Annotated in this window: 58 protein-coding genes, 1 other RNA gene and 1 other annotated feature (1 of these 60 running past the window's edge); of the genes, 8 read left to right on the top strand and 51 right to left on the bottom strand. The window is 46.0% G+C overall.

Annotated features, from left to right (window positions below; all coding sequences use genetic code 11):
• Positions 1-73, top strand: the 3' end of a protein-coding gene (locus tag BTA30_RS20110) for an MFS transporter (protein ID WP_076763463.1). Its footprint begins 1,148 nt before the window's first position; the window shows 73 of its 1,221 coding nt (coding positions 1,149-1,221); its start codon lies off the left edge, out of view; it ends in the stop codon at positions 71-73.
• 225 nt (positions 74-298) lie between these two features.
• Here the strand turns inward: BTA30_RS20110 and BTA30_RS20105 are convergent, their stop codons facing one another.
• The 3 genes from BTA30_RS20105 to BTA30_RS20095 all read right to left on the bottom strand — a co-directional run bounded on the left by BTA30_RS20105 (position 299) and on the right by BTA30_RS20095 (position 5,105).
• Positions 299-3,529, bottom strand: a complete 3,231-nt coding sequence (locus BTA30_RS20105) for a bifunctional cytochrome P450/NADPH--P450 reductase (RefSeq protein ID WP_076763460.1) — start codon at positions 3,527-3,529, stop codon at positions 299-301.
• Positions 3,530-3,564: 35 nt separating this feature from the next.
• A complete protein-coding gene (locus BTA30_RS20100; protein WP_076763457.1) occupies positions 3,565-4,140 on the bottom strand; it encodes a TetR/AcrR family transcriptional regulator in 576 nt (191 codons plus the stop codon).
• A 362-nt stretch (positions 4,141-4,502) separates the two neighbouring features.
• Positions 4,503-5,105 carry a class I SAM-dependent methyltransferase gene (locus BTA30_RS20095; protein ID WP_076763455.1) on the bottom strand — a complete coding sequence of 201 codons (603 nt, stop codon included), beginning with the start codon at positions 5,103-5,105 and terminating at the stop codon, positions 4,503-4,505.
• Between the two features lie 307 nt (positions 5,106-5,412).
• Here BTA30_RS20095 and BTA30_RS20090 point away from each other — a divergent pair, with 307 nt between their 5' ends.
• A complete protein-coding gene (locus BTA30_RS20090) occupies positions 5,413-5,580 on the top strand; it encodes a YjcZ family sporulation protein (RefSeq protein WP_076763452.1) in 168 nt (55 codons plus the stop codon).
• Between the two features lie 174 nt (positions 5,581-5,754).
• Here BTA30_RS20090 and BTA30_RS23470 read toward each other — a convergent pair whose 3' ends face one another.
• From BTA30_RS23470 to BTA30_RS20060, 7 genes are all read right to left on the bottom strand, one after another.
• Positions 5,755-5,904, bottom strand: a complete 150-nt coding sequence (locus BTA30_RS23470; RefSeq protein ID WP_164470266.1) for a hypothetical protein — start codon at positions 5,902-5,904, stop codon at positions 5,755-5,757.
• Between the two features lie 176 nt (positions 5,905-6,080).
• Entirely contained in the window at positions 6,081-6,230 is a 150-nt protein-coding gene (locus BTA30_RS20085; RefSeq protein WP_076763450.1) for a YrzI family small protein, read from the bottom strand.
• Positions 6,231-6,615: 385 nt separating this feature from the next.
• Positions 6,616-6,849 carry a YrhC family protein gene (locus BTA30_RS20080; protein WP_076763448.1) on the bottom strand — a complete coding sequence of 78 codons (234 nt, stop codon included), beginning with the start codon at positions 6,847-6,849 and terminating at the stop codon, positions 6,616-6,618.
• A gap of 86 nt (positions 6,850-6,935) precedes the next feature.
• Positions 6,936-8,078, bottom strand: coding sequence for a bifunctional cystathionine gamma-lyase/homocysteine desulfhydrase (locus tag BTA30_RS20075; protein WP_076763446.1), 1,143 nt, complete (start codon positions 8,076-8,078; stop codon positions 6,936-6,938).
• 1 nt (position 8,079) lies between these two features.
• Positions 8,080-9,003: a PLP-dependent cysteine synthase family protein gene (locus tag BTA30_RS20070; protein WP_076763444.1), complete on the bottom strand. Its 924-nt coding sequence runs from the start codon at positions 9,001-9,003 to the stop codon at positions 8,080-8,082.
• Positions 9,004-9,053: 50 nt separating this feature from the next.
• Complete coding sequence (gene mtnN, locus BTA30_RS20065; RefSeq protein WP_076763442.1) at positions 9,054-9,749, bottom strand: 5'-methylthioadenosine/S-adenosylhomocysteine nucleosidase; 696 nt, start codon at positions 9,747-9,749, stop codon at positions 9,054-9,056.
• Between the two features lie 22 nt (positions 9,750-9,771).
• Positions 9,772-10,413 (bottom strand): class I SAM-dependent methyltransferase, encoded by a 642-nt coding sequence (locus tag BTA30_RS20060; protein ID WP_076763440.1) that lies wholly within the window; start codon positions 10,411-10,413, stop codon positions 9,772-9,774.
• A 185-nt stretch (positions 10,414-10,598) separates the two neighbouring features.
• Here BTA30_RS20060 and BTA30_RS20055 point away from each other — a divergent pair, with 185 nt between their 5' ends.
• Entirely contained in the window at positions 10,599-10,802 is a 204-nt protein-coding gene (locus BTA30_RS20055; RefSeq protein WP_076763438.1) for a DUF2536 family protein, read from the top strand.
• A 38-nt stretch (positions 10,803-10,840) separates the two neighbouring features.
• Here BTA30_RS20055 and BTA30_RS20050 read toward each other — a convergent pair whose 3' ends face one another.
• From BTA30_RS20050 to cymR, 21 genes are all read right to left on the bottom strand, one after another.
• The gene (locus BTA30_RS20050; protein ID WP_076763437.1) at positions 10,841-11,530 is read right to left on the bottom strand and encodes a YrrS family protein; all 690 of its coding nucleotides are present in this window, start codon (positions 11,528-11,530) and stop codon (positions 10,841-10,843) included.
• A 64-nt stretch (positions 11,531-11,594) separates the two neighbouring features.
• Positions 11,595-13,349 (bottom strand): peptidoglycan D,D-transpeptidase FtsI family protein, encoded by a 1,755-nt coding sequence (locus BTA30_RS20045; RefSeq protein WP_076763435.1) that lies wholly within the window; start codon positions 13,347-13,349, stop codon positions 11,595-11,597.
• Positions 13,350-13,403: 54 nt separating this feature from the next.
• Entirely contained in the window at positions 13,404-13,880 is a 477-nt protein-coding gene (gene greA, locus BTA30_RS20040) for a transcription elongation factor GreA (RefSeq protein ID WP_076763434.1), read from the bottom strand.
• Between the two features lie 238 nt (positions 13,881-14,118).
• Positions 14,119-14,754 carry a uridine kinase gene (gene udk / locus BTA30_RS20035; protein WP_076763433.1) on the bottom strand — a complete coding sequence of 212 codons (636 nt, stop codon included), beginning with the start codon at positions 14,752-14,754 and terminating at the stop codon, positions 14,119-14,121.
• Positions 14,755-14,758: 4 nt separating this feature from the next.
• Complete coding sequence (locus BTA30_RS20030) at positions 14,759-16,027, bottom strand: peptidase U32 family protein (RefSeq protein WP_076763431.1); 1,269 nt, start codon at positions 16,025-16,027, stop codon at positions 14,759-14,761.
• Between the two features lie 14 nt (positions 16,028-16,041).
• Complete coding sequence (locus tag BTA30_RS20025; protein WP_076763429.1) at positions 16,042-16,971, bottom strand: peptidase U32 family protein; 930 nt, start codon at positions 16,969-16,971, stop codon at positions 16,042-16,044.
• The gene (locus BTA30_RS20020; protein ID WP_076763427.1) at positions 16,958-17,629 is read right to left on the bottom strand and encodes an O-methyltransferase; all 672 of its coding nucleotides are present in this window, start codon (positions 17,627-17,629) and stop codon (positions 16,958-16,960) included. The genes BTA30_RS20025 and BTA30_RS20020 overlap by 14 nt, the downstream gene beginning before the upstream one ends.
• 183 nt (positions 17,630-17,812) lie before the next feature.
• Positions 17,813-18,907 carry an endolytic transglycosylase MltG gene (gene mltG / locus BTA30_RS20015; protein ID WP_076763425.1) on the bottom strand — a complete coding sequence of 365 codons (1,095 nt, stop codon included), beginning with the start codon at positions 18,905-18,907 and terminating at the stop codon, positions 17,813-17,815.
• Between the two features lie 106 nt (positions 18,908-19,013).
• Positions 19,014-19,298: a DUF1292 domain-containing protein gene (locus BTA30_RS20010; RefSeq protein WP_076763423.1), complete on the bottom strand. Its 285-nt coding sequence runs from the start codon at positions 19,296-19,298 to the stop codon at positions 19,014-19,016.
• A 13-nt stretch (positions 19,299-19,311) separates the two neighbouring features.
• A complete protein-coding gene (ruvX, locus tag BTA30_RS20005; protein ID WP_076763421.1) occupies positions 19,312-19,728 on the bottom strand; it encodes a Holliday junction resolvase RuvX in 417 nt (138 codons plus the stop codon).
• 2 nt (positions 19,729-19,730) lie between these two features.
• A complete protein-coding gene (locus tag BTA30_RS20000) occupies positions 19,731-19,997 on the bottom strand; it encodes an IreB family regulatory phosphoprotein (protein WP_076763418.1) in 267 nt (88 codons plus the stop codon).
• A gap of 84 nt (positions 19,998-20,081) precedes the next feature.
• Complete coding sequence (gene alaS, locus BTA30_RS19995) at positions 20,082-22,718, bottom strand: alanine--tRNA ligase (RefSeq protein ID WP_076763416.1); 2,637 nt, start codon at positions 22,716-22,718, stop codon at positions 20,082-20,084.
• Positions 22,719-23,060: 342 nt separating this feature from the next.
• On the bottom strand, positions 23,061-24,119 hold the full coding sequence (locus BTA30_RS19990) for an AI-2E family transporter (protein ID WP_076763414.1): 1,059 nt from the start codon (positions 24,117-24,119) through the stop codon (positions 23,061-23,063).
• Between the two features lie 87 nt (positions 24,120-24,206).
• Complete coding sequence (locus tag BTA30_RS19985) at positions 24,207-24,338, bottom strand: DUF3918 family protein (protein WP_076763412.1); 132 nt, start codon at positions 24,336-24,338, stop codon at positions 24,207-24,209.
• A gap of 15 nt (positions 24,339-24,353) precedes the next feature.
• Entirely contained in the window at positions 24,354-24,545 is a 192-nt protein-coding gene (locus BTA30_RS19980; protein ID WP_076763410.1) for a YrzR-like zinc ribbon domain, read from the bottom strand.
• Positions 24,546-24,558: 13 nt separating this feature from the next.
• Positions 24,559-25,023, bottom strand: a complete 465-nt coding sequence (locus tag BTA30_RS19975; protein WP_076763408.1) for a PRC-barrel domain-containing protein — start codon at positions 25,021-25,023, stop codon at positions 24,559-24,561.
• A gap of 88 nt (positions 25,024-25,111) precedes the next feature.
• Positions 25,112-27,478: an SF1B family DNA helicase RecD2 gene (gene recD2, locus BTA30_RS19970; protein WP_076763522.1), complete on the bottom strand. Its 2,367-nt coding sequence runs from the start codon at positions 27,476-27,478 to the stop codon at positions 25,112-25,114.
• Between the two features lie 81 nt (positions 27,479-27,559).
• Positions 27,560-28,210 carry a tetratricopeptide repeat protein gene (locus tag BTA30_RS19965; protein ID WP_076763520.1) on the bottom strand — a complete coding sequence of 217 codons (651 nt, stop codon included), beginning with the start codon at positions 28,208-28,210 and terminating at the stop codon, positions 27,560-27,562.
• Between the two features lie 93 nt (positions 28,211-28,303).
• Positions 28,304-29,422 carry a tRNA 2-thiouridine(34) synthase MnmA gene (gene mnmA, locus BTA30_RS19960; protein ID WP_076763406.1) on the bottom strand — a complete coding sequence of 373 codons (1,119 nt, stop codon included), beginning with the start codon at positions 29,420-29,422 and terminating at the stop codon, positions 28,304-28,306.
• A 100-nt stretch (positions 29,423-29,522) separates the two neighbouring features.
• A complete protein-coding gene (locus tag BTA30_RS19955; protein ID WP_076763404.1) occupies positions 29,523-30,662 on the bottom strand; it encodes a cysteine desulfurase family protein in 1,140 nt (379 codons plus the stop codon).
• A gap of 19 nt (positions 30,663-30,681) precedes the next feature.
• Positions 30,682-31,098 carry a cysteine metabolism transcriptional regulator CymR gene (gene cymR, locus BTA30_RS19950; protein ID WP_076763402.1) on the bottom strand — a complete coding sequence of 139 codons (417 nt, stop codon included), beginning with the start codon at positions 31,096-31,098 and terminating at the stop codon, positions 30,682-30,684.
• 374 nt (positions 31,099-31,472) lie between these two features.
• Between cymR and BTA30_RS19945 the strand changes: the two genes are divergently transcribed.
• A complete protein-coding gene (locus BTA30_RS19945; protein ID WP_076763400.1) occupies positions 31,473-32,738 on the top strand; it encodes a replication-associated recombination protein A in 1,266 nt (421 codons plus the stop codon).
• 533 nt (positions 32,739-33,271) lie between these two features.
• Here the strand turns inward: BTA30_RS19945 and BTA30_RS19940 are convergent.
• The 5 genes from BTA30_RS19940 to BTA30_RS23215 all read right to left on the bottom strand — a co-directional run bounded on the left by BTA30_RS19940 (position 33,272) and on the right by BTA30_RS23215 (position 38,057).
• Complete coding sequence (locus BTA30_RS19940; protein ID WP_076763398.1) at positions 33,272-34,036, bottom strand: tRNA threonylcarbamoyladenosine dehydratase; 765 nt, start codon at positions 34,034-34,036, stop codon at positions 33,272-33,274.
• Between the two features lie 151 nt (positions 34,037-34,187).
• Positions 34,188-34,384, bottom strand: a non-coding RNA gene (gene ssrS, locus BTA30_RS19935) — 6S RNA.
• 68 nt (positions 34,385-34,452) lie between these two features.
• Complete coding sequence (gene aspS / locus BTA30_RS19930; protein ID WP_076763395.1) at positions 34,453-36,231, bottom strand: aspartate--tRNA ligase; 1,779 nt, start codon at positions 36,229-36,231, stop codon at positions 34,453-34,455.
• Positions 36,232-36,245: 14 nt separating this feature from the next.
• Positions 36,246-37,520, bottom strand: coding sequence for a histidine--tRNA ligase (hisS, locus tag BTA30_RS19925; protein WP_076763393.1), 1,275 nt, complete (start codon positions 37,518-37,520; stop codon positions 36,246-36,248).
• An 80-nt stretch (positions 37,521-37,600) separates the two neighbouring features.
• Positions 37,601-37,837: a binding site (T-box leader), on the bottom strand.
• A gap of 55 nt (positions 37,838-37,892) precedes the next feature.
• Positions 37,893-38,057 (bottom strand): YrzK family protein, encoded by a 165-nt coding sequence (locus tag BTA30_RS23215; RefSeq protein WP_094777364.1) that lies wholly within the window; start codon positions 38,055-38,057, stop codon positions 37,893-37,895.
• A 141-nt stretch (positions 38,058-38,198) separates the two neighbouring features.
• Here BTA30_RS23215 and BTA30_RS19920 point away from each other — a divergent pair, with 141 nt between their 5' ends.
• Entirely contained in the window at positions 38,199-39,770 is a 1,572-nt protein-coding gene (locus BTA30_RS19920; protein WP_076763391.1) for an N-acetylmuramoyl-L-alanine amidase family protein, read from the top strand.
• A 26-nt stretch (positions 39,771-39,796) separates the two neighbouring features.
• Here BTA30_RS19920 and dtd read toward each other — a convergent pair whose 3' ends face one another.
• From dtd to comN, 7 genes are all read right to left on the bottom strand, one after another.
• Positions 39,797-40,240 carry a D-aminoacyl-tRNA deacylase gene (gene dtd, locus BTA30_RS19915; protein WP_076763389.1) on the bottom strand — a complete coding sequence of 148 codons (444 nt, stop codon included), beginning with the start codon at positions 40,238-40,240 and terminating at the stop codon, positions 39,797-39,799.
• 13 nt (positions 40,241-40,253) lie between these two features.
• Positions 40,254-42,455, bottom strand: a complete 2,202-nt coding sequence (locus BTA30_RS19910; RefSeq protein ID WP_076763518.1) for a RelA/SpoT family protein — start codon at positions 42,453-42,455, stop codon at positions 40,254-40,256.
• 165 nt (positions 42,456-42,620) lie between these two features.
• Complete coding sequence (locus BTA30_RS19905) at positions 42,621-43,133, bottom strand: adenine phosphoribosyltransferase (protein WP_076763387.1); 513 nt, start codon at positions 43,131-43,133, stop codon at positions 42,621-42,623.
• Positions 43,134-43,138: 5 nt separating this feature from the next.
• Positions 43,139-45,499, bottom strand: a complete 2,361-nt coding sequence (gene recJ, locus BTA30_RS19900; RefSeq protein WP_076763385.1) for a single-stranded-DNA-specific exonuclease RecJ — start codon at positions 45,497-45,499, stop codon at positions 43,139-43,141.
• 72 nt (positions 45,500-45,571) lie between these two features.
• On the bottom strand, positions 45,572-45,865 hold the full coding sequence (locus BTA30_RS19895) for a LapA family protein (RefSeq protein WP_076763382.1): 294 nt from the start codon (positions 45,863-45,865) through the stop codon (positions 45,572-45,574).
• A gap of 169 nt (positions 45,866-46,034) precedes the next feature.
• Positions 46,035-48,257 (bottom strand): protein translocase subunit SecDF, encoded by a 2,223-nt coding sequence (secDF, locus tag BTA30_RS19890; protein WP_076763379.1) that lies wholly within the window; start codon positions 48,255-48,257, stop codon positions 46,035-46,037.
• A gap of 39 nt (positions 48,258-48,296) precedes the next feature.
• Positions 48,297-48,593, bottom strand: coding sequence for a post-transcriptional regulator ComN (gene comN, locus BTA30_RS19885; protein WP_076763377.1), 297 nt, complete (start codon positions 48,591-48,593; stop codon positions 48,297-48,299).
• 116 nt (positions 48,594-48,709) lie between these two features.
• Between comN and spoVB the strand changes: the two genes are divergently transcribed.
• Entirely contained in the window at positions 48,710-50,263 is a 1,554-nt protein-coding gene (gene spoVB / locus BTA30_RS19880; RefSeq protein WP_076763375.1) for a stage V sporulation protein B, read from the top strand.
• Between the two features lie 5 nt (positions 50,264-50,268).
• On the opposite strand, the gene BTA30_RS19875 is transcribed toward spoVB, so the two are convergent.
• Positions 50,269-50,919: a DUF421 domain-containing protein gene (locus BTA30_RS19875; RefSeq protein WP_076763373.1), complete on the bottom strand. Its 651-nt coding sequence runs from the start codon at positions 50,917-50,919 to the stop codon at positions 50,269-50,271.
• A gap of 155 nt (positions 50,920-51,074) precedes the next feature.
• Here BTA30_RS19875 and BTA30_RS19870 point away from each other — a divergent pair, with 155 nt between their 5' ends.
• Positions 51,075-51,458: a TIGR04086 family membrane protein gene (locus BTA30_RS19870; protein WP_076763370.1), complete on the top strand. Its 384-nt coding sequence runs from the start codon at positions 51,075-51,077 to the stop codon at positions 51,456-51,458.
• 169 nt (positions 51,459-51,627) lie between these two features.
• Here the strand turns inward: BTA30_RS19870 and yajC are convergent, their stop codons facing one another.
• From yajC to BTA30_RS19835, 7 genes are all read right to left on the bottom strand, one after another.
• A complete protein-coding gene (gene yajC / locus BTA30_RS19865; protein ID WP_094777363.1) occupies positions 51,628-51,891 on the bottom strand; it encodes a preprotein translocase subunit YajC in 264 nt (87 codons plus the stop codon).
• Positions 51,892-51,937: 46 nt separating this feature from the next.
• The gene (gene tgt, locus BTA30_RS19860; RefSeq protein WP_076763364.1) at positions 51,938-53,083 is read right to left on the bottom strand and encodes a tRNA guanosine(34) transglycosylase Tgt; all 1,146 of its coding nucleotides are present in this window, start codon (positions 53,081-53,083) and stop codon (positions 51,938-51,940) included.
• Positions 53,084-53,111: 28 nt separating this feature from the next.
• Positions 53,112-54,140, bottom strand: coding sequence for a tRNA preQ1(34) S-adenosylmethionine ribosyltransferase-isomerase QueA (gene queA, locus BTA30_RS19855; RefSeq protein ID WP_076763361.1), 1,029 nt, complete (start codon positions 54,138-54,140; stop codon positions 53,112-53,114).
• A gap of 34 nt (positions 54,141-54,174) precedes the next feature.
• Positions 54,175-54,375: a DUF2905 domain-containing protein gene (locus BTA30_RS19850; RefSeq protein ID WP_076763359.1), complete on the bottom strand. Its 201-nt coding sequence runs from the start codon at positions 54,373-54,375 to the stop codon at positions 54,175-54,177.
• Positions 54,368-55,372 (bottom strand): Holliday junction branch migration DNA helicase RuvB, encoded by a 1,005-nt coding sequence (gene ruvB, locus BTA30_RS19845; RefSeq protein ID WP_076763357.1) that lies wholly within the window; start codon positions 55,370-55,372, stop codon positions 54,368-54,370. The genes BTA30_RS19850 and ruvB overlap by 8 nt, the downstream gene beginning before the upstream one ends.
• 10 nt (positions 55,373-55,382) lie before the next feature.
• The gene (gene ruvA, locus BTA30_RS19840; RefSeq protein ID WP_076763354.1) at positions 55,383-55,988 is read right to left on the bottom strand and encodes a Holliday junction branch migration protein RuvA; all 606 of its coding nucleotides are present in this window, start codon (positions 55,986-55,988) and stop codon (positions 55,383-55,385) included.
• A 137-nt stretch (positions 55,989-56,125) separates the two neighbouring features.
• A complete protein-coding gene (locus BTA30_RS19835; protein WP_275667414.1) occupies positions 56,126-56,674 on the bottom strand; it encodes an intercompartmental signaling factor BofC in 549 nt (182 codons plus the stop codon).
• Positions 56,675-56,979: 305 nt separating this feature from the next.
• Between BTA30_RS19835 and BTA30_RS19830 the strand changes: the two genes are divergently transcribed.
• Positions 56,980-57,627 (top strand): phosphotransferase, encoded by a 648-nt coding sequence (locus tag BTA30_RS19830; protein WP_076763514.1) that lies wholly within the window; start codon positions 56,980-56,982, stop codon positions 57,625-57,627.
• Positions 57,628-57,671: the final 44 nt, after the last annotated feature.

The following is a 57,671-nucleotide window of genomic DNA, read 5'->3' as shown; positions in this document are numbered from 1 at the left end:
GGTTATTCTCTTTGCCGGAACAGAACAATCCAAAAATATTTCGAACCGACATAAAAGCCAGACTCCAAGCTAAACTTTCTTCAAAATATGCCGATACATAAATCAAAGCCTGCATGGCAATTCCTTCTGAAGATCAGCCGTTTTTAGAAAGTTTGAATGCAGCCGGTCATGTTGGCTTTTTTCCTTATACCTCTCAATTTGAATCATAAGGGAAGGCTGCCGCTTCAAACATGTTTAACCTTATCAAAAAGAGACATCCTGATTTCAGAATGTCTCTTTTTTTCTGCTTCTTTCAGCATTATGCTCTTACAGTATGTTCTGCCCCGAAGGCTTTAAATACACCGCCTGAAACATCGCCTCCATCCCAGACGTCTTTTGCGTAGCGTCCTTCTTCCTGCAGGGCGGAGATCCAGTTTTGTGCTTCCTCTTGACTTGCCTGATATACATGTTCGTATGCCTCACAAAGCGTTTGTTCTACGGCAGGAGCCATGCGGCTGCCGTCCCCGCAAACGTACAGGCGGGCGCCGTTATCCAGTAGGTGAATCAACCTTTCGCTGTCCACTTTCATCAGGTCTTGGACATATGTTTTCGGCCGGCCTTCAAGACGTGAAAATGCTGTGTGCAAATGGACGAGTCCGTCTTGTGCTGCCTTTTCTAACTCCCTCTGATAGAGATAATCCTGTTCAGGATGGCGGCAGCCAAAATACAAGTGTGCTTCTCCAAGGTTTATGCCGGCATTTTGTTGAATGCGGCGGGCCTGAAGGAAGCCTCGGTAAGGCGCGATCCCCGTCCCCGGACCGACCATGATGATTGGTGTTTCAGGGTCAGCGGGCAGCCGGAATCCCGACTGAGGCTGGCGGATAAAGCATGCGATGCTGTCTCCGGGGGAAAGCCCTGCCAGATAGTTTGAGGCAACCCCGCTGTACTGCCCGCGTCCGCTTAGCGCCGGACCGCTTACAACGGCAACGGTGATGCTTGTTTGCCGCTCATTTTGCAAAGGCGAGCTTGAAATGGAATAATATCTTGGTTTGAGTGAAGGAAGAAGTGCTAAAAAGCGAGCAAACGGCAGTTCACAAGCCGGATACTGCTCAAGCAAATCAAGCATCGACACACGCTTCTTCAAAACCCGCTCCTTATAGACTCCGGCTTCCAATAGTTCTTCCAGCTCCCGTTTATGCGGCGGACAGACTGTATGTGCAGCCAATTCACGAAGCTGCGCTCTTGTGGCCGGTTCCTGCAGCTCCAAACTGTTTTGAAAGAGATCTTTTATATCGACTGGACGGCCTTGCGGCAAATGGGCGGTGTGATGCTCTCCTGTGATCAGCACTTGTTCATTTCCGCTTAATCCAAATCGGCTGAAGACCCGCTCGATCAACTCCATACTGTTTTGCGGCAGCACTCCGAGATGATCCCCTTCCAGAAATGAGATGCCTTCAGGCAATGATATTTCAAGATGTCTTGTGCTTCTCCCGCTGTCTTCGTACTGTAGCTCACGGTTTGCTGATATTTGCGCTGTAAATGCCTGATACGCTTTAGCGAGCGGCGAAGCAGCAGGTGTGCTGACAAACTCGACGGACAGTTCTTGTCTGTCTGCCTCTTGGTGAATAAGTTCTGCTAAAGAAAAGGCATTTCTTAAAACTGGCCAAAGATCATTTTGCCAGGCTTCGAACTGTCCTTCAAAATCATCGCCCGCATCCCCTTCACCAAGCTTTAGCAGCCGATGTGCGCCTTTCTTTTCCAATTCGCTGTCAATCAGGCGGGGAATCCGTTGATAAGTGCTGGCCCAGCTGCGGTTTCCGCATCCGAACACAGCATATTTGACGCCTGACAAATCTTCTTCATGACCGTGCTCAAGCCAATCGATAAAATCTTTAGCATTATCAGGCGGATTTCCGTTATAAGAAGCCGTTACGATGATCACCGCCCCCTCTTTTGGAATCCTTCCTTGATATTGGTCAAGCTCTGCCGTCTCACACTTATAGCCTTGCAAACGCGCCTGATCGGCAAGCTCTTTTGCAATCCCTTCGGCCGTCCCAAGGTTTGATCCATACAGTACAAGAAACGGAATGCCGTGCGTGTTTTCCCCCGCTGGTTTAGTCTGCCGTTCTTCCTGCGGGTCTTTTTGTTCTGCTGTCTGTGCAGGGAATGTCATCAGCATTTGTTTTTTTCTCGGTTTCACTCGTATGGTGAATCCTTCAGGCTTCAAGGTGAGTGATTCTTTTACCGCTAAATGATAATTCGTATGATCTTCCAGTTCAAAATGCTGAAGGATCATGCCAAGCACCAATGTCGCTTCATGAAGGGCAAACTGCATCCCGATGCAGGCCCGCTGCCCATTGCCGAACGGTTTGTACGCATGCTGCGGAATGCTGTCCATCTGTTCAAACCGCTCCGGCCGGAACGCTTCTGCATCTTCTCCCCAAACGCTTTGATCCCTGTGCAGTTTTGGAATCAATACCGTTATGCCTTGCCCTTTTGGTATCAAATATTTTCCGCCGATCACCGTTTCCTCCTTTGCGTACAAAGAAAAGGCGGGAGCTGTCGGCCAAAGCCTTATCGATTCATTCAAAATCATGCGGATGTATTTCAGCTGCTGCACTTGTTTATACGACGGAACAGGTTCGGTCAGCACACGGTCTGCTTCTTCATATGCTTTTTGGAGCTTATCCGGATGCTTGAGGAGCAAATAAAGTGCAAATGATAATAAACCGCTGGTCGTCTCGTGCCCCGCAATCAAAAATGTAATGATTTGATAACGGATATTTTCGTCATCAAGCTTTTCACCCGTCTCAGGATCCTTCGTATGAAGCATGAGGGACAGCAGATCATTGCCGCTCTGGCCGCCGGCTTGTTTTCGTTCGGCGATGATCCGGTCAACAAGGGAAAACATCGATTCAACGTCCCGGTTAAACTGGCGTCTCGTTTTGACCATCAGCTTATCCTGCAATTCAAAGCGCTTTGTCTGTCTCATCGCTTCGTTCAATCCGCGTACCATGCTTTCAATGAACGGATGCTGCCCTTCGCGGTAAAAGCTGTTAAAGCGGTAGTTGAACCCGCATAAGCCGATCGTATCCAGCGTCAGCCGCGTCATATCCTCCGGCACATCGATACTTTCATTTTGATTCAGCCGGGACCACTTTTGAATGAGCTGAACCGCAATATCCTGCATCATAGAATGGTATCCCTTCATGGCTTTCTGGCTGAAGCTCGGCAGAAGAATATTGTGGGCTTTCCGCCAGTTCGGCTCATCCGTCCAGCTTGTGAACAGCCCGTCTCCGCTGAATTCGCGAACTTTTAAAAGGCCTTTCCCCATGTTTTTATCAAATCTGGTTTCGTCACAGACCTCTGAAACCAGTTCATGGCTTGAAACAAAGATACCGATCCCATCAGCAAATTGGAATTGAAATATCGGTCCCATCTCGTCTGCGATTTTCCAAAGGGACTGAGAGACCTTGGTTTTGTCGATCAAAGGAAGATTGCCAAGCGGTCCATATGTTTTAGGGATTGGAATTGAACTTAACTTCTTCATGAAAATCATCCTTTCTATTTTTGAAAAAATAGCTTTCACCCGCGATGTTTGATAGCATGCCAAGAACACGCTTCAATCTCTTTCATCAGTCCGGAAGGGTCTTCGATTTCTCCGGCTCTCACCAGCTTTTGAATGTGGACAAAAGAGCCGAACACCATCGCGGACAAGATATGGGAAGGCAGCGAACGAATGATGCCCCTCTCTTTGCCTTTTTCAAAAAATAAATAGATAAAATCCAAAAGGTCATTCAGTACAGCCCGGCTTGTTTCATTCAGATAATGTGAGGTTTTATCAATTTCCAAAAAATAAAGCGCATGAATGTTTTCCTGCGAAAACTTGTACAGGCAGCGGAAAATATGCTGAAACTGCTCATGTATGCCTGCTGAATCCTCCGGGTAGCCTTCCTCTATCTTTTCTTTAAAATGCTTCACACTGTCTTGAAACAGAATATTCACAAGCCCTTCCTTGCTGTCAAAGTATCGGTAAATCGTGCCTGCTCCAACGTCCGCCTTCTCGGCAATCATCGGAATGGTTGTAGCATCAAAGCCCCTGTCTGCGAAAAGAACGAGCGAAGCCTCAATGATCTTCTGATATTTACTTTCTTGTTCCACGTAAATTCGCCCCCCGCAGTTCGGAATGAATGTTCATTCCGCAAATTTCTTTATATTCCCTTTTGACAGATCATTCGAAAATTCCTTTTTTAATATAAAAATTTTTAAATAAAAATCAAAATGAGGATGATAGACCCATTTTCCTTCATGTGCTAAAATACACATTAAAAAAGTGAACAGAACCATTCCGCTCTGTTCACTTGATGGTATTCTTATATATTAATTTTCATACCTGATTTGTTCTGTCAAATCTATCAAGCCGAGCATAAGCTTGGATTCCAGCGAAAAAAAGATGACAAAATCCTTAAACCGTTATAGGATTTTGTCAACAATCTGAAACGTCTTATTTTGAGAAAATTTTTTTATTTTACCGCCGTTATGCAGCAATCATTTTTTCGCATATGTACGGTGATTTCCCTGAAATGACTTTCTTCAAGCTGCCGCTTGATCTGCTCTTCAGTGTATAAAGCAAAGTCCTTTGTTTTTTTCGATTTTTTCATTTGATCCTTTAGGTGGATAGAGAGATAAAGAGTGCCGTCAAGCTGCATAACCCTGTAAATTTCTTTTAAAGCTTGCTGAACATCCGTCCAAAAATAAATCGTATGGACTGAGAATACTTTATGAAAGGAACGATCATCAAAAGGAATGTTTTCGGCATAGCCGAGCTTCAATTCCGCTTTCCCTTCCTCTCTTATATTCCGGGTGCGGCGCAAACTTTGCTTGACCATGCTTTTGGAGGAATCGATTCCACAAGCTTTGCCGCTTTCAAGCTGTTCAGCTATCCGGCACAGAGCCGCACCGCTTCCCGTTCCGATTTCAAGGATGCGTTCATGCGGGCGGACATCCAATAACTGAATGGTCCATTCGTTTATATCATGGTTTCCGGTTTCCATATAAGAAGCGACCCATTTTGCTAAAATGCCTCTCGGACTCCGCAATTGTTTTCCAAGCCATTGTTCAAACACGTCAAAACACCTGCTTTAATTCTTTTTAGCCCGATTTTAGGTGTGGACAAACCAGAGGACAAAACGGGCCTTACTCCAATCATATCGGCCAATTAACCGAATATTAAAAGCAATCGCAAAAATGAACTGATTCTTTTCCTGCATTCCATAACTAGACGGCTTCTTCATTGAAAATGTTTCGCCCTAAAAAAACAAATCAAATCCCATGGTACAAAAAAGGCGTTGATGAAATGGTCTATCCGCCCTTTCAACCTTTCATATAAATGCATAGGATGTATGGAACTTTCACTAAAAGGTGGTGCTATTCATGGGCTTTGGTTATGGCGGTTTCGGCCGCTGCTGCGGCTACGGCGGAGCCGGCTATGGCGGTTATGGCTACGGCGGCGGCTACGGCGGCGGCTATGGCGGCGGCTTTGCGCTTATCGTGGTTCTGTTCATTCTTTTGATTATTATTGGCGCTTGCTATGTCTGCTAAATCAACAGTGGGGGGCGTTTTCGCCTCCCTTTATTTATATTGGCGCAAGCTAAAAAGAGAAAACTTCGAGTGTCCCTCACCTTTTCTATTTCACAAGCTTCATTCTATATATAGTGAACTTAAAATGTAAAAAAGGCTGTCGAGAAATTCTCGACAGCCTTTTTTTGCTCCTTCTTAATAGTACCAATAAGGCGGCCAATAGCCGAATTGGCGCGCTCTTTCCATTCTTAGACGGCGATACGGATTCCCGTAGCCGTGTTTAAAAGAATGGGGCATTGATGTATAACCGTGGCCGATAAAAGGCATTCTGCCGTTTTTCTGCATGTTTATCACCTGCATTCATCTATTGCATTCTTCATCCATATTATGCAGCCCCATAACCATGCGGAACTTGGGCAGCCCACGCTAAACCTGGTCCTTCTCCTGTGTGTAATGTGCCAGCAGTTCCTTTCTTTGCATCATGATCATCTCCTCCTTTTTTTATTTTTTTGCCGCCGCCATTAGCGCTGGCTGTTCATATAAAGATATTTTAACTGCAAGTCTCTCATTTCATTGTACATTTGTTCAATTTCGTGTTCTCGCTCGTACTCTTCCGGACTTTTAAATTTTTTTTGAATGGTCAATGTTAAGAAGAATAAATTAATCGTCATGTCGCTCACCTCCTTTCAAGTTCGCTTCTAAAAAATAAACCCGCAGATCATCTGACAAACCTGCGGGCGCAAACAAAAACCGCCAGATAAAAACAAATCGTGTCTTTATCTTGCGGGAGGAGCAGCGTAATTGTTTTGACTTCCTAACGTTTCACTGTGCTGATAAAGCATCGGTTAAGGAAGGGCACAATTTCTCCCACAGGTTGAATGTAACATGGTATTCACAACGTCTAGTGTATGTAGTCATTAGGGTTTTCATGTTCATCAACCTCCTCTGCTTTTTGTTTACTTTGTAAGTATATCCATCAAATTCCTGTTTGTAAACCGTTTTTTCAAAAAATAGACGCTTTAAAAAAAGCAGAGAACTCTCCCGGAGTTTCTCTGCCTATGATTCTTCCATTTCATCCAATTGTTTTTTATATTTAAGCGAGCGTTTCACACAAAAGAAAGCGCCTGCCAAAAAACCGCATGTTGCGAACATCATCATCGTTTTTTGGCCTGTTCCCAGTCCATGGTCAGGGATGATGGAACCGATATATAAAAATGCGCTCACACTGAGAAGTGTAAAAGCAAACTGCTTGTAGTCTTCCATTAAAGACTTGACTTTTTTCTGCTGCATATCATGATCACCTGCTCCGCTTCATTGTGGATATGAATCAGAATAACATAGTTTAACAGTTGACCAGACATGTAAATTCAGCCAATTTAAGAAAGCGGGGCCAGCGCTTGTTTTAAGTCATCCAATAAGTCATCAATATCTTCAATACCGACAGAAATGCGGATCAAGCCGTCGGTGATGCCCAGCTCCAGCCTGCGTTCACGCGGGATTGATGCGTGCGTCATCCGGGCCGGCACGGAGATCAGGCTTTCAACCGCACCAAGGCTTTCGGCAATGGTAAACAGCTTTAGCCTGCCTAAAACGATGTCCACATTCTCTTCTTTGCCGATATCAAAGGAGATCATTCCGCCGAATCCCGCGCTTTGGCGTTTGGCAAACTCATGGCCGGGATGGGACGGCAAGCCTGGATAATATATCTTTTGGACAGCTTCGTGACGTTCCAAAAACTCGGCGATTTTCCGGGCATTTTTCTCATGCGCTTCCATTCTCAAACCGAGTGTTTTCATTCCTCTCATCAAGAGCCATGAATCCTGCGGCCCCAAGATGCCGCCTGTCGAATTTTGAATAAAATGAAGCTCTTCCCCAAGCTCTTTCTCTGCCGTCACAACCAATCCGCCGACGACATCGCTATGTCCACCCAAATACTTTGTCGCACTGTGGAGTACGATATCGGCTCCGAAGGAAAGCGGATGTTGGAAATACGGTGTATAAAACGTATTATCCACGATCAGCAAAAGACCATGCTTTTTCGCCGTTTCAGAGACCTTTTGCAGATCGGTGATTTTTAAAAGCGGATTTGTCGGGGTTTCGACATAAATCGCTTTCGTGTTCGGCTTAATGGCTTTTTCGATGTCTTCTATGCAGCTCGTGTCGCTGAAGGTCGCTTCAATGCCGATCCGGTTCATCACCTTTGTCATCACCCGGTAAGTGCCGCCGTAAACATCATCTGTCAAAATGATGTGGTCACCGCTTTCAAACAGCATCATGACCGCCGTTACAGCCGCCATGCCTGAACCGAACGCATAACCTGCCGCACCGCCTTCAAGATCTGTGATTAAAGATTCGAGCGCGGTTCTCGTCGGATTTCCCGTCCTTGAATATTCATATCCCGTATGCTCTCCGGCCCGCGGCTGTTTGTACGTGCTGACCTGGTAAATCGGAACTGAGACAGCGCCTGTTTGTTCATCTCCAGTAATACCGCCGTGGATCATTTTCGTTTTTTGTTTCATGTCAAATTCCCCCTTCATATATTTTTTTGCTTAAATAACGGTCACTGCTGTCAGGAAAAATCGTCACAATGTTTGTGCCTGGCTTGGCTTTTTCAGCTTCTTTTAATGCCGCAAATAAAGCCGCGCCTGATGAGCTTCCGATCAAAAGCCCTTCCTTTTCGGCGGCTTCTTTTACAAGCCGGAACGCATCTTCGTCCAACACTGTGTAGATCTCATCGAAATGGTTTTCGTCCATGTATTCCGGAATGAATTCCATTCCGATTCCCTCGGTTTTATGCCCGCGCGGTTCCCCTCCGTTCAATATGGAGCCTTCCGGTTCAACGATGACCGTTTTAATGGACGGATTTTTTTCTTTCAAAAACCGGGCAGTCCCTGCAAAAGTGCCGCCCGATCCGGCTCCGGCGACAAACACGTCAATTTGCCCGTCAAGGTCATCCCATATTTCGGGGGCCAGCGTTCTATAGTAAGCCAATGGATTTACTCGGTTTTTAAACTGCAAAACACAATAAGAATCGGACGTCGCCTTCTCAAGTTCAAGCGCCTTTTCAATCGCGCCTTTCATTCCTGCGCTTCTCGGTGTATGAACAATCTTTGCTCCAAGGGCTTTGATGATCGATTGCTTTTCCATACTGAAATGCTTAGGGACGCAAAAAACAGGTGTGATGCTGTGTTTTCTGGCGGCCAGTGCCAATCCGATTCCCGTATTGCCGGCCGTCGCTTCAATAATCGTACCGCCCGGTTTAAGTTTTCCTGAACTGAGCGCTTCGGCAATCAGCATCTCTCCAAGCCTGTCTTTAATACTCCCGCCCGGATTCATCATTTCAAGTTTTGCATATATGTTGACACCTTTAGGTATGTGGAAATTCAATATTTGCAGCAGAGGCGTTTTGCCGATTAATTGTGTGATATCTGTGATCACATTCATGTTCCTTCCTCCTTCAAGAGGTGCAAAACAGAGGGGGTGTCCCCCCTGCTTTAATTGATTCTTTTGATCATGCGGAGCACGAGGTCTGTCGAATGCTTTGCAGCCTGCTCCAAAAATTTATCAAATGATACTTCAGATTCTTTTCCGGCAATATCTGAGAGCGCCCTGATGACAACGAACGGGGTATCAAATTGATGGCAGACTTGAGCGACGGCCGCCGCTTCCATTTCAACCGCATAAAGGTCTTGAAACTTGCCGCGGATGAAGGCCACGCGTTCAGGGTCGCTCATAAAGGAGTCACCCGTCGCTATCGTTCCTTTGACAACCTGAATGTGCCCCAGTTCAGACGCTTCTTCTTCTGCTGTTGTGACCAATGTGCCGTCAGCTTGATAAGCGGCCGGCAGGTTTGGAACCTGTCCATATTCATAATCGAAAGCCGTGACATCAACATCATGATGGCGGACGTCGGTGGAAATGACGATATCCCCTACATTAAGCGAATGATGGAAGCCCCCGGCTGAACCGGTGTTGATCACAACGTCCGGCTTAAAACGGTCAAGCAGAATGGTCGTACTCATGGCTGCATTGACTTTGCCGATGCCGGATTTCAAAAGCACAACCTCTTTTCCTTCATAAAGTCCGCTTGTAAATTCACAGTTTGCAATGACTTCCTGATTTGTCTGTTCCAATTTGCTTCGCAAAATTGTGACTTCTTCTTCCATTGCTCCGATAACTGCTATTTTCATATCATAAAACTTCCCTTCAAATTTACAATTTTGCCGCTTCCATTACCCAGACAAAATCATTATGCTTTTGAAAGGCGATACTGAAATGTTCTGAGGTAAAGATCGTTTCCATCTCGGAAAGCGTCGGATAATGTTCCGTTTCAAGGTCTTCCGCCAATTGGTGAAACCCTTTTTCTTCCGCATCCTTGACGGCGGAATGAAAGGCTTTGCGGTCCTTGAAGACGGTATCAGCAAATACTATTTTACCATGCTTTCTAAGTATTTTTCCATATTGCCTTACCGCTTCCCGCTTTTCTTCGTTTGTCAAATGGTGGAAAGCATATGAACTGACGATCGTATCAGGTGAAAACGGAGGTGCTGGAAAATCGAGAAAATCCCCGTCTAAAACGGCTGCATCTTTCGGCAGCTTGCCTGCGGCCATTTCCCTCATCGCTTTTGACGGTTCAATACCGCAGACCTTTTTTCCGGCTGCCAGCAATTTAGCGGTCAGATTTCCAGTGCCCACACCGAACTCGATCACCTGATGACCAGAACGTTTCACAACATCGTCCAAAATGCCGTCATAGTTACGAAATACTTCTTTATATTGAAGGTCATGCCCGACTACTGTGTCATCATAAGAATCTGCCCAATTCTCAAATAAAGAAATGAACTCTCTTCCCATTTTATCCACTCTCCATTTATTTTTACAATTCCTATGAGTATAGTATGATTAAATCATTAATTAGTTCTTATCCTATCATAAGTTCTTCATTTTGGATAGAAAAACGGCTTGGTTATATTTTCCTTGCCTCCTTAGAGTTTCTCTGATTTAATAAGAGTGACTTAAAACACATGGAGGATTGGTTTATGTCATTCAAACTGGATCTGATCAAAGATAAAATTGAGTTTTTTGAAGCGCCGACCGTAGAGGAGCTTGAAAAGAAGGTGAACGAACAAATTGAAAATAATCAGGCCCTTTTGCTGAGGCTCCATTCGGTTTCCCACCAGACGGCAGTCGTTGACGGACGGATGATATACAGTGCAGCTGTTCATTTTAAAACTGAATCATAAAAAAAGCGGCCGGTTTGATTAAACCGCCGCTTTTTCCTTTATTTCAGCTTTTCCACCTTTGTCGGCTTCCAGCCTTTTTCATCTACCCATGTGATGGCTACCTGATATTTATCTCCGCTGTCCGTAGCCTGAATCGTTCCTTTTGCATCTTGAGGACCGCCGTTGTTTCCGAGCCAGATCACCGTCATGTTGTCTTTGGAAACACCTGTTGCATAAGAGATCGCCTCAAGCATCTCCGTCCAGTCTTGTGATGAAGAATCATATGTGGCCGTATGTTCTCCGCTTTGTTTTGTTCCAACAGGCTCCCAGTTCGGATTGATGATCGTCTTTTCGACATTGCCGCTGGAGCCTCCTTCTGTCACTTCAGCTCCTTCAAACGGATCGTCGGATTTTGATTTGTCGTCGTCTGAAGCATTCTCTTGATCTTTATCTTTTTCGGAATCTGATTCGGCGTCTTTTTTGTCAGCAGAATCGTTTTTTCCTTTATTCTCATCTTTTATATCTTCATCAGAGGTTTGTTTTTTATTGCCAGATGCAGGCGCTTCTGTCGTCTGTTCATCGTTTTTCGAGACATCCTGCTGCGCTTGCTCTTTCGGGCTGTTCATCATCAGGCTGCTGGCAACGACAACAATTAACACCAACACAATGCCTATTAAAATGTTAAGCACAAGATTCGCTTTCCTGCGCTTATCACGATTTTCAAATCGAGATTCCCTTGTTTTGCTCAATTCTTTGCACTCCTTTACTCCCTCTTGCCTCGTTTCTTATTTTATCATCACCTGAGGCTTTCTTCTATGTCTGGTTCTTTTCAATTTCATATACTTTTTTAACAATATCATAAAATGCAGCATTTGTCGCAGCCTTGCCATCCGGCGTGTCCATATGGACGACAGCGAGCGCATATTTCGGCTTGTCCGCCGGAAAATAGCCGGCGAACCACTTATGATAAAGCGTTTTTTTATCTTTTGACTGCCGGCCTGTCTGCGCCGTTCCCGATTTCCCCGCTACATCAAAGGGGAGATCGCTGAAGCGCCGGCCTGTCCCTTTATCAGATGTAACGACTTTTCTGAGCAGTTTTTGCAGCTTTTGGGCTGTAAATGAATCGATCATTTCTCCTGAGAGCTTCTGATCTTTAAAAGTCGTCATCATTGTGCCGTTTTTGTATTCGATCTGGTCTGCGACTTTGACTTGCTTTTTCTCCCCGCCTCTCGCGATGGTCGCCATCATATTGGCGATCTCCAAAGGGGTCAGCTTTACATTCTTTTGGCCAATGGCGGTCTGCGCTACTGCTTTTTTGATTTTTTTATCTCGTTCATCCCCCCAGATTGACCCGGTGACTTCATGATAAAACTGCCTGAAATGGTCTTGATGATAAAGCTTCCCTTCCCACCCGACACGTTCGGTCAAGCCAAGTTTTTGAGCTGTATCTTCGATGATGGAGCTGTTTTTTTCCACAAGCTGTCCAGCGAGATTCGTAAAGGTGTAATTGCAGCTTTCTGCAAAACTGTCTGCCAGGTTCAGCTTCCCTTTGTCTTCCCCGGGTTCACCGTACAGATTCAAATTGCAGTTGAATGTTTTTGATGGATGGTCCAAGCCGTTTTCGATGGCTGCTGCGGCGATCACGGTTTTAAAAACGGAACCCGGATACATCGGAGTCATCATGTAGTTCTGCCGTGTTTTTTGTGAAGCCATGTTTAAATCGGGTTTACTGGCGATGGCCAGCACACTGCTGTTTTCAATGTCGAGCAGAACAGCCCCGCCTTTTTGCAGCTTGTGTTCATTCAAAACATCTTCCAGCGATTGCTGAACCTGCTTATCGATCGTTGTTTTGATTTGCAGCGGATAGAATGGATTGGCATCTGCCGTATATTTGACGTCCATGCCAAACAAAGGGTTTCCCAATCCGTCGACATGATATAACAGTTTTGTATCTTGCTCGGGAAGCAGGAACTCGTCAAATGTCCGTTCCATCCCGAAAGTGCCGATTTTCGTGCTGATGGATAGCCCGTCTTTATGCGGATATTTGCTGCGGAGAAGGTCCGGGTCTTGATTTGTCATTCCAATCGTATGGGAAGCCAGTCTGTTTTTTTCTGTTTCTTCTATGTATACGCCGTAGATCCCCGGATATTTCAATTGATTGATTTTTTCGAGCGCCGTCTTCGAAAAGGTCTTTTCTTCATTTTTGGTGAGAATGACGGGTTTTTTCGCCTTTTCCAGCTTTTCATTGAGCTCTGCTTCAGACATGTTTAAAATGTCTGAAGCTTCTTCAATCGGCCATGGCTGCTTTTTTAAAAAAGGAAATAAGACAATGGCTGGCTTTTGGCTGACGGACAAGTGTTCGCCGTTGCGGTCTAAAAAAGATCCTCTCCCGTCTGAAATCTGAACCTCTTCCGTGCGCTGTTTGACGCTTTCCTGAATTAAGTTCACATTCCGTTTTGAAAAGGATTCCGTAAAAAACAATTGAATTTCCGCCAGTCTGATCAGCAGAAATAATAATGCAGCCGAAATTAAAATCGACACCCATGTCATACGCTTTCGTATTTTCATTATAAAAACACCTCATCCACATTGTGGACGAGGTCATGGTTTGCTAAACAAATTTTATGAAATTTTCACAATTTTTACAAGCATTTCTCCGCCGGGCGTCTGTACGGTAACCTCGTCTCCGACCTGTTTGCCGATAAGGCTTTTGGCAATTGGGGAATCGTTTGAGATTTTTCCTTCAAACGGATCGGCTTCCGCGCTGCCCACAATCGTATAAGATTCTTCTTCACCGTCAGGAAGTTCTGTAAATGTGACGGTTTTGCCAAGTCCGACAATATTTGAATTTTCAATATCGTCTTCAATGATCTTTGCATTTCGAATCATATTGTCAAGTGTAGTAATACGCCCTTCTACAAAGGCTTGTTCTTCTTTTGCCGAATCATACTCGGAGTTTTCAGAAAGGTCGCCGAAACTTCTTGCAATCTTGATCCGCTCCACAACCTCTTTCCGTTTAACCGTTTTCAAATACTCAAGTTCTTCTTCAAGTTTTTGCTTCCCTTTTTCTGTCATAGGAAATACTTTCTCTTGTGCCATGTTCCTTCACTCCTTCTAGTTGGTCCCTCATCACTTGTATGTGAGAGTATAGACTTGAATATACAAGAATGAGGACAACCCATGTCCCCTTCTTCTCTCCCATATTTGTAAAGTATAATGAAAACCGGATGGAAGGCTCCGGTTAATCGTGGTTATACAGTTAAAGAAGGGCTCGAGCGAGATCCCTTCAATTTCTATACATAATATGGTCAGAGTTGACTTTGTCTATGCTATGTTATTATAAAATCGCGTTTTGTTCAAGAATTGTTTGTATTTTTGTAACCATCAGGTCGATTGCGACGCGGTTTTGGCCGCCTTCCGGAATTATGATATCAGCATAGCGTTTTGTCGGTTCTACAAATTGATTGTGCATCGGTCTGACGACGGAGATGTACTGTTCAATGACAGAATCAATCGAGCGTCCCCGTTCTTTAATGTCGCGAAGCATTCTTCTGATGATCCGCAGGTCGGCGTCCGTATCGACATACAGCTTGATGTCCATTAAATCGCGGAGCCTTTCATCCTCGAGAACAAGGATTCCTTCCAAAATAATAACATCTTTCGGATCGACATGCACGACTTCTTCTGAGCGCGTATGCAGCTTGTAATCGTAAATCGGCTTTTTAATCGGCCTGTGTGCCAGCAATTCGTTTAAATGCTCGATTAAAAAGTCATTATCGAATGCAAGCGGATGATCATAGTTTGTGTTCAGCCGTTCTTCAAATGGCAGATGGCTTTGATCTTTATAATACAAATCTTGCTCGAGCATTAAAATGGAGTGGCCCTTGAACTGTTCATAAATGGATCTGGTGACGCTCGTCTTGCCGGATCCTGAGCCTCCCGCTATTCCAATGACTACCGGTTTCTTCCCCATGCCATTACTGCCCCTTTCTCATCATGTTGCTCTTATAGATCTTGTTGTCCACTTTAAATCTGACGATTTGCAGGGGATGGCGGGCTGCGTCAAGTACATTGCCTTTTTCGTCCCAAATCGTTTCAATTTTGCATGTGAAGTTTTCAATTTCCGGACCGAAAAATTCAACTTCATCTCCGGTCTTAAAGAAGTTGCGCTGCTGGAGCGTCACGATTTTTGTTTCCTCATCATAATCAAGGACAAGGCCGGCAAAGTCATATGTCGTCTTTTTGCCGTGTACGCCGAACATTTGCTCTTCATAGCCCGGTGTTCCTTCAAAGAAGGCCGGCGCCGTGTCTCTGTTTGCGCATTTGTCCAGTTCTTTCAGCCATTCTTCCTTGATGACGAAGCCTTCAGGATCTGCACAATACGCATCGATCACTTTTCTGTAGACACTGACGACTGTTGCAATATAATGGATCGATTTCATCCGTCCTTCAATTTTCAAGCTGTCAATGCCCATTTCAATCATTTGCGGAATCGATTCGATCAGCTTCAGATCCTTGGGGCTCATTGCAAACGGCTCATCTTCTTCTTGATAAAGCGGAAGCGCATTTGCCCCGTCCGTCTGGTACAGGTCATAATCCCAGCGGCAGGACTGGCAGCAGCCTCCGCGGTTTGAATCCCTGGCCGTCATGTGATTGCTCAGTACGCAGCGTCCTGAATAGGCGATGCACATCGCACCATGAATGAACGTTTCGATTTCGATGTCGACTTTTTCTTTCATTTCTTTGATCTCAAGCGCGCTTGTTTCACGTGCAAGCACAACCCGCTCAAGACCTTCCTCCTTCCAAAACTGAACAGCTTTCCAGTTTGAAAGGGACTGCTGGGTGCTTAAGTGCACTTCAAGCTTTGGAGCGACCCTCCGGCACGTTTCAATGATCAGCGGATCGGCGACGATAATACCCGAGACGCCGGCACCTTGCAAATCGCGCAAATAAGCTTCAAGGCCGTCGATGTTTTCTTCATGTGCAAAAATATTTGTCGTCACATAAATCTTGGCACCGTATTTTTGGGCGAATTCAACGCCTTCAGCCATTTCTTCAATGGAAAAATTATCTGCGTTTGAGCGGAGTCCATATTCACGTCCGCCGATAAATACCGCGTCTGCTCCGTAATGCACGGCGATTTTCAGCTTTTCCAAATTTCCCGCCGGTGCAAGAAGTTCAGGCTTTTTCGTAATGACGCGCTTCCCATTCACGATTTTGGAAATTTTATCTTGTACTGCAGACATGGTGATCCCTCCTTTTAATATACGGTCTCTTTGAAAAAGAATCCGGTATCGATACTGCGGTTTACGGGCTGGAGGCCTTCCATCCGCTCGATCCATTGTTCTTTTTTATTTTCGTATGCTTCCCTGTCTGAGACGCAAAGATCGATAGCCTCGCGGTACATGGCTGTCACTTCTGCCATGTAGTCGGCTGATTTTAAAATGCCGTCGATTTTGAACGAATCGATTTCGGCATCAATTAAATCCTCAAGCTCGTCAATGATGCATACATCATTCGGGCTCAGGATGTGCGTGCCGTTTTCATCTTCAAAAATCGGGTATTTGTTGCCGCGCTCTTTGTCATGAAGATACATGCCTTTTTCTTTTTTCTTGCCTTCGATATCCATGACTTTTCCCTGGTATTCAAAATAGTTTCCGATCAGCGAACGCTTTGACTGGAACATGCACGTCATGCCGTGCACCTGGATTTCGATGTCCACTTCGGCCTTTTCTTTAATGTCGATGATGCTGTCCATGTTCAGCTCTCTCGCCAAAACCGCGCGTTTCGCTCCCTTACGCCCCCAATAATTGCAGGAGTGGTGATTCGTTGCGGTCGTTTCCGTATTCCAGTGGAGCTTCATGTTTGGCGCTGATTCGCGAGCAGCCATCAAGACCGCCGGGTCGCCGAAAACGACAGCATCGGCGCCTGCCTCGTCCAGAAATGAAAGGTAGTCATTCAGTTCGGGGACTTTATCGTTATGGAAAATCGCGTTCATTGCCACATAAACTTTTGCCCCTTCTTCATGGGCCTCGCGTATGGCTTCTTGAACGTCCGCTCTGGAAAATTCCCCGGCCAAACGCAAACCGTACCTTTGTTCGCCGATGATAAACGCGTCGGCGCCCGCCTCAGCCAATGGCTTAATATCTTGAACAGCTGTCGGTGTTACAAGCAGTTCAGGTTTTTTCATATCCCTTCACCTCTTTTTTGCTAACGGCCAAGCCATCTCCGATCGGCAAGATTGCCGTTTGATAATCCGGATGTTCCATTAGCCAATGATTATAATGATCTATTTTGGATACAAGCTTTTTAATGCGCTTGTTTTCGATTTGATTGTAGTCTCCGGCGACGAGCCCTTTGAACAGGACATTATCGGTGAAAATGATCCCGCCTTCTGCGAGCATTTTCTCATATATGGTGAAAAACTTCTGATACTGTCCTTTTGCGGCATCAATAAAAAGCGCGTCATAAGGAGCCATCGAGTGAACGGCGTCCGACTCGCTGAGCGCATCTCCGAAGAAAACGTGGATTCTGTTTTCCAGCTGGAAGGACTGTATGTTTTTAATCGCTTCTTGATACCTTCTTTCATCCCGTTCAATCGTAAAAATTTCTGCTTCAGGGAGTGCAAGCGCCATTCGGATAGACGAATATCCGATTGCGGTGCCGATTTCAAGAATTTTTTTCGGATTTTTGAGTGAAAGAAGCTGAAGCAGCGCTTCAATTCCGGTCGGTTCCATAATGGGCACGCCATGCTCCTCGGCATAGGCCTCCAATTTCATAATTTCCGGCGGCCGGGGCTTGATAAGCTGTTCCAGATAGCCGGTTAGTTCCTGGTGTCCGATCTTCACGGGCAGAGAGCCTCCCTTTCATAAAAAGAGCTTTAGGTCAGATGTTTAGAACTCTCCTAAAGCAGTGAATGTCTTTTCTCGAATAAACAACCCGATATATTTTACCATAAAACCATTGCATTTGCGAATAAAAGGAGAGTATTTTTTACTCTCCCCTCATTCCCTTCCGGCCTTGCCTGCTCGCTACTGAGTGTTGGTGATGTACTTTGATTTTGCATGATTATGCTCTTCAAGTGTTTTTGTAAAAACAACTTCTCCGTTTTTCTTAGCGAGAAAGTAGACATATTCTGTTTTATCCGGGTTTAATGCTGCTTCCCAGGATGTTTCCCCCGCATTTGAAATCGGTCCTGGCGGAAGCCCGGTATTTTTGTACGTATTATATGGGGAATTTGCCTCAAGGTCTTTATAGACGACACGGTGTTTATGTTTTCCAAGCGCATATAAAACAGTCGGATCTGTTTGCAGCGGCATCTTTTTGGCTAAACGATTGTAGAATACGCTGGAAATTTTATGGCGGTCCGCTTTTTCCGTCGCTTCTTCTTCAATTAAAGATGCCATTGTAAGCGTTTTGTGAACAGTCATTTTTTGATCGCTCATCTGTGACTGATATTTTTCGGCAAGTCTTTCGGTTTGCTTGATCATCGCTTCAATGATGGTCTCAAGCTTCGTATCCGGATCATAGAAAGGATATGTCGCAGGATAGAGATATCCCTCAAGCGGATGTTTGATGTTCTTGCTGAACACCTCGTCCGTGATCAATTTCGGATATTTCTTTTTTAATGTCTCGATAAATTCCCGGTCATCAAGCTTGTTCATAATGTCTTGTTTGGAGAAGTTGGTTTCTCCGGCGATAATGTCGGCGATTTCGCTGAGCTGTCTGCCTTCAGGAATAACGATTTTAAAGGCCGGCACGTGCGACGCGCTTGTCAGCTTTTCAATCATGCCGGCAGGGTCCATTGATTGGCTCAGCTGGAAGTTTCCCGCTTGGAAGCCGGGGGCGTTTTTAAATTTGACATAGGCGATAAATACTTTTTCGTTTTTAATTAAATGTTGTTCTTTTAATTTCGCAGCAATGGAAGAAACACTCGATCCTTTCGGAATATAGATGTTCACCATTTTTTGGCTATTTTTATCGACCGGTTCAAGAGCTGATTTGACATACAGCGAAAAGCCGCCCGCGCCTAAAATCAGCAGCACGGCCGCAACCGCCAGCCAAAACTTTATTTTATGATTAAGGAGTTTTTTAATAAACGATTTCTTGGTCTGATCTTCAAACATTTATGTCCTCCTCTCCTCCCATGCTATATACTACATGATTCGTTTTCATTCGGCAATTTATTACAAAATGTTTTCATAAAAAAAAGCCGCCTTGCGGCAGCTTTTTTTATTCTTCCTCTTCTTCATCCGCTAAAAACGTGTTCAGCGTCTCTTCGATCATATCCCATTCTTCTTCTGTTTCGATCGGCATCAATTCTCCGTCTTCACCGTTTTCATTCGGCTGAAAGCTTGAAGCATGAATTTCAATTTCTTCTTCATCCTGTGATTCGATCGGATAGTACAGCACATAGGACTTATCAAATTTATCGCTGTCAAATGTGAAGAGAACCTCACAAAGCTGTTCATTTCCTTTATCGTCTACAATCGTAATGTTTTTTTCTCCGTGTTCCATTATGATCACCTCATTAGTTTAGGCTGTCGAGATATCCTTGCAGGATCATCACAGCAGCCATTTTATCAATTACTTTTTTCCGTTTTTGCCTGCTTACGTCTGCTGAAATCAGCATCTTTTCGGCTGCCATCGTCGAGAGCCGCTCGTCCCAAAGCACAACGGGAATTTGAAATGCTTCTTCAAGCACTTCCGCAAATTTCTGGCTGGCTTCTCCCCTCGGGCCGACGGTACCGTTCATGTTTTTGGGAAACCCGAGTACAATTTTATCTATTGTATAGTCTTTCGTTAACTCAGCGAGGCGGCTCAACCCGTAATCACCGCTCGCTTCGTCAATTTTGACCGTTTCAATTCCCTGCGCCGTCCAGCCCATTTCATCGCTGAGTGCGACGCCGAGCGTTTTTGAACCTAAATCCAAACCTAATATTCGCATCTTTACGCCTCTTTATGCTGTTCTAAGTACGATTTAACCAGTTCTTCGATTATCTCGTCTCTCTCAATTTTCCGAATCAGATTGCGTGCATCTTGATGCCTTGGAATGTAAGCGGGATCACCTGATAGCAAATATCCGACAATTTGGTTGATCGGGTTGTAGCCTTTTTCCTGAAGCGCGTCGTGGACGGTTATCAGCACCTCATTTACGTTTGTCTCCATTGAGTCGTCGGAAAAGTTAAATTTCATCGTCTTATCAAATGAGCTCACCGTTTTGCACCTCTTTCCCAAATTCGCAGGCAAAGTTTCAGCCTGAATACCTTCTCTATCATCATTCTACACTACATCGGCCATTTATAAAACGGATTTCACCCATTCTTCTGCAGAAGATAAAGCTTCTTCCAATTTTTCAGGCTGTTTTCCTCCTGCCTGAGCCATGTCAGGACGACCGCCACCGCCGCCACCGCACGCTTCAGCGACTTGTTTGACAAGTTTGCCAGCATGGAAACCTCTCTCTATTAAATCTTTTGTAACTCCGGCAGAAATATTCACTTTTTCATTTTGAACCGCTCCGAGCACAATTACAGCTGAGCCTAATTTCGCTTTCAGTTCATCGACCATCGTGCGCAAGTGATTCATATCTTTGGCATTGACTTTTTCCGCGAGCAGTTTGATTCCGCCAATTTCTTTTACCTTTTCCAAAATCTCTCCCGCTTCTTTGTTGCCGAGCTTAGCAAGCAGGGATTCATTCTCCCTATGCGCATCTTTTAAATCAGACTGCAGTGATTCAATCCGCTTCGGAACTTCATTCACATTGGTTTTCAGAACTTCTGCGGCATGTTCGAGAAGCTCGAGCTTGGCATTCATTTCCTGATAGGCTCCTTGGCCTGTTACGGCTTCAATCCGGCGGGTGCCGGCACCGATGCCTGATTCTGAAACGATTTTAAAGAGGCCTATTTCAGCGGTATTCTTCACATGGCAGCCTCCGCACAGCTCGATGCTGTAGTCTCCGACTTTGACGACGCGGACGATATCCCCGTATTTTTCTCCGAACAATGCCATGGCTCCCATTGCTTTCGCTTCATCGATCGGCTTTAAGTCAATTTGAACAGGAATCGAATCCCAAATTTTTTCATTCACTTTTGTTTCGATTTGTTCGAGCTCTTCTTTTGTCACTTGACCGAAATGGGAGAAGTCAAAGCGCAGGCGGCTGTCTGACACGAGTGATCCGGCTTGGTTGACATGCGTTCCGAGCACATCTTTCAACGCCTGATGGAGAAGGTGTGTCGCCGTATGGTTTTTGACGATATCTTTTCTAAGACGGTCTGTCACTTCAGCTGTTACGTTCATGCCTTTTTCAACTGTTCCGCTTTCAACGATCCCTTCATGCAGATGCTGGCCGTTTGGCGCTTTTTTGACATCTGTGATGCGAACCACAGCCTCACCGCTTCTTACCCAGCCTTTGTCGCCGATTTGTCCGCCGCTTTCGGCATAAAATGGCGTTTTCTCTAAGATGAATTGAACAGCATTGCCTTCATGAACCGCATCGGCAAGTTCGCCGTCTTGCAGAAGCTCGGCGATTTTGGTTTCCGTTTTCATATCCGTATAGCCGATAAACTCGCTTTCGGTCATGACGTCGCGAAGAGCGCCGCCTTGAACCTGCATGCTGCCGACTTCCTGGCGGGCCTGGCGCGCGCGTTCGCGCTGCTTGTCCATTTCGCGTTCAAAGCCTCTATGGTCGACCTTCATGCCCTCATCTCCAGCGTACTCTTCCGTCAGTTCGACAGGGAATCCGTACGTATCATACAGTTTAAAGACATCTTCACCGGGAATGACGCTGCTTCCTTTTGCTTTCTCTTTTTGAATGACTTCAGACAAAATGGCCAAGCCTTCATTCAATGTTTCATGGAAACGCTCTTCTTCCGTTTTGATGACTTTCGCGATAAATTCCGTTTTCTCTTTGACCTCGGAGTAAAAAGCAGCCATAATGTCAGCCACAACCGGAACGAGTTCATACATGAACGGGCGGTTGATATTGATTGACTTTGCATAGCGCACAGCACGGCGGAGCAGCCTTCTGATGACATAGCCGCGTCCTTCGTTGGACGGAAGCGCTCCGTCGCCGACCGCAAACGCAGCCGTCCGGATATGATCCGCCACAACCTTAAAGGCGGTATCCTTTTCTGCTGAAGTACCGTATTTTTCTCCTGAAATGGCTTCAGTCGCTTTAATGATCGGTATAAACAGATCTGTATCGTAGTTCGTCTTGGCATCTTGAATCACGGATACCATCCGTTCAAGACCCATCCCTGTATCAATGTTTTTCTTCGGAAGCGGTGTGTACGTTCCGTCGGGATTGTGGTTGAATTCGGAAAACACGAGATTCCATACTTCAAGGTACCGCTCGTTTTCTCCGCCGGGATAAAGCTCCGGATCTGTCAGATCATTTCCGTAGGCTTCTCCGCGATCATAGAAAATTTCCGTATTCGGACCGCTCGGGCCTTCTCCGATATCCCAGAAGTTCCCTTCCAGTCTGATGATCCGCTCTTCGGGAACGCCGATTTTTTTCGCCCATAATTCGTAAGCTTCATCATCTTCCGGATGGACTGTGACGGACAGGCGTTCAGGGTCGAAGCCGATCCATTTTGGAGCGGTTAAAAATTCCCACGCCCATTCGATTGCTTCTTCTTTAAAATAATCACCGATCGAAAAGTTTCCGAGCATTTCAAAAAACGTATGGTGGCGCGCTGTTTTTCCGACATTTTCAATATCATTTGTCCGGATTGATTTTTGCGCATTGCAGATGCGCGGATTTTCCGGCACCACCCGTCCGTCAAAATATTTTTTCAGGGTTGCGACTCCGCTGTTGATCCAAAGCAGTGAAGGATCTTCATGCGGAATAAGAGAAGCGCTCGGTTCTACTGCATGCCCTTTCTCTTTAAAAAAATCCAAAAACATTTGACGCACTTGTGCGGATGTTAATGCCTTCATTATTATTCCTCCTTTAGATAATCACATGCAATATAAAAAGCCCCCGCCCTATGCAAACATGCGTTTACACAGGGACGAGAGCTCCTCTCGCGGTACCACCCTGATTATGGGCGAATAGACGCCCATCACCTTTATATCCGAGTAACGCCGGATAAAGACGGCAGGTTTTCGCCTGCACTCAGGATTAGCTTCTACTGATCTTCTGCTGAAACTCTTTCACCACCACGGAGCTTCTCTCTATAAAACAGGGCTTCAGTATACTCGGATCCGTCAGTCGAGATACGTATGTATGTCTATTTCGAAATTATAGACAAGGTAAACGGGAATGTCAACTTCTCACGTTCAAGCCTTTCTTGCCGCCACAAAATGGGCGAGCATTACCTTGAGGACAGCCATCACCGGCACGGCTAAAATCATGCCGATGATTCCGGCCAATTCTCCGCCGGCAAGCAGTCCGAGCATAATGACGACCGGGTGCATATGGAGGCTTTTCCCGACAACTAGCGGTCCGAGAATATTGCCTTCAATAAACTGCAAAGTCAAAATGGTGATAATGACAATGATCACCAGCCTTGTCGACAGTGCGGCGGCAATCATGACAGCAGGAATGGCGCCGATGACCGGACCGAAATACGGAATGACGTTTGTCGCTCCAATGACAAGGCCGAGGATAAGCGGATAAGGCAGGTCGAAAAACCAAAATGAGAGGCTGGCTCCCAAACCGATCACAAGGCATACAAAAAGCTGGCCCCTGATGTAGTCTCCAAGCGAGTCATCAACATCCTTAATGAACTCGCCTCCTCTCTTCCTCCACGAAGGAGGCGTCAAATACCATACGGCTTTTTTCATCGTATTGATATCTTTCACCATGTAAAACACTAAAAAGGGGATAACGGCCGCGACAAGCATATAATCAAAAATAAAGCGGATGCTTGTGATCGTCCGTTCCGCCCAGCTTCCCACGAATTCTTCTGTCTGATTGACAAACTTGTCGATTCTGTCATGCATGCCGTCAGGCCAGCCATCTGTGTGATGATGCAGTTTATCTAACATATTTTCGTAAGAGGCAGCAAGATGGGGAATGCCTTCAGACAGCTCAGTCAGCTGTTTGATGAGAATGGGTACGCCTTTATAAAAGGCATAGCCGAGTCCCCCAAAAAACAAGAAGTAAATCAGCAAAATACTCAGCGTCCGCGGCACGCCCGCGCGGTGTATTTTTTCAACGACGGGCAGAAGCAGATATGTGATAAAAACCGCAATCGCCAAAGGGATCAGAACCGATCTAATTAAGATACAAACCGGCTCCCAGATCATTCTGAGCTGCAAAAAAATATAGACAGTCAATAATAAAAGCATAAAAATCGAGATCCACATTAAAAGCTGCAGCGGTTTTTTCAGCATTTTTTTCACCCCTTGTTAGCTTTTGAAATCTGTTTGTATTTATTCCCCAAGAAAAAAAGGATGCCCTTAAAAGGGCACCCCTCGCTGTCAAAACATTTTCATGACGCGTCTTCTGAGTCTTCTCATGTTTCGTTTATTCATCATGTCGTTTTGTGTGGCCATGTAGTACATGAAAGCACCGGCTCCTAAAGAAATGAGAGAAGTCATTGTCCGATTCAAATGTCTAACCTCCATTCAAAGGTTCATCGTACGTTCGTCATCTGTAAACAGATCATCCAGACTGCTCAATGTTCCGTCCTCTTCGACTTGATGAGTTGAAATTTTTCCTTTGGAAAGAGTCAGCTCAATGAAGCATCCCCAGCAATAATATTGATTCACACCGATTTTGCCGATGTTTTTGCTTTTGCAATTCGGGCAAATTAGCATTTGAACACACCTCTTATTCGTTCAAGACGATTGTGCTTCTGCCTACTTCAAGCGGTTCTCCAGATGACTGGACCTGCTTTTTATCGCCTGACAAATCGGCAAAAAAACCGTCCGAAAGTTCATATGCTACGATTATGCCCGAGCCGGAAGAAAAGTATACATCTTCCAGTATCCCCAAAGTATCACCAGAGCCGTTTTTGACCATTTTCTGCTTCAACTGGTCATATGAAAAGCTTTGCTTTGGGATTTGCATCGGCTTAAATTCGGTGAAATCGACATATACGCCGTCACTTCTGATGTCTGTGACAGAGGGGAGCGGAAGGAGTGAACGGTGATGATAAAACCGCCGTTTCTCTTCCATGATCAATCCAAGACATGTCCCTTCTTGTGAAAAGCAGATATCTGTAATCAGCCCAAGCAAAAGAGAAGACTGTTTTTCATAAACATTGAGTCCTTCGAGCTCATTGCATGTTCTCAAAGTGTGATCAACCACCTTTTTCCGAACAGTCTTATGTTCTGCCGTTGGGAAGAGACTCATACGATGAAATGGATTCCATGGAAAACACTTATTCCGCTTCTTTTTCCATAAAATCAAAAGGTGTGATGCCTTCCATTCCGATATTGGCGTCATATACGCTGAATGGCAGTTCTTTTTGCAGCGCCATCAGCTCCTCATCCTCTTCATGCGCCGCCTGCAGAAGCCTTCTTTTGAGTGATGTCTGTCTTTCTGATGATTCTTTGTTTTTGACGCCCCATGCAAGAGCTTCTTCTTCACCGCACAAAATCAGGAATTTTTTGCTTCTTGTGATGGCTGTATAAAGCAGATTTCTTTTCAGCATCCGATAATAGCTTTTCACGACGGGAAGAATGACAATCGGGAATTCGCTCCCTTGTGATTTATGAATAGAGCAGCAATACGCATGTGTAAATTGATTAAAATCTTTTTTTGTGAAAGTGATTTCGTTTCCGTCAAAAGAGACGACCGCCATATCTTCTTTTTCCGTGTTTTCTTTCGCATAGAAAATCGAAACGATCTCGCCCATATCGCCATTGAATACATTGTGTTCCGGCTGATTGACGAGCTGGAGAATCTTATCGCCGGTCCGATATACGACATCTCCGTACTTCATTTCCCTTCCCTTTGGTTTCGGGGGATTCAGAATACTTTGCAAAGATGAGTTTAATTCATTGATTCCGGCCGTGCCTCTGTACATCGGAGCGAGCACTTGGATGTCCCGCGCAGTATATCCTTTTTGCAGCGCATTTTTAACGACTTTTTCAACAACCTCTTTGATTTGCTGCTGGCGGCAGCGGATAAAAGAACGGTCTTTTGTCGGCGCTGTCAAATGATTCGGAAGTCTCCCTTTTTTCATTTCATGGGCCATTTCCACAATCGAAGACCCTTCTGCCTGCCTGTAAATATCAGTTAGTCTGACTGACGGAATGGCATTTGATGCCAGAAGGTCTCTAAGCACCTGGCCGGGACCGACCGATGGAAGCTGGTCTTCGTCCCCGACCATAATCACCTGTACATGGTCGGGAATCGCTTTAAATAATTGGTTGGCAAGCCAAATATCAAGCATGCTTGTTTCATCGATAATGATTAGCTTTCCTTCGATCGGATTGTCCTCATCATGTGTAAAGCCTTCAGCACCGTTCCAGCCAAGGAGCCTGTGGATCGTCACAGCCGGGAGCCCGGTCGACTCGCTCATCCGCTTCGCGGCTCTCCCTGTTGGCGCAGCCAATACAAATGGAAATGCTTCATCTTTTTTATAATCAGCTGGATTTAGACTCAAGCCGTGCAACTCGCTGTACAATTCAACGATTCCCTTGATGACGGTTGTTTTCCCTGTACCCGGGCCACCTGTCAACAGCAGCATCGGCGACATCAGCGCTTTTTGAATGGCTTCTTTTTGGCTTGGCGCATATTGAACCTGCATCCGTTCTTCAAGCTCGCCTAAAGCAAGCAAAAATTCGGACTCGGGAAACTGTTCATCATATTCTGTTTGATCCGCGATCTTCTGAACTCTTTTGGCAAAGCTTTGTTCAGCATAGTAAAGCGATGGATAGTAGCATCTGTCATCTTCGACGAACAGTTCTTTTTGTTCACCGAGCGCTATAATCGCATCGGCCACATCCATTTCCGTCACTTTTTCATCGTCGGACGATTGGTTTAACAGCTTTTGGGTTTCAATGATGAGCTGTTTTGTTTGTATGTACGTATGACCTTCCTGAAGGCATGCTGCTTCAATCGCATATAAAATCGCCGCTTTGATCCGTTCTGCATGCTTGCCTGAGATCCCCATTCTGCCGCCGAGTTCATCAGCCTTGATAAAGCCGATTCCTTCTACATCCTTGACAAGCTGGTACGGATTTTCGCGGATTTTATCAAGCGTTTCTGATTCATATGCTTGATAAATTTTCATGGAAAGCTGCGGTCCGAAACCAAACTCGCTTAAGGAGATCATAATCTGCTCAAGCCCCTGGTGCTTCTGGAGTGCAGCGGCAAGCTTATCCGCCTTTTTTTTGGAGAGCTTCGGCACATCATAAAGCACGGCAGCGTCGCCTAAAATTTTGTTGATCGCGCCTTCTCCAAGCTTTTTGACGATTTCTTCAGCCGTTTTTTTGCCGATGCCTTCAAATAAATCACTTGCTAAATATTGAATGACCCCTTCCTTTGTCGTAGGGACTTCTTTTTTAAAATGATCCGCTTGAAATTGCAGGCCGAACTTCGGATGGGAGGCGGTTTTTCCGTAAAATGTATAGGTTTCGTCTTCAAAGATCGCAGGAAAGTACCCCGTCACGGAAACGTTTTTTTCATCGAAAGACTCCGATGTTTCCTGCACTTTCACTTTCAGCACGGTATAAAGATTTGTTTCATTATGATAAATGACCGTTGATACCGTTCCTTTCAGAAAAGAGGCTTCGTCCATTTCAATTTGATCCGGATTTTGTTGCCGCTTCACTTTTCTCCCCCCCTCCTTTTGAGCTCTCCGGTCTTAGGTTTGTTTAAATCAAGCTTCTTCGAGCAGCTGTTTAGCTCGTATGCTGAGCATATGATCGGGCTGGATCGCGATGGCCTGATTCAGCATATCAAGCGCTTTTTCCCGATTTTCTTTAAAAGCGTAAGCCACGCCTAAATTGTAAAACGCGTCTGCATGTGACGGATCGAGCTCTGTTACTTTTGAAAACGCCTCAATCGCTTCATCCAGCATGCCTTCATTGGCAAGGCACATACCGTATTGAAAGCGCGCTTCATGATCCGCTTCATTCAGCTCTGCCGCCCTTTGCAAATAAGGCATCGCAAGCTTCGGCTGCTCAAGCTTCATCAGCGAGGTGCCGAGCATATAAAACAAGTCGCCGTTTTCCATGCCTGTACGATACGCTTTTTCAAACATGTCCTTCGCCTCTTGATAACGTTCTTTCATCACATATACATTTCCCGCCCCATAATACGCGGCTCCAGCCTTTTCATCAAGGCTGACTGCTTTTTCATAAAATTTGAGCGCGCGATCCAATTCACCGACCGCTGACAGCAGATTTGCAAAGTTGATGTATGGAACGGCATCTCCGCCGTTTTCATCAATCGCTTTTGTAAAGGCTTCAGCCGCTTTTTCAAAATCGCCTTTTTGCATGGCTTCAATTCCGATTTGGTTGTAATCCAAAGCTCTCTCCCTTTCGTCTTCTATTTTAAAAAAGGCCATCGACATTGTCGACAGCCGCTCTAGCTTTAAGCTTTCAGCTTAATGCCCCGATTTTTATACATACCAAAGTTTTTGTCCGTCTTTATATACATCATCAATCGTCCCTCCGCCAAGGCATTCTTCGCCTCTGTAAAAGACGACCGCTTGTCCCGGGGTGACGGCGCGGACTGGCTCTTTAAAGACGATTTCGGCTTCATTGTCTCCGGTCATGTTGACAGTGACTTCGTGATCGGCTTGACGATAGCGGAATTTGGCGGTGCAGGAAAGTTCAGACTCATCGGCAACGATTTCGTCATGTACAAAGCTTACATTTGTCGCCGTAATTTTTTCAGAATAAAGCAACGGATTGTCAAAGCCTTGATCAACGTATAAAATATTTTTTTCGAGATCTTTTCCAACGACAAACCAAGGGTCTCCGCTTCCACCGATGCCAAGGCCGTGCCTTTGCCCGATCGTATAATACATCAAACCGTCGTGGCGACCCTTGACCTCGCCTTCCATCGTTCTCATTTCCCCCGGCTGGGCAGGAAGATATTGGCTGAGGAATGTTTTGAAATTCCGTTCTCCTATAAAGCAGATGCCTGTGCTGTCTTTTTTTGACGCTGTCGCAAGCCCCGCTTCTTTTGCGATTTCCCGGACTCGGCTTTTTTGCAGCTCGCCGATTGGAAACATCACCCTGCTCAGCTGCTCTTCTGTCAGCTGATTTAAGAAATAGGTTTGATCTTTATTTTCATCAAGCCCTCTCAGCATCTTGACCCGGCCGTCCGTGCGCTCGACCCTTGCATAATGGCCTGTGGCCAAATAGTCCGCGCCAAGTGACAGAGCATGCTCTAAAAAGGCTTTAAATTTAATTTCTTTATTGCACATGACATCGGGATTCGGTGTTCTTCCCGCTTTATATTCATCTAGAAAATATTGAAAAACCTTTTCCCAATATTGTTTTTCAAAGTTAACTGCATAGTATGGAATGCCGATTTGATTACACACTTTAATGACATCTTCATAATCTTCCGTCGCCGTGCAAAATCCATTTTCATCTGTATCATCCCAGTTTTTCATAAAAATTCCGATGACATCATAGCCCTGCTCTTTGAGCAATAAGGCTGCCACAGATGAATCTACGCCTCCGGACATTCCGACGACTACCCGTGTATCCTCAGGCCGCTTCGTCATTTTCATCAACTCCAATAAATCAATTCATATACTTGTCCTTTCAGATCATAACATCATTCTCGGACCGGATGCGAATCTTTAGCTTCGCTCCCCGACATGCTTAGGACAGGCGCTTGACGATTTTCGCAAGCTCTTTAGCGGCCCGATTCACCTGTTCCTCTGTATTGCCGAAACCGAAGCTGATGCGTATCGATGACGTCAGCCGGTCTGCCTCGTCTCCAAACATGGCGGAGAGAACATGGGATGGAAGGACCGATCCGGCTGTGCAGGCCGATCCGCTCGACACCGCAATCCCCGCCATATCCAAATTGACGAGCAGCGATTCAACCGAAACCCCTGGGAAGTACACGTTCAAAATATGCGGAAGGCTGTGCTCCGCACTTCCATTCACATCAAATGAGACGCCTTCTGTTTCAAGCGTTTTGACGATCATTCCCTTAAATCGGCGGTAGAGCGCCGTTTTTTCTTTTCTTTCCTGTGTTGAAAGCAAAACAGCTTCTCCTAGTCCGGCGATTCCCGGAACATTCTCCGTTCCAGCGCGGCGTTTGCGCTCTTGTTCGCCTCCAAACAGAATCTGGTCCAGCTTCACTTTTTCACTGACGTATAAAAAGCCTGTCCCCTTCGGACCATTCAATTTATGTCCGGAGACAGACATCATATCGATATGGCTCTCTTTTACATGAATCGGTAAAAACCCAAAGGCCTGAACCGCGTCCGTATGAAACAAAGCCTGATGGTCTTTTAAAAGCGCTCCGATTTCTTCAATCGGCTGAAGCGTCCCCACTTCATTATTCCCGTACATGACAGTGACAAGGATGGTGTCATCACGCAGCGCATCTTCAACCTGTCCTGCCGAAATCCGTCCGCTCTGGTCCACATCAAGATATGTGACATCAAACCCCATCTCCTCCAGCCTGTTGCACGTATGGAGAACAGCATGGTGCTCGATCTTTGTTGTGATGATGTGGCGACCCTGTTTTTCCCGTGCAAGCGCACTGCCTAATATGGCCATATTATCGGCTTCGGTCCCGCCGCTCGTAAAAACGATTTCATTGTGGTGCGCTCCGATTTCTTCAGCGATCAGCGCCCTCACTTCATCAAGCCATTTTCGGCTTTCCCTTCCAAAAGAATGTATGCTTGAAGGGTTTCCGAAATTTTCCGTCATGTATGGCAGCATTTTTTCCACTACCCTGGGGTCGGTCGGAGAAGTCGCTGCATGATCTAAATAAATCCGTTCCATCCTAGACTACACCTCAATCTTAAATGTAAAACATATAGGCTTCTTGCTCGCCTTCTGTATAGCTTGCCAAATCCTCGAGCGTTGTTGAGTCAAGCACTTCTTTGACGGCATCGCGAATCTTGATCCACAGCTCGCGCTTGGCCGGCTCTTCATTTTCAAGCACTTCAACAGGGCTGATCGGGCCTTCCAGCACGCGAATAATATCGCCCGCCGTAATAGACGCAGGCTCATCACCGAGAATATAGCCGCCGTACGCACCGCGGATGCTTTTCACAAGCCCGGCATTACGCAAAGGTGAAACAAGCTGTTCCAAATAGTGTTCAGATAAATCGTTTGCCTGGGCGATGCTTTTCAAAGAAGTCGGACCTTCCCCATGCTTTTTAGCAAGCTCGATCATAATCGTCAGCCCGTATCTGCCTTTAGTTGATATTTTCAAAATAAACACCTCTAACCTATAAAAAATCATGCCTTCAGGACGAAGGTACTCGGCGTTTCTCACAGGACGTGAGCGCCTTTAGCCGAGTTTCTCACCAGGGACGAAAAGGTACTCGGCGCAAGTGCCTTTTTCTCCGAAGAATGCAGACCCCAGCTTTGACATCTGCCGACTGCCGAGGCCTGCGTCTGTTATATAAAAAAACTCGATTTGGACAGGCTACATGCCTTATCCGTCTGATAGATTACAGGTTATTATAGCACACTTTATATAAACTTTCATTTTCAGTCATATATTCAGCTTGCCATATTCATTTCTTTTCTAATCGTCTTTTTTCCGTTACTCTATAAAAAGAATACATTCAGGAGAGATTGTTTATGAAACCATTGGCATTTCGCATGCGTCCGACAAAAATAGAAGAAGTTCTCGGCCAGGATCATTTGGTCGGAGAAGGCAAAATCATTCAGCGGATGGTACAGGCAAAACATCTTTCATCCATGATTTTATACGGCCCTCCCGGCATCGGGAAAACATCGATCGCCACGGCGATTGCCGGAAGCACCAGTATCGCTTTCCGTAAGCTGAACGCCGTGATCAATAACAAAAAAGACATGGAAGCCGTTGCTGCCGAAGCCAAAATGTCCGGGCAGGTCATTTTAATACTGGACGAAGTGCACCGGCTGGATAAAGGCAAACAGGATTTCCTCCTTCCGTATTTGGAAAACGGAATGATTATCATGATCGGTGCGACGACAGCTAACCCATATCACGCGATAAATCCTGCGATCAGAAGCAGAACGCAGATTTTTGAGCTTCAGCCATTGAATCCGGACCAAATTAAAGCGGCAATAAGGCGTGCGCTAGATGACGAACACAGAGGCTTGGGTTCTTATGACGTGGCGATTGATGAAGAAGCTCTTGACCATTTGGCTTCAGGTTGCGGCGGAGATGTCCGATCCGCATTAAATGCTTTAGAGCTCGCTGTATTGTCGACAAAGGAGAACGAAGATGGCACGATTCATATCACACTGAAAACAGCGGAGGAATGCCTGCAGAAAAAAAGCTTTGTTCATGACAAAGACGGTGATGCCCATTATGACGTCATTTCCGCCTTCCAAAAGTCAATCAGGGGCTCTGATGTAAATGCGGCTCTTCATTACTTGGCAAGACTGATTGAAGCGGGTGATTTGGAAAGTTTGGCCCGGAGGCTGCTCGTCATCGCCTATGAGGATATCGGACTTGCGAGTCCCCAGGCTGGAGGAAGAACGCTTCAAGCCATTCAAACAGCTGAACGGATCGGGTTTCCGGAAGCGCGCATTCCATTGGCAAACGCTGTGATCGAGCTCTGCCTGTCGCCTAAATCAAACTCGGCGATACTTGCGGTTGACCAGGCTTTAACAGACATCCGCTCCGGAAAAATCGGCGATGTCCCGAAACATTTAAAAGACGCCCATTATAAAGGAGCCGCAGAGCTTGGCAGAGGCGTTGAGTACAAATACCCGCATGATTACGAGAACGGCTGGGTTGAACAGCAGTATCTGCCTGATCCTTTGAAAAACAAAGTGTATTATCAGCCAAAACAGACGGGGAAATTTGAACTGGCGCTGAAGCAGATTTACGACAAACTGATGAAGAAAAAATAGTAAAAGGCCTGTCCCCCTCGTTAAAAGGGACAGGCCTTTTACTATTCCGTTTCCACTCTGAGCTTATAAAAATACTTTACGATGTCGTGTTCATGAGCGATAGCCGATTCCATTTTGGACAGCGGCGTTTTCCCGTCCTTCATTCCGAACATTCTGACGAATACTTGTTTAGAGGACAGCGTTTAATCAAGCGTGTTTTCAGCATACTCGTCAAGCGCTTTATAGAATGGATATTTTGCAAAATATCCGTCCTCATCTGCTGCTTTTAGCGTTTCATCCTGAATCCGCCGGTTTTCCAAAACATCAGCGCCTTCGTTTTGTTGATGGTTTCGAAAAATATATCTTTCCCGTCAACAGTACCATTTGATCATGGGCTTTCCGATACTTTGTCACGTGAAAGTCTACCCGGTCTTTGAGGCGTTCTCATATCAGCTCGTTCAATTGCTGTTTGGCTTTGCTCCATCTTCTTGCCATTGTTCTCCCCTTACGGAAAAAGGACAGCAAGCGGATTCCCACTGCTGTCCTTTTTTGCTTTATTTATCTTTAACCCTTGTGATCGGAATATCTTTCAACAGCTCCATGATCACATGGCCGCCCATGATTAAACCGGCGACGGATGGGACAAAGGCGTTGGAAGACGGCGGCATTTGCGCTTTGCGGATTTTTGCTTCGTCATTCCCCACTTCTTTGCGGACGTCTTCGCGGATTACAATCGGACTTTCGTCTGAAAACACGACTTTAATGCCCTTTGTAATCCTTTCTTTTCTGAGCCTTGTCCGAATCACTTTTGCAATCGGGTCTGTATGCGTTTTAGAAATATCGGCAACCTGAAATCTCGTCGGATCTGTCTTATTGGCCGCACCCATACTTGAAATGATTTTGATGTTTCGCTTGAGACACTCTTTCATTAAATGGATCTTATAATGGATCGTATCTGAAGCGTCAATTACATAATCCGGTTCATAGGCAAAAAACTGTTCATACGTCTCTTCCGTATAGAACATTTTTAAGGCGATGACATCGCAGTCAGGGTTAATATCCGCGATTCGCGCTTTCATTAAGTCAACTTTCGGCTGTCCGACCGTTGAAAGCAATGCGGGCAGCTGACGGTTGACATTCGTGATATCTACGTCGTCTTTATCGACCATCACGATTCTGCCGACTCCTGAACGGGCAAGCGCTTCTGCCGCGAATGAACCAACCCCGCCGATACCCAGAACGGCAACCGTGCTGTTTTTTAAAATATTCAATCCATCTTTGCCAATCGCTAATTCATTACGTGAAAACTGATGTAACAAGAATCTCACTCCATCTTTATATACAGTTACCGATAGTATCTTAACATAATCGGGTCATTAAACAAGCTGTCTTTTCATTTTTCGTTCATATTTTTTCGCTGCTGCTCATACATTATCCTATGTATGGCCTAAAAACCGCCTTTAAGCGCAAAAAAGTCCCGATTGTGCCGTTGTCGCATTCCTTCGTTTTGATCCCGCTCTCGGCAGGTGGGTGTTCTGTTCCAAACTTTGTAAGTCCTCTTTAGCACCCGAGTGATAAGAGGCATTTACTCCGTTTGAAAACGTCGAACTCCCAAGTAAAAAAATGTTCGGTCAAAACTAGGTGTACAACAAACACATCAGGACTTTATTTGTTAAAAATGATATCATACGTCCCTTTGATTTTCAATGGGATGTACAGCCGTATATTTTACAATTTACTGTCGAACTTTGCGTTTGACTGCAAGGTGCAGTTCATCAAGCTGAGCATTGTCGACTTCGCCAGGAGCCTCTGTCATCAGACAGCTTGCACTTGCTGTTTTCGGGAAGGCGATCGTATCCCTTAAATTGGTTCTGCCGCTGAGCAGCATGACAAGCCTGTCAAGGCCGAGTGCGATTCCGCCGTGCGGAGGAGCCCCGTATTCAAACGCCTCAAGCAGGAAGCCGAATTGTTCTTTCGCTTCTTCTTCCGTAAAGCCGAGAAGGGCAAACATTTTCTCCTGTACGTCTTTTTCAAAAATCCGGATCGATCCCCCGCCAAGCTCATAGCCGTTTAACACTAGGTCATAGGCTTGCGCCTTCATTTCTCCCGGGTTCGTCTCAATTAAACCGAGATCCTCCCTGGCAGGCATTGTGAACGGGTGATGCGCCGCATAGTAACGGCCTTCCTCAGGATCATGTTCAAGAAGCGGCCAATCAACGACCCATAAAAAGTTAAACAGGCTTTCATCGATCAGCTTTAACTCTTTGCCGAGCTTTAAGCGCAGGGCTCCAAGAGCATCATTGGCAACTTCCAGCCGATCTGCGACAAAAAGCAACAGATCGCCTTCCGCCGCATCAAGCGCCGCAATCAGAGCTTCTTGTTTTTCTCCCGTAAAAAACTTCGCGATCGGTCCTTTGAGGCCGTCCGCTTCCGTTTTCAGCCAAGCGAGCCCTTTCGCTCCGTAGTTAGCGGCAAACTCGCCGAGCGCATCGATATCTTTGCGCGAATAATTTGCTGCCGCTCCTTTGACGTTGATCGCTTTGACGGCACCGCCGCTCGCAACGGCTGAAGCGAATACTTTAAAATCTGAATCCTTCACCGCTTCCGATACATCGGTCAACAGCATGCCGAAACGCGTATCCGGTTTGTCAGAACCATAAAGGTTCATCGCGTCTTCATAAGACATTCTCGGCAGCGGCAGAGAAATGTCGACGCCGCGGGTTTCCCGCATGACTTGAGCCATCATGTCTTCACCCAGCTTCATGATGTCTTCCTGGCTCATGAACGATGTTTCAATATCGATTTGCGTAAACTCAGGCTGGCGGTCCGCCCGCAAATCTTCGTCCCTGAAACAGCGGGCGATTTGATAATAGCGGTCAAATCCGGACACCATCAAAAGCTGCTTAAAAATTTGCGGGGACTGCGGCAGTGCATAAAATTCCCCTTCATGAACACGGCTCGGCACGAGATAGTCGCGGGCGCCTTCTGGCGTGCTTTTTGTCAGAACAGGGGTTTCAATATCGAGAAAGCCATTGTCATCCAAGAAACGGCGGACCGCTTTCGTGATGTTATGCCGCATTTGCAGGGAGTTAAACATCTCCGGACGGCGCAAGTCAAGGTAGCGGTGCTTTAATCTAACATCCTCAGATACTTCTGAAGCTTGGTCGCTGATTGCGAAAGGAGGTGTTTTAGCCGCACTCAGTACGCTGACTGACTCCGCCTGAATTTCAATTTTCCCGGTTTTCAAGTTTGGGTTGACGGTCGCTTCCTCGCGCGCTACGACTTTCCCTGTGATGTCGAGCACATATTCGCTGCGGATGCCTTCTGCAGTTTCGAGCGCGTCTTTGGAGACATCAGGGTTAAATACAACCTGTACGATGCCGGAACGGTCTCTTAAATCGATAAAAATCAAGCCTCCGAGATCGCGTCTTTTTTGAACCCATCCTTTTAAGACGATGGTTTCGCCAATCGCTTTCTCTGTTATTTCGCCACAATAATACGTTCGTCCAAACAAAGCGTTCCTCTCCTTTAACTTTCAGTGTTTGCTTTCATAAAACGGATAAACTCATCAAGATTGATTTCCTGCTGTTCTCCTGTATTCGCATCTTTGACATTGATTTTATTCTGGGCAAGCTCATCTTCGCCTAAAATCGCGATATATTTCGCATGCAGGCGGTCGGCAGATTTAAACTGGCCTTTCATTTTTTTATTCTCATAATCGATTTCAGCAGAAATCCCTTCTTCTCTCAACTTGTAAAGAAGAGACACGGAATAATCCTTGGCTTTTTCGCCCAGTGTCACGATATAGCAGTCAATTCCTCCACCCGCTTCAACTTTCACATTTTCAGCGTCGAGTGCGGCAAGAAGGCGTTCAATGCTCATTGCAAAGCCGATGCCGGGCGCTTTCGGTCCGCCGAATTCCTCGGTAAGGCCGTCATATCTTCCTCCTCCGGCAAGCGTCGTGATGGCGCCGAAGCCTTCCGCATCACTCATGATTTCAAAAGCCGTGTGATTATAATAGTCCAGACCTCTGACGAGATTCGCATCAACTTCAAATGAAATTCCGATGTCTGTTAAGTATTGCTGCACTTTTGCAAAATAGGCTTCAGACTCTTCATTTAAATATTCCAGAATGGATGGCGCTGTTTTCAAGAGCTCGTGATCTCTGTCCTTTTTGCAGTCTAATATCCGCAGCGGATTTTGCTTAAGCCGTTGTTGGCAGTCGCTGCAAAATTCATCAATACGCGGTTCAAAGTGGCTGATTAACGCCTCTCTGTGGGCAACCCGGCTCGTTTTGTCGCCGAGGCTGTTAATGACAAGCTTTAAATTGCGCAGACCGGCTTTACGGTACACGCTCATCGCCAGCGCAATCACTTCAGCATCAATCGCAGGATCACTCGAGCCGATCGCTTCGATGCCAAATTGATAAAATTGGCGGTAGCGTCCGGTCTGCGGTCTTTCATAGCGGAACATCGGACCGATATAATAAAGTTTTGTCGGCTGGACAGGGTTTGCGTACAGTTTATTTTCAACAAAAGAACGTACTGCAGAAGCTGTGCCTTCGGGACGGAGCGTCAGGCTTCTTCCCTTTTTGTCAGCGAACGTATACATCTCTTTTTGTACGATATCAGTCGATTCTCCAACCCCCCGCGAAAACAACTCCGTATGTTCAAAAATAGGCGTCCGGATTTCTTTATATTGATACGCATGACACGTCTCTCTCGCAATCTTCTCAACATATTGCCAGCGCTCTGATTCTCCGGGGAGGATATCCTGTGTTCCCCTTGGAATGTTAAATCCCATTTTGTAAAGCCTCCTCATGTTTTCATCCGATTTTCTCATCTGTAAATAGAAAAAACCCCCGAGCCTACTATAAAACCAATAGTAGGGACGAGAGTTATACCCGTGGTGCCACCCTAGTTGGAACTTTAACAGTTCCCGCTTTCATGCCTTTAACGCAGGTTCACGTCCTCCGCCTATTCACTCGTTTGGACAGAGCTTTCAGCGGGAAACCTTCGGAGTGTTCATTCGGATAAGATACCGTGCAGACCGCTTTCAGCCCAGGGCGATTCCTCTCTTTCCACGTACTCTTACCTACTATTCTCCATCTTCAGTTCATACTCATATGTATACTAATTTATATTATAATACGAGGGTTATGTTTCCATGTCAACCCTAATTGCGGTTCTTTTTATTCTTTACGGACTCTTTTGATGTCAGCCCGAGCTCTGTCGCCGTTTCTTCCAAGAAGCCTATGTGCTCGGGGTCGGAATGATCCTTCAGATGCAGATTCGCATTTTGTTCATGGATCGCTTTACCCATTCTTTGATTATACCTCATTTGGCAACATCCTTTTGATATCTTTTTTCTATAGTATAAACAAATCATTTTCATTTTATTAAAAAATCGGCAAGGAATATACGATATAGAGAAAGAAGTATTGTTGCAAGTTTTCACGAAGGGAGGAGATGGAGAATCAATATGAAAAAAAGCGCCATATTGATCCTGTTGGTGATGCTGGCAGCTCAAGCAGCCTTTTATATATCATCCAACACAGCTTCGGCAGCCATCGGTGAAGCCGTGATTGCCACCGATGAGATCAATGTCAGAAGCGGTCCGGGATTGAGTCACGAAATCAGCAGCGTCGTAAACCGAAATGAAACCTATCCGATTCTGGAGGAAAAAGGCGACTGGGTGCAAATCCAGTTAAACGGCGGACAAAAAGGCTGGGTCGTGGCCTGGCTCATTAAGAAAAAAGAAAAAGCCTCCGGCGGATCTGAATCTGTAAGCGGGAAGGTGACATCTTCCGCAGCAGACTTGAGAATCAGAAAGGGGCCTGGCACTTCGTATGAGGTCCAAGGCAAATTCCCTCAAGGAGAACAGGCTGATCTGTTAAAAACCGACGGAAAATGGGTCAAAATTTCGTATCAAAATATAACGGGCTGGGTTCATGCCGATTATGTCAACAATGATGCTTCAAGCAAGAAAACAACTGAATCATCAGCGTCAAACGCTTCATCCAAAACGGGAACTGTCGGGGTCTCCACCCTAAATGTCAGAAGCTCTGCTTCCCATCAAGGAAGAGTCATTGCCACGCTGAAGCGGAATACGGATGTAGCGATTTTAAGTAAACAGCACGGATGGTATGAAATCGAGTTCAACGGCCAAAAGGGCTGGGCCGCAAGCCACTATATTGTAGAGGGTAATGGACAGAAGACCGGCGCCGCGGAAACAAAGAGCGGTTCTGAGTCAAAACAGCAGGCAACCATCGTCTATGAAGGGACAAACATCCGCAGTGATGCGTCGACATCCTCAACGATTGTCAAGCGTGCGGGAAAAGGCGAATCTTATCCGATTGCAGGTACGAAAGGCGACTGGTATGAAATCACGCTGTCAGACGGAAATTCTGGATATGTCGCAAGCTGGGTCGTACAGACGTCTGATCAATCGGGCGCACAGGGAGATGCAGACACTCCTGCACCGCCTTTGTCAAAGCCGTCGGGTGCGAGCGGTTCTATTCAAAACAAGACGATTGTCATTGATGCCGGACACGGCGGACATGACAGCGGAACCATCGGAACCCGCGGGACGCTTGAGAAAGGGCTGACCATTAAAACAGCAAGGCTTCTCGCCGCAAAGCTGAAAGCCGATGGAGTCAACGTCTATATGACCCGCAATGACGATTCTTTCGTCAGCCTGCAGTCGCGTGTTGCGACCTCTCATTACCGAAACGCCGACGCTTTTATCAGCATTCATTATGATAGTTTCGTCAATGCGTCTGTAAGAGGCAATACAGCCTATTATTACAGCCCTTCTAAAGATCAGAAGCTGGCCTCAGACGTTCAGTCCGAAATCGAGAAGCACTCGCCTCTGCCAAGCCGCGGCGTTTTATTCGGGGATTATTTTGTATTAAGGGAAAACAAGCAGCCGTCCGCTCTGTTTGAGCTTGGCTACTTAAGCCACCCTCAGGAAGAAGCAGTCGTGAGCACAGATGCTTACCGTGAACGAGTAACAGACGGCATCAGAAGCGGGCTTGAAAACTATTTCGACTAAAAAAAGCTGCCATTTGGCAGCTTTTTTTACGCTTTGGAATCCATGATTAATGTGACGGGACCGGAATTCGTCAGTTTGACATCCATCATTTCCCCAAATCTTCCGGTTTCGACAGTGACGCCTTTTTCCCGGAGCAGGCTGTTCCATTCCTCATACAGTTGCAGCGCCATATCCGGTTTCGCAGCTTTTGTAAAATTCGGGCGTCTCCCTTTTTTCGTTTCCCCGTACAAAGTAAATTGAGAGACTGACAAAACCGATCCCCCGACATCTAATAGAGACAGATTCATTTTTTCGCCGTCATCTTCAAATATCCGCAGATTGACGAGCTTTTCCGCTAAATATGCCACATCCTCGCTCGTGTCATCATGTGTCACACCGACAAGCACCATCAAACCGAGTCCGATCTCACCGACAGACTCGCCGCCTACTGAAACACTTGCATCTGTGACGCGCTGAACAACTAATTTCATGACGCTTTTCCCCCTAATTCATCACCCTGCGTACTGAATAAATATCTCTAATCTGCTTGATCCGTTCGACCACTTTGTGCAAATGATTGATATTTTGAATGAAAATGGCCATATGGATGGTGGCCACTTTATTGCGATCCGATTTTCCGGAAACGGAAGAAATATTCGTTTTCGTTTCATTTACAGCCTGGAGCACTTCATTCAGCAGTCCGCGGCGGTCATAGCCGAGAATTTCGATTTCGACATTATACTCTTTTCTTCTCTGAGTCTGCGGTTCATGCTCCCATTCGACCTGAATCAGCCGGTCATGGGCTTCATTTGTCAAAACATTCGGGCAGTCTTCGCGGTGAACGGATACGCCCCGCCCTTTTGTGATGAAACCGACGATCGGATCTCCAGGAACAGGGTTGCAGCATTTGGAAAGCCTGATGAGAAGGTTCTCCACGCCTTTTACACGCACGCCGGCTTCGCGTTTTTTCCCTTGGTACGGCTTCGTTTCAGCCGTAACCTCCTGAACGCTTTTCACCTGTTCTTCCTGATCTCGCATTTTCCGTTCTTTTTCCGTCAGACGGTTGGCGACCTGAGCGGCTGTAATGCCGTTATAGCCGACTGCCGCATACATGTCCTCTTCATTGGAAAAATTGAATTTGTCAGCGACTTTTTGAAGATTCTCGGCAGTTAAAACGTCTTTTACTTCAAAGTCCAGGTTTTTGATCTCTTTTTCAACCAATTCCCTGCCTTTTTCGACATTCTCTTCTCTGCGCTGCTTTTTAAAGAATTGACGGATTTTATGCTTCGCCTGGGATGTCTGGGCAAGATTGATCCAATCCTGGCTCGGCCCGTATGAATGCTTTGACGTCAGAATTTCAACGATATCCCCGGTGCGCAGTTTGTAGTCAAGGGTAACCATTTTGCCGTTCACCTTCGCGCCGATCGTTTTGTTGCCGATTTCTGAATGGATGCGGTATGAAAAGTCGATCGGCACAGAACCTGAAGGAAGCTCTATGACGTCTCCTTTTGGCGTAAAGACAAACACCATGTCAGAAAATAAATCGATTTTAAGGGATTCCATAAATTCTTCGGCATCGCTCGACTCATTTTGAAATTCCAATATTTCGCGGAACCATGACAGCTTTTTATCAAAGCTTGCCTCTTCATTGGCGCCTTTGCCTTCTTTGTACGCCCAGTGAGCCGCAATCCCGTACTCTGCGATTTCGTGCATTTCAAAAGTCCTGATCTGAACTTCCAGCGGATCTCCCTTCGGACCGATGACGGTCGTATGCAGAGATTGATACATGTTTGGCTTCGGCATTGCAATGTAATCTTTGAACCTGCCCGGCATCGGCTTCCAGCACGTATGAATGATGCCCAGCACAGCGTAGCAGTCCTTAATGCTGTTGACCAGGATCCGCACTGCGAGCAAGTCGTAGATTTCGTTGAACTGCTTGTTCTGCATCGCCATTTTCCTGTATATACTGTAAATATGTTTTGGCCGTCCAGAGAAGTCCGCTTTAATATTGACTTCTTCAACGCGGTTTTTCACTTCATTTACGACTTCCTCAACGTACAATTCTCTTTCGGCCCGCTTTTTCTTCATCAAGTTGACGATCCGGTAGTACTGCTGCGGATTCAAATACCGCAAAGCGGTATCCTCAAGCTCCCACTTTATTTTAGAAATTCCAAGGCGATGAGCCAGCGGAGCAAAAATTTCCAGCGTTTCATTTGAGATTCTACGCTGCTTTTCCTGAGGCAGATGCTTCAGCGTTCTCATGTTGTGAAGGCGGTCCGCCAGCTTGATCAAAATGACGCGGATATCCTGAGCCATAGCCACAAACATTTTCCGATGATTTTCGGCCTGCTGTTCTTCCTGTGATTTATATTTAATTTTCCCCAATTTTGTGACGCCGTCGACAAGCATCGCGACTTCTTCGTTAAATGCTTCTTTTAAATCTTCAAGCGTTACGCTCGTATCTTCCACGACATCGTGCAGGAATCCTCCCGCTATCGTCGCCGGGTCCATTTCCAAATCGACCAGAATTCCCGCCACCTGGATCGGATGGATGATATACGGCTCGCCTGATTTGCGGTATTGTTCGCGATGTGCGTCTTCCGCGTATTGATACGCATTTTTAATAAAAGCTACATGTTCATCGGAAAGGTAAGATTTTGCCTTTTCAATGACTTGCTCAGCAGTTAAAACTTGTTCGTTCGCCATGGAATCACCTTTTTTATATTTGAAAACTGTATTGTAATTATTATCAAGAAAAATGTCACAGATGTAAAGAGAAGAAATTGAAAAGGACACACCGGGATCGCAATATTTCAATGGATAGGAAAAAAGCACCCGCTTTCTGAGTGCTTTTTATAGTATAAAATTTGTTTAGTATTGCATCAAGGTTAAAATATCATATCCGTCAAGTTTGTTTCTTCCGTCAAGATATGTCAGTTCGATCAGGAAAGCGATTCCGGCAACGACGCCGCCAAGCTCTTCAACAAGCTTGATTGTCGCTTCAATCGTTCCTCCGGTCGCCAGAAGGTCGTCTGTGATCAAGACGCGCTGGCCCGGCAAAATGGCGTCTTTATGGATCGTCAGGACATTGCTTCCATATTCCAATCCATAGTCGACTTTAATAACTTCGCGAGGCAGTTTGCCTTCTTTGCGGACCGGGGCAAATCCTACGCCAAGCGCATATGCCACAGGACATCCGATGATAAATCCTCTTGCTTCAGGCCCGACGACGAGATCAATTTGTTTTTCTTTCGCATAGGTTACAATTTGATCTGTCGCATAGCGATAGACGTCCCCTTTATCCATCAATGTTGTAATATCTTTAAATTGTACGCCTTCCTTTGGGTAATCCGGCACAATTGTCACATACTTCTTCAAATCCATCTGTTTTATGTCCTCCTCATACTTTCATAAGCGTCAGAGCTTTCGCCCATCCGCTTATTCAGCCACTGTTTAAGCTCATCCGCCGAAGAATATACGAGCTTTTGCTCCAATTCAATCAGGCGCTGTTTTTCCCGGTAAGTTTCAGAATCTGTTAAATCCCGTTTTACGGCATCAAATACCACAGATAAAACACCATTCTCTATTGTAACAAAACCGAGCTCAAAAAACACCTTTGTCATAAAATCAATTGTGTCTTTTGTCCAGCCTTTATGTCTGGCAAGCTCTCCGCCGTATTTCGCTAAATCAAAAGAGCCTCTTTTCAGGAGGAAAGCATAGTACCACTTAAAATATTCCCTTGTTGGAAACGTCGAGAAAAAATGTTCATCTGATTGATGAAAAATCAGGTAAATCCGCTCCAGCTGTTTGCCTTTTATGACATGATCAAATATATCGATAGACTGAGGCGTATCAATAAAAACCGCATAACGGCTATGTAAATCGAGACGCTCTGCACCCTCTTCTCCTCTGATCAAGATCAGTTCTTCTTCAAGGCCTGTTCCCGCAAGTTTTGTTTTCGTCTCTTCCCGAAAACAGAGAATTGCGCGTTTTGACGGATCCAATTTTAATATTCGTTCTTCCCATGACCGTTTTCCGCGCAGATCAAACAGCTGCCATTCGTTTACGGCCGCATCTTTGATCATCAGCTGCGGCTTTTTTCTGTTGTTCCATTCATTAATCGACAATTCGCCGACAAGCGAAATGTTTGCGCCGGGAACGATTCCTTCTTCAATATCGCCTTTATAGAAACCGATGCAGTCGAGCTTTGACTCGCCGTCAGCCAGCAAAAGCTTCAGGTGATTCTTATTGGCGCCGATTCTTCTCGTTTCATCAATTTTGACGTCGCTGACAAGAACGAACGGCTTCGGATTCCCCGTACCGAATGGAGCCAGCATGTTCATTTCCGCAATGCTGTCAACCGTAATCTCCTCCAACCGGCAGCAAAGATCGACTTCCTGGACGGGGATGAAGTCTTCCGCTGTTAAAACGGATTCAGCCTGGCGGTTGATCCTTTCTCTTAAAGCCGAAACATCGTCTTGGGTGAGCGTCATCCCGGCTGCCATCGGGTGGCCGCCAAAATGCGGAAGTATGTCCCTGCAATCGGAAAGATTCTGAAATAAGTCAAAGCCTTTAATACTGCGCGCCGAGCCTTTAGCTATTCCTTTTTCTTCATCAATTCCGAGAACGATGGCCGGGCGGTAGTACCGTTCGACAAGCTTTGAAGCGACAATTCCGACGACGCCGGGATTCCAGCCGGGCCGAGCCGCGACGATCACAGACTGGTCAAGGCCTTGCTCCTCTATCATCTGAACCGCTTCCTCTGTCATCTGGTTGACGATTTTTTGGCGTTCCTTATTCAAGGCGTTGATTTCTTCGGCCAGCTCTTCCGCCTCCATGTCATCTTCTGTGTTTAAAAGATGAACGGCCGGATCAGCCTGGTCAATCCTTCCGACCGCATTGATGCGCGGAGCGATTTGAAAGCCGATCGTCTCTTCATTTGCACTTTGAATCTCCGCTCCCGCAATCTTCGTCAGCGCTCTTAAGCCTGGGCGGTTCGTTTTTCTGAACTGAACCATGCCGAGCTTGGCCATGAGTCTGTTCTCATCATGAAGCGGCACAAGGTCGGCAACCGTGCCGATCGCACAAAGATCAAGCAGATCATCAGGAATATCTCCGTTCAATGCGTGGGCAAGCTTAAATGCCACACCGACGCCGGCCAGCTCTTTAAAAGGATAACTGCAGCCCGGCTGCTTAGGATGAATGATCGCATAGGCATCAGGCAAAACCGGCCCTGGCTCATGGTGATCTGTAATAATCAAATCGATGCCGAGCTCTTTCGCGACTTCTGCTTCGTGAACGGCTGCAATGCCGGTATCCACCGTGACGATCAGAGAATAGCCCTCTTCTTTGATTTGCCGGAAGGCGGCTTCATTCGGACCGTACCCTTCTTTAAAGCGGTCGGGTATATAAAAATCGACTTGTGCTGAATACTTTTTCAAAATCTGCAAAAGGACCGTCGTGCTTGTCACACCGTCCGCATCATAATCTCCGTAAATCATAATCTGTTCATCTTCTGAAATTGCCTGTTTGATTCGCCGTACAGCTTTCTCCATATCTTTTAGCAGGTAAGGATCATGAAAGACAGCATCCTTGCCATACAAAAATGAAGTCGCTTTGCCGGCTGTATCGTAGCCTCTCATGATAAGCAATGAGGCGGCAAGGGGAGTAATGCCCAATTGTTCGGCGAGCTGCTCCACCTTTTCTTTGTCGGGCGTTTGCACGTCCCAACGCATTTTTGACGCTAACATAAATTCACCCCTCAACCACCCTATTATACTAAAGCGGCCTGAGGGGATTCAATTTATTTTCGTTACAATCTTTTAGTCCTTTTGCTCAGGTGATGCCAGCACTTCAGCATCGTCAGTGTGCTGCTTTGCTTGTTCTTCCCTTCTATGCGCCTTTAGTTCCTTTTTCAGCTTCATGATCTGAAAAGCGCCGGCAGAGCCGATAATGAGCGCTCCCATCAAAACAGACACCAAAATGACAAGAATTAAAGGCCATTCAGCCGTTCCGAAAAGAAAATCGACCTTGACAGGCTCTACATTGATGACAGCAAAAACAGCAACAATCAGTGTAAAAATAAGTGCGGAAATCAATGTCCATTGTTTGTTCATCATAAGTCTCTCCATTCGTAGTTTTGTAGCGTTATTTTTCCGCCATGCTCCAATTTTAAACAAAAAGGAGCTGATCAGAAAGCATGCAAAAGAAAAATTTGCCGAGAATGTGTCCGCCTCATTCGATTCAGCCCTTAAAAAAGACTGCCCGGCAGCGCGGGCAGTCCTATTATTGTTCCGGCTTATGTTTAGGCTTTTTAAGTTCGCGGCCTTTCCATACAAGCCATAATTGAGCTGCGATATAGAGCGAAGAATATACACCGCTCAACAGACCGATTAACAGGGCTACAGAGAAGTTTGTAATCGATGTTGCGCCGAGAACGAGAAGCGCAATGACAACGATGACAACGGTCAGGACAGTGTTAATCGAACGCGCAAAGGTTTGCTGCAAGCTTAAATTGACGATATGCGACAAGTCGCTGAATGTCTTCGGTTTGCGCTTTTTCATTTGCTCTCTGATCCTGTCAAACGTGACGATCGTATCGTTAATCGAATAACCGATGATCGTCAGCACGGCGGCAATGAAGGTGATATCCACCTCAAGCCTTGTGAAACTGAAGACGGCAATGATGAAAAACGCGTCATACAGCAATGAGGCAATAGCAGAAATCGCCATCTTGTATTCAAAGCGGATCGATACGTACAAAATGATCCCGATGGACGCGATGATTAAGGCATAAAGTGCATTTCTCGCCAGCTCTTTTCCGACAGTCGGCGATACGGTGCTCACATTCGGCTCCACCCCGTATTTATCTTTGAAATAGCTTTTCACTTCAGCAATTTTCTTCTGGTTTGGAACGCCGACAAACCTTGCGACACCGTGATTCGTTTTTTGACCGGAAAGAACGATCGAATCCGGATCCAGCCCGACTTGCCCAAAATCCTTTTCAAGCTGTTCGGTTGTCAGTTTATGTTCGCTTTGAACTTCGATTCTCGATCCGCTAGAGAAATCGATGCCGAGGTTCAGCCTGAAAACAAGAAGGATGACAATTCCGGCAGCTAACACTATTCCAGAGAATACGAAAAACCATTTTCGCTTTCCGACAAAATCCCATTTGTCAAACGGTGTCGGCGGCTCCGTATTTTCGTTTGTCTTGCTGATATCCAAAATGTCTTTTCTCCGGACGCCAAACCAGCCTTTTTTCCGGTCGAGCCAGCGGCTTTCCACCAATAAGCCGAGCAAAAATCTCGAGAGGAAAACGGCCGTGATAAAGCTCGTCAAAATGGAAAGAATCAACATTGTCGCAAACCCTCTGACTGAGCTTGTACCAAATACGAAAAGCACGATTCCCGCAAGCATCGTCGTAATGTTCGCATCAAAAATCGTCGCAAACGATCTTCTGTTCCCTGACCGGAAAGCCGAACGGACCGATTTTCCGAGCTTGAGCTCTTCCTTGATGCGCTCATAGGTAATGATATTGGCATCCACAGCCATACCTACACCCAATATAAGCGCTGCTATTCCCGGAAGGGTAAGGACGGCGTTCATCCAGTCAAATATCTGCAGGGTGATGTAAATGTAGACGGAAAGCGTAATAACCGCGATAAAACCCGGCAGACGATAGTAAAGCAGCATAAATAAGAAAATAATAGCGATTCCGATGATCCCCGCCAACACGGTTTCATTTAAAGCCTGTTCGCCAAACTGCGCACCGACGGATGTCGAATACTTTTCAACCAATTTGACAGGAAGGGCTCCGGCATTCAAAATGCTTGCCATATCTTTCGCTTCCTGAATCGTAAAATTCCCTTCGATCATCACGTCTGAGGTATTCAGCACCTGATTGACATTCGGGGCAGAGATGTATTTGTGCTCAGCCTTTTGCGATTCCTTTTGATAAGAGTCGCTTTTTTTGTAATCAAGCCAGATCACCAGCTGATTATTCGGCTTCATATCAAGCACTTTCTTCGTTACTTCGCCGAATTTGTCCGCATCCTTCAGCTTGATTGTAACGATCGGCTCATTCGTATCTGTTTTAAAAGACTGTTTTGCACCGCTTTCCACAAGATCAGCGCCGTTTAAAAGTTCTTTATCATTCGTGTCTCTGAACGATAGCTGCGCCTGTGTCGATAAAATTTCCCGCGCTCTGTTCTGGTTGTCGACGCCGGCGAGCTGAACCCTGATCCGGTTGTTTCCTTCAATTTGGATGTTCGGTTCGCTGACCCCTAAAACATTGGCCCGGCGGTTCAGCGCTTCAACGGTGCTGATGAGGGCATCTTTGTCAATTTTATCGCCTTTTTTGGCAGGCTGAACCTCATACAAGACTTCAAAACCGCCTTGTAGATCAAGACCGAGGCTGATGTTGTTAGCAGCCGGTTTCGTAAACACTCCCAGTCCCGTACCGATCAATAAAACGGTAAGGAAAAACGCGATCAAGCGTCCTTTTTTCATTATGTATTTCCTCCTTAAATCAACCCAAAAAATCGACGGTTACTTCAGCAGCTCATCGAGCATATCCTGCCCCTCTGGGCTGTCGAGTAAATTAGACGTTTTAAACGATTCTACGGTTGCATAGTTCATAAATTCGCCAATTTTCACAGATAAAATATCTCCGGCCAGATGGTGAATTTGAACATCTTTCTTGTTCTTCCATTTCTTATTCAATAAGTATGACCATAATTCCTTTATTTCAATATCGTCATAGCCGAGAATCATGAACTCTTCTGCCTTACTGAGAAGAAAAGGTTTGAGATGGTCCTTATAAAGATCAGCCGGGTGTCTGTCCATGCCAAAGCCACGCTCCTTTCACATTTTTTCAGAGAGACTTGTCATGCTTGGACGATGTATGCGCATATCTTATTGTATATGATTAAAGGTTGTTTGAGAAGGCAGGGGACTAAGAAATGACCAAGCAGACGTTTTTAAAAGGCACGCTCATCTTAATAGCAGCAGGCTTAATTACGAGAATGCTCGGCTTTATCAACCGGATTGTCATCGCCAGGTTCATCGGCGAAGAAGGCGTAGGGCTGTATATGATGGCCGCCCCGACTTTTTTCCTGGCGGTGACGCTCACTCAGTTCGGACTGCCTGTTGCCATCAGCAAGCTTGTGGCTGAAGCGGAAGCGCGCGGCGACCATAGAAAAACAAAGCAGATTTTAGTCATGTCTCTTGCGATTACAGGTACGCTCAGCGCCCTGATTACCCCGGTGTTTCTCATCTATGCGCCGCTGATGGCCGAAACGCTTTTGACAGATGAAAGAACGCTTTATCCGCTTTTGGCGGTGACACCGGTCGTCCCCATTATTGCGGTTTCCAGCGTGTTGAGGGGCTATTTTCAAGGAAAGCAGAATATGAGGCCGCTCGCCGTTTCACAAGTGCTTGAGCAAATTGTCCGGATATCGCTTGTAGCCGTCTGCACGACTGCCTTTTTGCCGCTCGGAATTGAATTTGCGGCAGCCGGCGCAATGCTTTCGTCCGTGTTCGGGGAGCTTGTCTCACTGCTTTATTTGTTTGCCGCTTTTCAATATAAAAAGAAAATCCGCGTCAGGAAACGTTTTTTTCAGTCATTAATGTCCGGACGAAGGATTTTTTTCGAGCTGATGAGCGTCTCTCTTCCGACGACGGGCAGCCGGTTTATCGGCAATTTGTCGTGGTTTTTTGAACCGATCGTCGTCGCGCAGAGCCTGGCGATCGCCGGTATCGCTGCTTCGGCTGCAACAAGCCAGTACGGGGAACTGACCGGATTTGCGATGACGCTTCTCACCCTTCCAAGCTTTATTACGTATTCATTGTCAACAGCCCTTGTTCCAGCCATCAGCGAAGGGATCGAACAGAAAAAAATGCAAGTTGTTGAATACCGCCTTGAACAGGCGATGAGACTCTGTCTTTTAAGCGGCGGCATTTCGGCTGTCATTTTGTTTTCCTATGCCGATGAGCTTGTCAGCGTCATGTACGGTTCATCCAATGCCGGCGTCTTTGTCAAAGTCATGGCTCCCTTCTTCTTGTTCTATTATTTTCAAGGTCCTCTTCAAGCCGTTTTGCAGGCTTTAAATCTTGCCGGGGCAGCCATGATGAACAGCTTGGTCGGGGCTCTTGTAAAAACAGGACTTATCTTCGTGCTCGCGTCAAGGCCGTCGCTCGGCATCATGGGAGCGGCGCTGGCGATCGTGACGGGAATGATTCTCGTGACGCTGCTTCATGCGGCAACGGTCAGCAAAGTGCTTCCGATCAGCATCAATTTAAAGGAATATGTCATGTCCTTTGCCGTCATTTTGATGTCGGGCTGGATGAGCTTCTGGATGAAACAGCACCTTTTTATCGATCAAGCCGAACCGATGCGTCTGTTCTACTGCGTCTTGCTCACAAGCTGCCTGTACGTTTTCCTTTTGATTGCTTTCAAGCTGGTCAAAAAAGAAGAAATCCAGCGTTTTCCTCTGTTCGGCCGCTGGATTTCATGACTGCTTTATGATGTGAATTCATCCTTTATATCAATAAAAAAAGAACCTTTGTGATACGTACAGAAAGAAATGTTGGAAAGATTGCGATGACCCCTTTTTTCAAGCATTTCCTCAAGCCATTCCTGATCCTTGCCGATCTGTTGCAAATGGTCTTTCTGAACAACTCCATCAATGATAAGCGGCAGTTCGATCTGGTGATCTGAGCGGTCTTTTGTAAAGACTGAAAGCTTTCCTGTCGGCTCCAAAATCGCATATGATACATCTGCGATGCGCTCAACATTCTTTTCTCTGAGCTGGGTCATCAAATCTTCAAAATTATAGCGCTGGGTTCTCATTGCCCGTTCATCGACTTTTCCGCGGTCAATGATGATCGTTGGTTTTCCATCGAGTAGCCGGCGGATTTTTTGGTTTTTCAGTGACAAGTATGCCAAAATAACTTGAATCAAAGTTAACACGAGGATCGGGATGATCGTGTGCAAAAGATGGTCATCAAGATTTTCAATGGCCAAAACCGCTATTTCGGCCATCATGATAAATACGACGAGATCCAAGATGCTTAATTCCCCAATTTCTCTCTTTCCCATTAAGCGAAATAAAAAGAAGATGATAAAGTACAGCACGATCGTCCGAAACACAAGAGCCAAGATTTCCTCCAAAACGGCCGCCTCCTTCCGCCAGAGTCTATCTGTCATAGCCTTTGTCAAAATCGGTCTTTTATGTACAAAAAGCTTGGAACAGCCTAGTCTATTTGCCCTTTGTTCAGAATACATTTAAAAAGACGAGCCTATCATGTTTAGAGAGGAGGTACTTGATGAACGAGCCAAAGCAAATCGGCAAAGGAATCTTATACAGTTTGGTCGTCATTTTTGCCTTGATGTTTGCGGGAAGCCTGCTGGTCTCACTGTTATTGACATTAACATCATTAACTGAAAACTCATTCAGCTGGTTCATTACTGCCATATCTTTTATCACATTGTTCATCGGCGGCTTTATTTCAGGGGGAAAAGCGAAGGAAAAAGGTTGGCTGATCGGGGCTTTGACAGCTCTTTGCTTCTCGCTTACGGTGCTGCTGTTTCAATATCTTGGCTTCGGAGAATCATTCAATCTCAAGCAGCTGCTGTACCATGCCGGATTTATGGGCGTCAGCATGCTGGGCGGGGTTTTCGGTGTCAATCTTCAAGGGGGCCGGGCATAAAAAAACAGCAAAAAAGGGAGCGGAATATATCCGCTCCCTAAATCTTGTCTTGTCCGTAAACAGCTTGCATTCGCCGTCTGCGCCAGAAACAGCGGCCAGGCCGCTTGGCCTGAACGCGTCCTGTGAAACTCCGCTTCTGAATCGCTTATGTATAAGCAGCTTTTGCCAACTATTCGGCTGACGCCTCTCTAATCGCGCGGCGGTCGAATGTCAGACGTGTATTATCGCCTGTTTTGATGACAACCTTGCTTTCGTCGATTGATTCAACGATGCCGTGCAGGCCGCCGATCGTTACGATCTTATCCCCTTTTTTCAGCTCCTCCTGCATTTGGCGGACAGCTTTCTGCTGCTTCTGCTGAGGACGGATCAATAGGAAATAAAGAACCGCAAACATTAAAATAATCGGAAGTAAAGTTCCAAGCATCTCCATTATTTTTTCACCCCTTTCAAATAGTTTAATCGTTTTCTTCGTTTATGTGTCAGAAACTTTTAGCATTTGGTTTATTAAAACCGTAGCGCTCAAAAAACTCTTCCCGGAAATCACCTAAACGATCTTCACGAATGGCTTCTCTGACTTGCCCCATTAATTTTAACAGAAAATAAAGGTTATGATAAGAAGTTAAACGAATTCCAAACGTTTCATTGCAGCGAATTAAATGTCTGATATATGCCCGTGAATAATTTCGGCATGTATAGCAGTCACAGTGCTCATCGATCGGTCTGAAATCCCTTTCATACTTCGCATTCTTGACAACGAGACGACCTTCACTTGTCATGAGCGTCCCATTTCTCGCAATTCTGGTCGGCAGTACACAGTCAAACATATCGACGCCGCGGATGGCGCCGTCAATGAGAGAATCTGGTGAACCGACTCCCATCAAGTAACGCGGTTTATCCGCCGGAAGCAATGGAGTTGTAAACTCCAAGACGCGATTCATGACATCCTTCGGTTCGCCGACTGATAGTCCACCTATAGCATAGCCCGGAAAATCAAGTGAAATCAAGTCTTTCGCACTTTGTTTTCTCAATTCTTCATATTCGCCGCCTTGAACGATTCCAAAGAGCCCCTGCTCATCAGGGCGCTTGTGGGCGGCAAGACAGCGTTCCGCCCAGCGGCTCGTCCGTTCAACAGACCTTTTCATATAATCGTACTCTGCCGGGTACGGCGGGCACTCGTCAAATGCCATCATAATATCAGAGCCGAGGGCATTTTGAATGTCCATCGCTTTTTCAGGAGATAAAAACAGTTTGTCCCCGTTTAAATGATTGCGGAAATGAACGCCTTCTTCTTCAATTTTGCGGAATTCGCTTAATGAAAACACCTGGAAGCCGCCTGAATCGGTTAAGATGGCGCGGTCCCAATTCATGAACTTGTGAAGGCCGCCCGCTTCTTTAACAATTTCATGGCCGGGCCTCAGCCAAAGGTGATAGGTGTTGCTCAAAATGATTCCGGCGCCCATTTCCTTCAACTCTTCCGGAGCCATTGTTTTAACAGTGGCGAGCGTTCCTACCGGCATGAAAACCGGCGTTTCAAATGAGCCGTGGGGAGTGTGGACCTTCCCCAGCCTCGCTCCTGTTTGTTTACATGCTTTAATGAACTCATAGCGTATCGGTTGCTGCGACAAATTATGAGCCCTCCAATCTTTTTAAATTTTATTTGATCAACATGGCGTCTCCAAAGCTGAAGAAGCGGTATTCGTGTTCGACTGCGGTCCGATAGGCGGACAGCACATGCTCCCTGCCCGCCAGCGCGCTGACAAGCATAATGAGAGAGGATTTCGGCAGGTGAAAATTTGTAATCATCCCGTCTATCGCCCTGAATGCATATCCCGGATAAATAAAAATAGATGTCCAGCCTCTCGCTTCCTGAAAGCGGCCGTCATGTTCAGAGGCGATCGTTTCGAGCGTTCTCGTCGATGTCGTACCGACGGAAATGATCCTTCCCCCGTCCTGCTTGACCTGATTCAAGGCTGCTGCTGTTTCTGCTGTCATTTCATAAAACTCTGCGTGCATGTCGTGTTCTTCCACAGTTTCCGCACTGACGGGGCGGAAAGTCCCCAGGCCGACATGGAGGGTGATAAAGGCGATGTGCACGCCCTTTTCTTTCAGCGCGTCAAGAATCTCATCCGTAAAATGCAGTCCTGCGGTCGGCGCCGCAGCCGATCCTTGTTTCTTGGAGTACACCGTCTGGTAGCGCTCCTTGTCATCAAGCTGTTCTTTTATATAAGGAGGAAGCGGCATTTCTCCGAGAGATTCCAGCACCTCATAAAAAATCCCTTCATAGCGGAATTCTATTTTTCTTCCTCCGTGATCAAGCTCTTCTGTACAGACTGCCGTCAAACGGCCGTCGCCAAACGTGAGAACGGTTCCCCGTTTGACCCGTTTCGCAGGTTTGACAAGCGTTTCCCACTCGTCGCCTTCCTCCTGTTTTAACAGAAGCACTTCAACCTTTGCGCCCGTCTCTTCTTTCACTCCGAACAAGCGCGCCGGCAGAACCCTCGTATCGTTTAGCACAATGCAGTCGCCGGCTTCTAAAAAATCAATGATGTGTTTAAATGTGCTGTGGGTGATGTCCCCCGTTTCTTTATCCAGCACCATCAGCCTTGAAGCATCCCGTTCTTGTAAAGGAACCTGAGCAATAAGGCGTTCAGGCAGTTCAAAATCAAATAAATCCACTTTCATTTTTTTCACCTTATTCTATCTATATACTTTGATCTCATTTCATCCGTCCGAAGATCGAAAATAATACGGACAGGATGATGCTGATGACAATACATGTGACAACAGGAAAGAAAAATGTGACGTTTCCTTTTTTTACGAAAATGTCGCCCGGAAGCTTGCCGATCAGCTGCATGAATAAACCAATACCAAAAATGACAGCGCCTAATATCATCAATAGCTTTGGAAACTCAGTCATCGTGCGGAACCTCCATTTGAAAATGGCTGTAAACATCCGGTGTGACAATGCGCCCCCGCGGCGTTCTTTGAATAAAACCGATTTGAAGAAGGTACGGCTCATACACGTCTTCAATCGTATGAGACTCCTCTCCGATCGTAGCCGAGATCGTATCGATGCCGACAGGGCCGCCGTTGAATTTTTCGATCATGCCCATTAAAAGCTTGCGGTCTATATGATCAAGCCCGAGCTTGTCAACTTGAAGGCGCTCAAGGGCATCAACCGCCACTTCCTCGTTTATGGAACTGTTTCCAAAGACTTGGGCAAAGTCTCTGACCCGTCTCAGAAGCCGGTTGGCAATCCGCGGCGTCCCTCTTGACCGTCTGGCAATTTCCAGGGAAGAAAGCCTGTCGATGTCGATCTCGAACAGCTCGGCCGTTCTGACGACGATTTCTGACAACTCATCCCGCGTATAGTACTCAAGTCTTGACAAAACACCGAACCTGTCCCTCAGAGGCGCTGTCAAAAGCCCCACTCTGGTCGTGGCGCCGACAAGTGTAAATGGGGGAAGTTCAAGCCTGACAGAACGGGCTGACGGCCCTTTGCCGATGACGATATCAAGGCAGAAATCCTCCATCGCCGGATACAGAACCTCTTCAATCGAACGGTGCAGGCGGTGGATTTCATCAATGAATAACACGTCTCCAGGCTCAAGGGCTGTCAAAATCGCCGCCAGATCACCGGGGCGTTCGATCGCCGGACCTGACGTCGTTCTGAGATTGACTCCCATTTCATTGGCAATGATTGCGGCAAGAGTCGTCTTTCCCAATCCGGGAGGGCCGTATAATAATACGTGGTCTAATGTCTCCTCCCGCATTTTCGCAGCTTCGATGAAAACCCTGAGGTTATCTTTGACTTTTTCCTGACCGATATACTGAGCCAGTTTTTGCGGACGCAAACTTTGCTCAATCGCTGATTCATGGTTGTCTAGTTCACTTGATACGAGCCGCTCATCCATGAACATCACCTTACTTTAGTAATTTTTGCAATGCTTTTTTCACATATTGATCCGTCGAAAGCGCCTCTTCTTTTTTCAAGTAAGGGTGCACTTTTTTAATCTCGCGGTCGGAGTAGCCGAGCGCACTTAAGGCTTCAAGCGCTTCATCAAGCGCGGTTTCCGCTTCATGAGCCTGTTCACGTTCTTCATGGTTAAACAGGCTGGCCGCCATAGACGGAACGGCGTCTGCCAGTTTCCCCTTCAGATCGAGTATGATCTGTCTGGCGGTTTTCTTCCCAACGCCTGGGAACTTGACTAAAAACGCTTCATCTTCATTCTCGATCGCTTCAATGACCGCGCCCGGATCGCCGGAAGCAAGGATCGCAAGCGCTCCTTTCGGGCCGATCCCCGTTACGTTCAGCAATTTTGTAAACAGCATTTTTTCTTCCCTTGTCGAAAAGCCGTACAATGCAAGTGTATCTTCTCTTACATAATGGTATGTATAAATCGTTTCTTTGCTGTTTTCTTTATAAATAAACGGATTAGGCGTAAAGATCTGGTATCCGATCCCGCCGTTTTCAATGACAATATATTGGGGCGACACATAATCAATCGTCCCTTTTACGAATTCGATCAACGTTCATTCACCTCTTTGACTGCTCTTCATTGTAACATAAAACAGACAAAGCTAGAATGAAAAAGTTAACATATGTTCGCTCAACACGTTGATGAGGAACAAGCTTTTTTCACAGCCCAAAAAAAGACATAACGGTGTCATGTCTTCATATCTTTCATATGAGGCTGATCCCCCGATGATTTAACGGCTTCAATGACATGTTCAAATTCCTTCTTCGTCCGATAAGGAATTCCTTTACGGAGGTCATCGGCCATACGGCTTTCAAGCCGCTTTATATCAATCTGAAAAAAGGACTGAATCGGCTCGGACAAAACGCCGGGACGGCCGTGGAAAGTAGAGATGACGCCATCTTCCGTCACCCCGATATAGCCGTTTGTTTTACTGAGTGGAGAGATATCATCCACCTGCTTGCGAAACAATATAAATCCTTTTTTTTGATCAACAAGCTGCCACCCTTTATAAGCGGCTTTAAAATCTTCCACCTTTCCGATGGCCTCTTCCTTGCTTTCGATGCCAACGTCCCCGTCCAAATACACCTTTTCAAATTGAATTTGAATCTTGGCCGGCTCTTGAGTTTCCGCTGGCCGAATTGCTGCAGCTTCCTGCTGAATGCCGAAAAGGATGGCAAGCGGCAAGGCTGCAAACAGGACAAAGTTCATTTTGTTAAGCATTTTTCGGCTGTCCACAAATATCACCTTCTTTTTCGCCTTCAAGATCTTATCCATAGTTTGACCAACGCTTTTGAAAATTAATCGCGTGCCGGAGTTTCATATGATAAATGCATAAAACAGGTCCGCTTTTATATCGTCAAAGGGCGGCGGGCAAGCGCCTCGGTGATACAATTGTTTTACAGATCGATTACGACTGTTACGTTTTGAAGCCAATGTTGAAGTTTCCAGGCATTTAGGATGCAAAGCCGCCCATTCTCATGTATAACAGCATTATAGTGTTATCTTTTGAAAGAGCTCCTAAAAAAGAAGGTGAACTCAACATGACAAAGGCGAAAACATATTCAGAAACCGTCATATACGACACGAACAAACGATTTAACAAGCTTGTCAAAAAGCCTGATGAATTGGAATTAATCGGGAAAGGACGGAGCGCATACGTTTTTAAACTGAGAGAGCAAGGCAGGGAAATGGCGCTGAAAGTCTTTTTCCCCGAATTCAAAGAAACCGCTCAACGGGAAGCGGAGATATACAAAAAACTTTCTGATTCTCCCTATTATCCGGATATTTATGAAACGGGACATTCCTATATTTTAATGGAATATATTAAAGGACATACCTTTTACGAATGTTTAAACAAAGGCATCCGCATCGAGGATGAAATGATTCAAGAGGTGGACCGAGCTTTGCAAGATGCGCGGCTTAAAGGATTAAACCCTTCTGACATTCACCTTCGAAATCTGATTCTGACCCCGTCCGGATCAGTAAAAGTCATCGATGTCGCCAGGTTTTCACAAACGAAGGCATGCAAACAGTGGGAGGACCTTAAATCAGCCTATCAAATCCTTTACAAAAAAAGTGGGTTCCCGCAAAAAATCCCTAAATTGTGGATGGAAACGATCGCTTTTCTTTATAAAAAAAACTGGCTGCAAAAACAATGGACCGCCAGAAAAAACAAATTTCACTCATAAAAAAACAGCCTTCAGGAAAGGCTGTCAGGCTGTCGAGAAAATCG

Source organism: Bacillus swezeyi, from assembly GCF_001969815.1.
In the GTDB taxonomy this organism is placed as follows: Bacteria; Bacillota; Bacilli; order Bacillales; family Bacillaceae; genus Bacillus; species Bacillus swezeyi.
This window is presented reverse-complemented; position numbering and strand designations above follow the sequence as displayed.

Coding starts and splice junctions, on each gene's coding strand:
- hisS (WP_076763393.1), bottom strand. CDS start 37,520: ATGGGATTTAACATTCCAAGGGGAACACAGGATATCCTCCCCGGAGAA.
- mnmA (WP_076763406.1), bottom strand. CDS start 29,422: ATGACGAAGCGGCCTGAGGATACACGGGTAGTCGTCGGAATGTCCGGA.
- queA (WP_076763361.1), bottom strand. CDS start 54,140: ATGAAAGTGGATTTATTTGATTTTGAACTGCCTGAACGCCTTATTGCT.
- udk (WP_076763433.1), bottom strand. CDS start 14,754: ATGGGGAAGAAACCGGTAGTCATTGGAATAGCGGGAGGCTCAGGATCC.
- mtnN (WP_076763442.1), bottom strand. CDS start 9,749: ATGAAAATAGCAGTTATCGGAGCAATGGAAGAAGAAGTCACAATTTTG.
- BTA30_RS20075 (WP_076763446.1), bottom strand. CDS start 8,078: ATGAAACAAAAAACGAAAATGATCCACGGCGGTATTACTGGAGATGAA.
- BTA30_RS19990 (WP_076763414.1), bottom strand. CDS start 24,119: ATGCTGAAAAAACCGCTGCAGCTTTTAATGTGGATCTCGATTTTTATG.
- BTA30_RS20055 (WP_076763438.1), top strand. CDS start 10,599: ATGTCATTCAAACTGGATCTGATCAAAGATAAAATTGAGTTTTTTGAA.
- recJ (WP_076763385.1), bottom strand. CDS start 45,499: ATGTTAGCGTCAAAAATGCGTTGGGACGTGCAAACGCCCGACAAAGAA.
- BTA30_RS19910 (WP_076763518.1), bottom strand. CDS start 42,455: ATGGCGAACGAACAAGTTTTAACTGCTGAGCAAGTCATTGAAAAGGCA.
- BTA30_RS20025 (WP_076763429.1), bottom strand. CDS start 16,971: ATGAAAAAACCTGAACTGCTTGTAACACCGACAGCTGTTCAAGATATT.
- BTA30_RS19850 (WP_076763359.1), bottom strand. CDS start 54,375: ATGACTGAGTTTCCAAAGCTATTGATGATATTAGGCGCTGTCATTTTT.
- dtd (WP_076763389.1), bottom strand. CDS start 40,240: ATGAAATTAGTTGTTCAGCGCGTCACAGATGCAAGTGTTTCAGTAGGC.
- BTA30_RS20085 (WP_076763450.1), bottom strand. CDS start 6,230: ATGACGATTAATTTATTCTTCTTAACATTGACCATTCAAAAAAAATTT.
- BTA30_RS19920 (WP_076763391.1), top strand. CDS start 38,199: ATGAAAAAAAGCGCCATATTGATCCTGTTGGTGATGCTGGCAGCTCAA.
- BTA30_RS20090 (WP_076763452.1), top strand. CDS start 5,413: ATGGGCTTTGGTTATGGCGGTTTCGGCCGCTGCTGCGGCTACGGCGGA.
- BTA30_RS19945 (WP_076763400.1), top strand. CDS start 31,473: ATGAAACCATTGGCATTTCGCATGCGTCCGACAAAAATAGAAGAAGTT.
- comN (WP_076763377.1), bottom strand. CDS start 48,593: ATGGACAGACACCCGGCTGATCTTTATAAGGACCATCTCAAACCTTTT.
- mltG (WP_076763425.1), bottom strand. CDS start 18,907: ATGTTTGAAGATCAGACCAAGAAATCGTTTATTAAAAAACTCCTTAAT.
- alaS (WP_076763416.1), bottom strand. CDS start 22,718: ATGAAGGCATTAACATCCGCACAAGTGCGTCAAATGTTTTTGGATTTT.
- BTA30_RS19870 (WP_076763370.1), top strand. CDS start 51,075: ATGAACGAGCCAAAGCAAATCGGCAAAGGAATCTTATACAGTTTGGTC.
- ruvB (WP_076763357.1), bottom strand. CDS start 55,372: ATGGATGAGCGGCTCGTATCAAGTGAACTAGACAACCATGAATCAGCG.
- BTA30_RS19830 (WP_076763514.1), top strand. CDS start 56,980: ATGACAAAGGCGAAAACATATTCAGAAACCGTCATATACGACACGAAC.
- BTA30_RS23215 (WP_094777364.1), bottom strand. CDS start 38,057: ATGAGGTATAATCAAAGAATGGGTAAAGCGATCCATGAACAAAATGCG.
- BTA30_RS19895 (WP_076763382.1), bottom strand. CDS start 45,865: ATGAACAAACAATGGACATTGATTTCCGCACTTATTTTTACACTGATT.
- BTA30_RS19980 (WP_076763410.1), bottom strand. CDS start 24,545: ATGCTAATTTGCCCGAATTGCAAAAGCAAAAACATCGGCAAAATCGGT.
- recD2 (WP_076763522.1), bottom strand. CDS start 27,478: ATGGACGAAGCCTCTTTTCTGAAAGGAACGGTATCAACGGTCATTTAT.
- BTA30_RS20010 (WP_076763423.1), bottom strand. CDS start 19,298: ATGGAACACGGAGAAAAAAACATTACGATTGTAGACGATAAAGGAAAT.
- BTA30_RS20080 (WP_076763448.1), bottom strand. CDS start 6,849: ATGCAGCAGAAAAAAGTCAAGTCTTTAATGGAAGACTACAAGCAGTTT.
- BTA30_RS19905 (WP_076763387.1), bottom strand. CDS start 43,133: ATGGATTTGAAGAAGTATGTGACAATTGTGCCGGATTACCCAAAGGAA.
- greA (WP_076763434.1), bottom strand. CDS start 13,880: ATGGCACAAGAGAAAGTATTTCCTATGACAGAAAAAGGGAAGCAAAAA.
- BTA30_RS20045 (WP_076763435.1), bottom strand. CDS start 13,349: ATGAAAATACGAAAGCGTATGACATGGGTGTCGATTTTAATTTCGGCT.
- BTA30_RS20105 (WP_076763460.1), bottom strand. CDS start 3,529: ATGAAGAAGTTAAGTTCAATTCCAATCCCTAAAACATATGGACCGCTT.
- secDF (WP_076763379.1), bottom strand. CDS start 48,257: ATGAAAAAAGGACGCTTGATCGCGTTTTTCCTTACCGTTTTATTGATC.
- BTA30_RS19955 (WP_076763404.1), bottom strand. CDS start 30,662: ATGGAACGGATTTATTTAGATCATGCAGCGACTTCTCCGACCGACCCC.
- BTA30_RS23470 (WP_164470266.1), bottom strand. CDS start 5,904: ATGCAGAAAAACGGCAGAATGCCTTTTATCGGCCACGGTTATACATCA.
- BTA30_RS20030 (WP_076763431.1), bottom strand. CDS start 16,027: ATGTCTGCAGTACAAGATAAAATTTCCAAAATCGTGAATGGGAAGCGC.
- BTA30_RS20060 (WP_076763440.1), bottom strand. CDS start 10,413: ATGGGAAGAGAGTTCATTTCTTTATTTGAGAATTGGGCAGATTCTTAT.
- ruvX (WP_076763421.1), bottom strand. CDS start 19,728: ATGCGAATATTAGGTTTGGATTTAGGTTCAAAAACGCTCGGCGTCGCA.
- spoVB (WP_076763375.1), top strand. CDS start 48,710: ATGACCAAGCAGACGTTTTTAAAAGGCACGCTCATCTTAATAGCAGCA.
- BTA30_RS20070 (WP_076763444.1), bottom strand. CDS start 9,003: ATGAATGTGATCACAGATATCACACAATTAATCGGCAAAACGCCTCTG.